Raw genomic sequence first — 56,619 nt, forward strand, 5'->3', positions numbered from 1 at the left:
CGTATAATAATGTACGGTTTTCGAAGAGGAACACCAATGACCACGCCGAAGCAGGCCGCGCGACGCGAACGGATAGAGGAGGCCGCCTATGCGGTGCTCCGGGAAGCCGGCTACAAGAGCGCCTCCCTGCTTGCTATCGCCAAGCGGGCATCGGCCTCGAACGAAACCCTCTACAACTGGTACGGCAACAAGCAGACCCTGTTTCGATCCTTGATCGAAGCCAATGCGGGAGAGGCAAGGAAGCTGCTGGAGGACGCCCTTCACCAGGCGCGCGATCCGCTCGAAACCCTGAACTTGCTCGGGCCAGTCCTGCTGACCCTCGTGACGGGCGACAAGGCGGTGGCGCTCAATCGCGCCGCGGCCGGCGACGTCAACGATACAGGCACGCTTGGCCAATCGATCGCGCAATTCGGCCGCAATACCATAATGCCGCTTGTTGGCGACCTGCTTCGAACCGCAAGTCGGGCCGGCCCGATCGCCTGTGACGATCCTGCCGAAGCCGCCGACATCTACATCAGTCTTTTGATCGGCGATCTCCAGGTTCGCCGGATCGTTGGGGTGCTCGAGGAACTGCCTCGGGCGGAAATCGAGCAAAGATCGAACCGGGCGTTCACCCTGTTCTTGCGCCTCTATGCGGCCAGCCCTTGCCCGGGCGGCAAAACAGCCGGCCCGTTTCCAGGGCGCTCTTCTCACCGAGGAACATCGCGACCATGAGCAAAATTCCCGATCTCGCAGCGATCGAGGCAATGGACACCGCGGATCCGCTGCGTGCCATGCGTGACCGCTTCACCTTGCCCCAGGGGGTGATCTATCTCGACGGCAATTCGCTGGGCGCCGCTTCGCCAGCCGTGTTCGGCGAGCTGCAGAAGGCCGCCACGCAGGAGTGGGCGCAGGATCTCATCCGCGCCTGGAACACCGCCGGCTGGTTCGACATGCCGGTCGAACTCGGCGACCAACTCGGGCGCCTGATCGGGGCCGCCGCCGGCCAGACGGTGGTCTGCGATACCACCTCGATCAACATCTACAAGGTGCTGCATGCGGCACTCGGGATGCGGCCGGACAGGTCAGTCATCATCGCCGAGGGGGACAGCTTTCCGACCGATCTCTATATGGCCGAAGGCGTTGCCTCGACGCGGCCGGGCACGGTGCTGCGGCTCGAGGGTGTCGATGCGCCGACCATAGAAGAACTGATCGACGAGCGGGTCGCGGTCATCCTGGTCAACCACGTCAACTACAAATCCGGGCAGTTACGCGACATGGCCGCGCTGACGCGGACGGCACATGATGCCGGCGCGCTGATTGTCTGGGATCTCTGCCATACCGCCGGCGCCTTGCCCGTCGAGCTCGACCGTTCGAATGCCGATTTCGCCGTTGGCTGCACCTACAAATATCTCAATGGCGGCCCGGGTGCCCCGGCCTTCATCTACGCGGCCGAGCGCCACCATGGCGATGTCCGCCAGCCGCTCAGCGGCTGGTGGGGCCATGCGCGGCCATTCGCCTTCGAACAGGGTTTTGCTGCCGGCACAGGCATCCGCCGGTTTCTCTGCGGCACGCAGCCTGTGCTGTCGATGCGCGCGCTCAAAGGGGCGCTCGATGTCTGGAACGACGTCGACATGGCAGAGGTGCGCAGGAAGAGCATGGCGTTGACCGATCTGTTCATCCAACTGGTCGAGGCAAAATGCGGCGCCTACGGCCTCGAACTCGAAAGCCCGCGCGATGGCAATGAGCGCGGCAGCCAGGTTTCGTTCCTCCACCCGCATGGCTATCAGGTGATGCGGGCCTTGATCGAGCGCGGCGTGATCGGCGATTTCCGCGCGCCATCCACGATTCGCTTCGGCTTTACGCCGCTTTATGTCGGCTATGTCGATGTCTGGCAGGCTGTCGAGGTGCTGGAAGACATTTTGCGCACGGACGCGTGGCAGGAGGCGCGTTTCGCCGTCAAGGCGGCGGTGACTTAAGAGCCTGTCGCTCAGAAAAGCGCAGTGGGTTCGGGATAACGATATGCAGTCGGCAAAGCTACGTCAGAGCCGGGTGCGGACCTTCCACAGCTCCGGGAACAACTCCACCTCCAGCATCTTCTTCAGGTAGGACGCGCCCGATGTGCCGCCGGTGCCGCGCTTCATACCGATGATGCGCTCGACCGTGGTGACGTGGTTGAAGCGCCAACGGCGGAAATAATCCTCGAAATCGACCAGCTTCTCGGCGAGTTCGTAGAACATCCAGTAGCGCTGCGGGTCGCGGTAGATGATCTGCCAGGCGACAAGGACCTCTTCGTTCTCGGTCCGCGTTTCGCGCCAGTCCGTACGCCTTGCGTCGGCACCGATGTCGAAGCCGTTACGGGCGAGCAGCAGCAGCGCCTCGTCGTAGAGCGACGGTTGCGCCAGGATCGCCTCCAGTTTCTCGCTGAGGTCCGGCCGGTGCTTGTGCGGTCCGAGCATTGCGAGATTGCGGTTGCCGGCCATGAACTCGATGGCACGGTACTGCCACGACTGGAAGCCCGAGGACTGGCCAAGCGCGTCGCGGAACTCGGTGTATTCGCTGGGCGTCATCGTGCGCAGCACGTCCCAGGCATTGTTGAGCTGCTCGAAGATGCGGGCGACGCGCGAAAGCATCTTGAAGCTCGGTTCGAGACGGTCGGCGCGGATGGAGCGGATTGCGGCGCCGATTTCGTGCAGCGCGAGCTTCATCCAGAGTTCCGATGTCTGGTGCTGGATGATGAACAGCATCTCGTCATGGGCTGACGAAAGCGGCTCCTGCGCCTCGAGCACCTTTTCCAGATGCAGATAGTCGCTGTAGGACATGCGCTCCTTGAACGACATTTCCGCGCCCTCGGCGGACGGGTCGTAGGGCTTGCTCAATTGATCTTCTCCGCGCGCAGCCGGAAGCGCTGGATCTTGCCGGTCTGCGTCTTGGGCAAAGCGGCGATGAATTTTACCGAGCGCGGATATTTGTAGGGCGCGATCGTGGCCTTGACGTGATCCTGCAGACGCTTGACGGTCATTGCGTCTGGCGCCACGCCTTGCACGAGCACCACATGAGCCTCGACGATCTGGCCGCGCTCGGCATCCTCGGCGCCCACCACCGCGCATTCGGCGACATCGGCATGCGCCAGCAGCGCCGCTTCGACCTCTGGGCCGGCGATGTTGTAGCCGGCACTGACGATCATGTCGTCGGAGCGCGCTGCGAAGTGGAAAAAACCGTCCTCGTCCTGCCAGAACGTGTCGCCGGTGAGGTTCCACCCGTCGCGGACATAGTCGCTCTGCCTGGCATCGGCCATGTAGCGGCAGCCGGTCGGTCCCTGCACCGCGAGCCTGCCCGCGGTGCCGCGCGGCACTTCGCGCATTTCGTCGTCGACGACGCGCGCCTGATAGCCGCCAACGGCCTTGCCGGTGGAGGCAGGCTTCATGTCATCGAAGCGGTTGGAGATGAAAATATGCAGCATTTCCGTGGCGCCGATGCCGTCAAGGATCGGCTTTCCGGTTTTCTCAGTCCATTCCTCGAACACCGGCGCCGGCAAGGTTTCGCCGGCCGAAACGGCGACGCGCAGCGACGATAAATCGGCCCCTTCGTCCATGGCCTTGAGCATTGCGCGATAGGCGGTGGGCGCGGTGAAGGAGATCGTCGCTTTGTAGGTTTCGATGATGTGGACCATGTTGGGCGGCGTTGCCTGTTCCAGCAGCGTCGCCGCGGCGCCGAAACGCAGCGGGAAGATGGCGAGCCCGCCAAGGCCAAAGGTGAAGGCCAGGGGCGGCGAGCCGACGAAGATGTCGTCAGGCGTCACCTGCAGGATCTCGCGGGCGTAGGCGTCGGCGATGATCAGGAGGTCGCGGTGAAAATGCATCGTCGCCTTCGGCACGCCTGTCGTGCCTGAGGTGAAGCCGAGCAGGGCGACGTCGTCACGCCCGGTCTGCACCGCGGTAAACGTCACGGGCTTGTCGAGGGCGGCGCGATCGAGTTCGGCGTCGTGGTTGGCGGTGCCGTCGAAGCCGATGACCTGCTTGAGGAACGCGCTGTCCTTGGCGCAGGCGGTCATCTCGTCCATCAGCCTGGTGTCGCACAGCGCTGTGGTGATTTCGGCCTTGTCGACGATCTTGGCGAGTTCGCCGGCGCGCAGCATCGGCATCGTGTTGACCACGACGGCGCCGACCTTGGTGGCGGCCAGCCAGCAGGCCACCATTGCGGGGTTGTTGGCCGAGCGGATCAGCACCCGGTTGCCTGGCTTGACGCCGTAATTCTCGACCAGCGCATGCGCCAGCCTGTTCGTCCAGTCGGATAATTCCTTGTAGGTGCGGCGGCGGCCGTTGCCGATCAGCGCGGTGTGGTCGCCCAACCCTTTCTCGACCAGCCTGTCGGTCAGTTCGACGCCGGCATTGAGCCGTTCGGGATAGTCGAAGCCGTCGAGCAGGAAGTCCGGCCATTGATCCGGCGGCGGCAGGTTATCGCGCGTGAACGTGTCGATATGCGCTGATGGCCCAAGCATTTTCGGCTGCCCCTGTCTGCCTCACGCCCATCGCTGAACAAGGCACAGGATCGCACCAGTCGAAATTTGTTTCAAGCCTAAAATGTTTTGCCCCCGGAGCATTGACGTTGCCGCTGTCGATCGCCATTGCTATCGGCTGAAACGATGCCGTCCGGGGGAGGGTGCCGATGCTCGAACATCGCATTGCCGATTGGGACAATGCCTACGCCAACGGCGCCAACATCGCCGGCAGCGATCGCTGGCCAGCTGCATGGGTCGAACCGGCGCAGGCATTTCGCGATGCGCTTGCGGCAAAGGGCAGGGCTCAGCTCGACATCGCCTATGGCGACAGGCCGCGCAACCGGCTCGATCTCTTCCTTCCCGCCGGGGCACCCAAGGGGCTCGTCGTGTTCATCCATGGCGGCTACTGGCTGGAGTCCGACAAGGATAGCTGGTCGCATCTCGCCAAGGGCTCGGTTGACAGCGGCTTTGCCGTGGCGATGCCGTCCTATACGCTCTGCCCCGCCATACGCATCGCCGGCATCTCCCACGAGATCGGCGCGGCGATCGGCAAGGCGGCGGCGATGGTCGGGGGACCGCTTATGCTGACCGGGCATTCGGCCGGCGGCCATCTCGCCAGCCGCATGGCGACGACATCAACGCCCCTGGCGGCCGGCGTGGCAAGGCGCGTACGCCACGTCGTTTCGATTTCGGGCCTGCATGACCTGCGTCCGCTTATGCGCACCGGCATGAACGCGGCGCTGAAAATCGATGAAGCCGAGGCGCTGACGGAAAGCCCGGCGCTGCTGCGGCCCATGGATGGCGCTCGCGTCACGTGCTGGGCCGGAGGCGGCGAGCGGTCCGAGTTCTTGCGCCAGAACGCCTTGCTGGCCAATATCTGGACAGGGCTTGGTGCCGTCACGAGCGCGGTGGTCGAGCCGGACCGACATCATTACGACATTGTCGAAGGCCTGGCTGATCCGGTCCATCCGCTGACACGAACTTTGCTTGCGGAGTAGAAAAACGGCGAAACTTCACCTCAGCATTATAACGCTGCAGGCATTTCCTACAGCCGCGGCGGACGCAGACGGTTCGCGCACGATCAGTCCGTTGGCGTCGGCCAGTATCCTCAGCATCGAGGAATCCTGGATGCTGAAAGGGGTTGCCACCAGCATGCCGGCCTCTTGCCTGACCACCGCCCGCACATAGTCCTGGCGCAGATCATTGGCCTGCATGGCGGCGCCCAGCCTTGCCTGACGAATATCTTGCCGGAAATCGCGGCCGCCGAGGCGTGCCAGGAGCGGTTTCAGGAACAGTTGCGAGCAGACGAGGCTCGCCGCCGGATTGCCGGGCAGGCCGATGCACCTGATGTCGCCGAGGCGGCCGAACATCAGCGGCTTGCCGGGACGCATGGCGATCTTCCAGAAACCGAGCGTCATGCCTTCGCCGGTCAGCACGTCATGGATCAGATCGTGGTCGCCGACCGAGGCGCCGCCAAGCGTGACGACGACATCAGCGCCGGCCGCGACCGCTTTCCTGACCAGCGCCGCGATGGCTTCCTCGCGATCAGCGGCAATGCCGAGATCAAGCGCATGCGCGCCGACCGATTGCGCGGCGGCGGCGACGCCATAGGCGTTTGACGAAATGATCTGGTCGGGGCCGAGTTCGCTGCCGGGCGGCAGCAGCTCGTCGCCGGTGGCGATGATGGCAACCAGCGGCCGCTTTACGACGCCCACCCGGGGATGGTTGGCCGAGGCGACAAGCGACAGTGCTGCCGGATCGAGCACGCGGCCTTTTTCCAGCAGGATGTCGCCCTCGGAGAAATCGAGCCCGAAGCGGCGGATGTTGCGCCCCTCGGCCGTCGGTTCGACCACCTCGATGCTGCCGCCGCCGAGGTCACGAACGTTTTCCTGGATGACGATGGTGTCTGCGCCTTGCGGCAGCGGAGCACCGGTGAAGATGCGCACGGCCTGCGCCTTGCCGACGGCGCCGTCAAAGCCGCGCCCGGCCGCCGCCACGCCCATCACCGAAAGCCGGGACGGCACGGACGCGACATCGACAGCGCGGACCGCGTATCCGTCCATGGCAGAGGCGTTGAAGGGCGGTTGGGTGCGCAACGCCACCACCGGTTCCGCGAGAACGCGATCCACGGCCTCGAGGAGCGAAACGCTTTCGCTCGCAAGCGGCGCAGCACCCTCCAGCAGGCGTTCGAGCGCTGCTGCGACCGGAAGCAGCGCCATCAGGCGACCGCCCCATCTTCGCCAGCGGCTTTGTAGTCGCCCGACTTGCCGCCGGTCTTTTCGACCAACCGGATGCCGGTGATGACCATGGCGCGGTCGACCGCCTTGGCCATGTCGTAAATGGTCAGGCAGGCAACCGAAGCCGCGGTGAGCGCTTCCATCTCGACGCCGGTCTTGCCGGTGACGCGCGCCAGCGCGGTGATCTTCAGTCCGGGCAGCGCAGGATCGGGCTCAATGTCGACGGAGACCTTGGTCAAGAGCAGGGGATGGCAGAGCGGGATCAGCTCATGCGTCTTCTTCGCTGCCATGATACCGGCTATGCGCGCGGTGCCCAGCACATCACCTTTCTTGGCATTGCCGGCCAGGATCATCTTCAGCGTCTCGGGCCGCATCGAGACGAAACCCTCGGCGACAGCGGTGCGCGTCGTTTCGTCCTTGCCGCCGACATCGACCATGTTGGCCTGGCCCTGCGGGCCGAGATGGGTGAGGGCGGCCGTCATCGTCAGACGGCCTCGGCCGCTGCCTTGCCGGTGAGCAGCGCGCGCGTTGCCGCGGTCACATCCTGCTGGCGCATCAAACTTTCGCCGACCAGGAAGGTGCCGATGTCGCTCTTCTGCAATCTGAGGCAGTCGTCATGAGAGAAGATGCCGCTTTCGCTGACCAGCAAGTAACCGCCCGGAATCATCGCCCGCAGTCGTTCCGAGGTTTCGAGACGGGTCTCGAATGTCCGCAGATTACGGTTGTTGATGCCGATTAATTGCGACGACAGCTTCAGTGCGCGCTCCGTCTCGGCCTCGTCGTGGACCTCGATCAGCGCATCCATGCCGAGTTCGAATGCCGTCGCTTCAAGCTCGCTCGCCAAATCATCATCTATGCTGGCCATGATGATCAGGATGGCGTCCGCCCCCCAGGCGCGAGCTTCATGGACCTGATAAGGATCGAACAGAAAATCCTTGCGCAGCGCGGGCAGGGTGACGGCGGCTCTTGCCTTGGTGAGAAATTCCGGCGCGCCCTGGAAAGACGGTGCGTCGGTCAGCACCGAAAGACAGGCGGCGCCGCCCTTTGCATAGGCCCGCGCGAGCGCTGGCGGATCGAAGTCGGCGCGGATCAAGCCCTTGGACGGGCTTGCCTTCTTGATCTCGGCAATCAGAGCGAAGCCGCCGGATCTGCGCTTCGCCTCAAGCGCCGTGAGAAAGCCGCGCGGCGCGTCAGTGTCTTTCGCCCGCGCCTTGATCTCGGCCAGCGGCACGCGCGCCTTGGCCGTCGCGATCTCGTCGCGCTTGTAGGCCTCGATCTTGCGCAGGATGTCCGACATCTGTCTAACCGTTCGAAATCTCGACCAGCCGGTCGAGCACCTGCAGCGCCCGGCCGCTGTCGATGGCTTGCACTGCCGTCGCCATGCCGTCGGCGAGCGTCGTCGCCTTGCCCGCCACCACCAAGCCGCCGCCGGCGTTCATCAGCACGGTGTCGCGAAAAGCGCCCACGGCGCCACCCAGCATAGCGCGCAACGCCTCGGCGTTGTAGGCAGCGTCGCCGCCGCGCAGTTCTTCCTTGGTGTGACGGGTCAGGCCAACCGCTTCGGGCGTCAAGGTGAAGGTGCGGATCTCGCCGCCGATCAGTTCGGCGACATGCGTTTCACCCGTGGTGGTGATCTCGTCGTAGCCGTCACCATGAACGACCCAGGCATGCTCGGTGCCCAGCGCCTTCAGCGTCTGGGCCACCGGTATGATCCATTCCGGCATGAATACGCCGACCATCTGCCGGCGCACGTCGGCCGGGTTGGATAGCGGACCGAGCAAGTTGAAGATGGTCCTGGTGCCGAGCTCCACGCGGGTCGGGCCGACATGCTTCATCGCCGGGTGATGTGCCGGCGCGAACATGAAGCCGACACCAGCCTCGTGGATGCAGCGGCCGATGGCCTGCGGCGTGAGGTCGATCTTGACGCCGAGCGCGGTCAGGACGTCGGCCGCACCGGTCAGCGAAGACAACCCGCGATTGCCATGCTTGGCGACCGGAACCCCGCTGGCGGCGATGACGAAAGCGGATGCCGTCGAGATGTTGACGGAGTGCGAATTGTCGCCGCCGGTGCCAACGATGTCGATGGCGCCGACAGGTGCGTCGACGCGAAGCATCTTGGCGCGCATGGTGGCGACGGCGCCCGAAATCTCGTCCACCGTCTCGCCGCGCACACGCAACGCCATCAGAAAGCCGCCGATCTGGCCGGGCGTAGCATCGCCCGACATGATGATGTCGAAGGCCTCGCGCGCCTCGTCGAAGGACAGGGCGGTGCCGGTCGCGACCTTGGCGATATGGGTTTTCAGCGCGCTCATCTTGTCGAGGCTTGGGCAACGGCAGCCTGGTCGACGCGGACGCCGTACTGCGTCTGCAACTGCGCCACCAACTGGTCGAGCAGATCGTCCGACATGCCGGAGGTGAAGGACTTGCGCGCGTCCTCGGGCACCGAACTGGCATCGGCCCCGGCGGGTTCGAACACCTCGGCGACCTTGAACAGGATTTGCGCGTCGCTGGTGGGAGAGGGGATCAAGCCGGTGCCGCCTTCGCCGACGCCGAACATCACCGCTGCACCTTCCTTGCCGAAATCGGCGTCGTCGGCTTCGCGCTTCAGGCCACGCTTGGTCTGCTTTTCCAGCTTGAGCTCGCCGGCAATGACGTCGAGCGTTGCGCCGGCCTTGAGCCGCTTTTCCAGCTCCTGCGCCTTGGCGGTCAGCCGCTTGGCCGTCTCGGCCGCGGTCCAGTCGGCAACGACCTTCTGGCGAACTTCGTCCAGCGTGCGGTCGCGGGCCGGCGTGATCGAAGCCACTTCATAGAAAATGAAGCCGTTATCGGCCGTGGTCAGCGCCTCGTTTTCAGTATTCGGTTCGGCATCGAAGGCAGCCTTGATCAGGGCCGGCGATTCCGGCAGATCCTTGACGATGGAGCCATCGGGCCGCAGGCCACTGCGATCGATCGCGTCGACAGTGACGACCTTCAGCTTCAGCTTGGCGGCGGCGTCGGCCAGCGAACTGCCGGCGGCGCGACTGTCCTCGTAATTATCATGCACGTCCAGAAGGATGCGGTTTGCCTCGCCCAGCGCCAGGTCCTTGCGGATCTGGTCCGACACTTCGGCCAGCGGCTTCACGACTTCGGGCTTGATCTCGGTGACGCGCAGCAGCACGGGACCAAAGGCACCCTGCACGACAGGGCTGACCTCATTGACGTTGAGCGCAAAAGCAGCGTCGGCGACCGCCTTGTCGGCGATCTTGTCCTTGGCGAGCGTTCCGAGCAGCGTGTCGGCCGGGGTCTTGCCTTCCGCAGTGACGAGCTTGTCGAAGGTTGCGCCGGACTTCAACGAATCGAGCGCGGCCTTGGCCTCGTCCGGCGTCTTGAACACAAGCTGCTCTATGGTGCGCATCTCGGGAGTGGTGTAGCGCGCCTTGTTCTTGTTGTAGTCGTCGCTGACCTGGGCGTCGGTCACCGAGCTCGTATCCATGATGTCCTGCGGCTCGAGCCTGACATAGGAAAACTTGCGGTATTCGGGCGCGGCATAGGTCTTCTTGTTGGCCTCGAAATAGGCCTGCAGCGCGCTGTCGCTCGGCGCCTCGATGGGTTCGACCAGCGCCTTCGGCAAGGTCAGATAGTCGACCGTACGATCCTCGCCACGGTACAGGGCCACCGCCTTGAAGAAGGTGTCAGGCGCCTTGAGGCCGTCCGAAACCGCCTCGACGATCTGCTGGCGCACCGCGACCTGGGCACGATTCTTCAAATAATCCTCCGGGCGCATGCCAACCTCACGCAGCCTGTATTCGAAGGCTCTCCGGTCGAACTGTCCGCCGGGGCCCTTGAACGCCGGATCCTCGCGGGTGAGTTCCGCCAGCCGGTCCTTGGACAGGCCAAGGCCGAGCTTGCGAGCCTGTTCGTCGAGGACCGCGCCCGAAACAAGCTGCGCCAACACCTGGTTGTCGACGCCGAGCGCCTTTGCCTGTTCGTGGGTGAGGCGCTGACCGAACTGCTGCGACATGACGGCGAGCTGGCGGTCATAGGCGAGGCGGTATTCGTTGATCGACACCTTGGTGCCGCCGGCCGTGATGACGGAGTCGTGGCCGGCAAGGCCACCCATCAGCCGTCCCGATACGCCCCAGACCGCAAAACTGACCACCAGCAGCGAAAGCAGTAACTTCGCGACCCAGGTGCCCGCCGCGCTTCTCAATATACCAAGCATCGTTACTTCCGATTTATGCGCATTTTCGGATGCGCCGAGTCTGAAACAAGCGCAATAGCGCCCTTCCGGTCCACTGTCGATTGCTTTGTGGCTTGATTTTGGTAGTGAGAACGCCAGCCGAATGTCACCCGGAGAAGTAAACGATGACGCCAGGAATTCGCCCGCTCGTCGCAGGCAACTGGAAAATGAACGGTACCAGCGCCTCGCTCAACGAACTCAGGATGATCGGCAACGGTTTCATGAGCGGGCTCGACGCAGACACCGAGGCGCTGGTCTGCGTTCCCGCGACCTTGCTCGCCCATGCCGCCGAGATTCTGTCGCGTACGCCGGTTCATGCCGGCGGTGAGGATTGCCACGCCAAGGAGAGCGGCGCCTACACCGGGTGCATTTCCGCGGAGATGCTGAAGGATGCGGGCGCGACCCACGTCATCGTCGGCCATTCCGAATGCCGCGAACAGCGCGGCGAGGATGATGCCACAGTTCAGGCAAAGGCCTCCGCAGCTTGGCGCGCCGGGCTTGTGGCCATTGTCTGCATCGGCGAGACGCGGCAGGAGCGCGAAGCGGGCGCGACGCTGGACGTGCTGTCACGCCAAGTTGCCGGTTCGGTGCCGGCAAGCGCTACCGCGTCCAACACGATCGTTGCCTATGAGCCGGTGTGGGCGATCGGCACCGGCCTGACCCCGACCGTCGCCGATGTAGCCGAAGCGCATGCGCATATTCGCGAAAAACTGTCGGAGAAGCTCGGCGCCGCCGCGGGCAAGATGCGCATTCTCTATGGCGGTTCGGTCAAGCCGTCCAATGCAGTGGAACTGCTTGGGGTCAGGAATGTCGACGGCGCGCTGGTTGGCGGGGCCAGCCTGAAAGCGGCCGACTTCCTGGGCATCGCGGAAGCCTATCGCAGCATCTCCTGATGACTTCGCGCGGCGCCGAAGCGGGCGCGGCGCACGGGAAATCGTTGTAAAGGACGCCTTGCTTCCCATATTCCGGCCACGGGCTTGGAAATGCCGTGAAAGCATTGTATTGAGCCGCCTCCAATTCCCCGGTCGTGTCCGCGGCCGGGCAGGGCATTGCCAGGATAAACTATGCAAACCGTACTGATCGTCATCCATCTCATGGTCGTTCTGGCCCTTGTCGGCGTTGTGCTGCTGCAGCGCTCCGAAGGCGGCGGCCTTGGCATTGGTGGCGGATCCGGCTTCATGACGGCGCGCGGCGCCGCCAATGCGCTGACCCGGGCGACGGCGATTCTGGCGGCCGCTTTCTTCGTGACGTCGCTGACCTTGTCGATCATTGCCCGCTACGGCGAGAAGCCGATCGACATTCTCGACCGCGTTCCCGCAACATCGGACGGCGCCGGCAAGGGCGTACTCAACCAATTGCCTGGCACGACCACCCCGACGCCGCCTTCCGGCAACGCGGCGCCGACGCCGCCTTCCGGCAACGGAGCCGCGACAACGCCTCCGGCCACGCCGCCCGCCGCCGGCTCGACGTCGCCGGCGACCAACGGCGCCAGCACCGCGCCCGCGGCGCCGCAGGTTCCGAACCAATAATCCGGGTTCGTTCAAGGGCTATCTGACAGGGAGCGCCGGCGTGCGAACGCCGGCATTCTGCGTCGTTACAACCGAACTGCGCTCGGTTCCGGTCCTCGCCGCCGGGCTCTCGGCCCGCTCTGATCTCTTACACTCAGCCGATCTGTTGTCGTTTGACCACAGTCGCGGCAAATGCGGCGGCATCACGAAGATTCGACGGGAAGTGCAGCGGCCTCGCGCTTGAGGCGCCCGCGCTTATTCGACTATAGATTGCGCGCGGCATTTTCGGTGTCCTTGGGGGATGCCGGGCGACGCCGTGGGCAACAAATATTGAACGATCGGATCTTCGCCATGCAGCTTCGCAGCTTCATCTTCCTGGGACTTTGCGCCGCACTCGGCATGAGCTCCCCGGCTTTCGCCGGCGTGCCAGCCAATTTGGCCGCCAATCAGTCGGTCGGCAAGACCGATGCCATCAACGTCGCAGCCAAGAGCGATGCGGCGCAGTTGAGGCTTCTCAAGAAGAAGAAAAATCCGACACCGGACGATCTCGCCCAGATCAAAAAGATCGAGGCCAAGATCGTTGCCGACAAGGAAGCCGCCAAGGCCAAGGCGCTGGAAGCCAGGAAGATGGCGATGCGCGAGGCGGCGAAAGCGAAGGCCGAGGCGGAACGGCAGGCGTTCCTGGCCAAGAAAGGCAAGACTGCCCCGGCGACCGAAGTGGCCGCGGCCAAGCCGGCCAAGAAGATCACGAAGATCATCGAGCCGTTGACGCCGATCGAGCCGATTCCTTCGGCCGAACCGGAATCGGCCGAGGTGATGAACGTTGCGCTGACCGGCAACAATGGCGAATTGCGCAGCGAGCTGCCTGGCCAGAAACAGCGCACCGGCGGCGGCCTGTTCGCCGGACTGTTTGGCGGCCAGATGGCATCGTCCTCGATCAACTATCTGCCTGAGACCCGTGCGCTGGATTCGGCGCTCGCCAGGAAAAACGCCAAGAAGCCGTTCAAGGTGAAGCCGGAGTTCGTGCCACAGGACGTGGAATTCACCGGTTACGAGGCCGGCACGATCGTCATCGATACCAGTGCCCGCCGGCTCTATCTGGTGGAATCATCGTCCACCGCCCGCCGCTACGCCATCGCGGTCGGCCGCGAAGGATTGCAGTTCAAGGGCACCGTGGCGGTCGGCGACAAGCAGGAGTGGCCACGCTGGATCCCGACGCTGGACATGCAGAAGCGCGAGCCCAAGCATTATGCCCAGTACAAGGACGGCATGCCCGGCGGCGGCCAGAATCCGCTCGGCGCCCGCGCCATCTACCTCTATGACGGCAAGAAGGACACGCATCTGCGCATCCACGGCACCATCGCGCCGCAGTCGATCGGAACCAGCGCTTCCAATGGCTGTTTCCGCATGATGAACGAGCACGTCATGGACCTCTACAGCCGCGTCAAGGTCGGCACCAAGGTCGTCATCATCTGACGTTTGCAGCAGCTTGCCAAAAGGGCCGGTTCAGCCGGCCCTTTTGTTTTGCCTCGCTCTCGGTTGCGTTCCAGTGGAACGGGCCAGCCCGTTCGACATGGGCCTATCCGAAAACCGGATCCCATTTTCGGATCACGGTTCGAGCGCCTTCTTGGGAAAAAGCCTTAGCGGCGGTTTTTTCTCTGGCGGAATCAATCCGGCCGCGTTAAGCGATGACTCCCATGGCGCGATATGTATTCATCACAGGCGGCGTGGTTTCCTCACTTGGAAAAGGCATTGCCGCAGCGGCCCTAGGGGCTCTCTTGCAGGCGCGGGGCTATCGCGCACGCATCAAAAAACTCGATCCCTACCTCAATGTCGATCCGGGCACGATGTCGCCGTATCAGCATGGCGAGGTGTTCGTCACCGATGACGGCGCCGAGACCGATCTCGATCTTGGCCATTACGAGCGGTTCACTGGCCGTTCCGCCAACCAGCAGGACAACATCACCACCGGCCGCATCTACAAGAACATCATCGAGCGCGAGCGGCGCGGCGACTACCTCGGCGCCACCGTGCAGGTCATCCCGCACGTCACCGACGAGATCAAGAATTTCGTCCTCGACGGCAATGACGACTATGATTTCGTGCTGTGCGAAATCGGCGGCACCGTGGGCGACATCGAGGCGATGCCTTTCCTGGAGGCGATCCGCCAGCTCGGCAACGACCTGCCGCGCAACAACGCCGTCTATGTGCATCTGACGCTGATGCCCTATATCCCGACCGCGGGCGAATTGAAGACCAAGCCGACCCAGCATTCGGTCAAGGAGCTGCGCGGTATCGGCATCGCGCCCGACATCCTGCTCGTCCGCGCCGACCGGGCCATTCCCAAGGAAGAGCGTAGAAAACTGTCGCTGTTCTGCAATGTCAGGGAGAGCGCGGTCATCCAGGCGCTCGACGTGCCGCACATCTACGACGTGCCGATGGCTTACCACAAGGAAGGGCTCGATTCGGAAGTGCTGGCCGCGTTCGGTATCGACCCTGCGCCGAAGCCGCGCATGGAGCCGTGGCAGGCCGTGTCCAACCGCATCCACAATCCGGAAGGCGAGGTGACCATCGCCATCGTCGGCAAATATACCGGCCTCAAGGACGCCTACAAATCGCTGATCGAGGCGCTGTCGCATGGCGGTCTGGCCAACCACGTCAAGGTCAAGCTCGACTGGATCGAATCGGAAATCTTCGAGAAGGAGGATCCGGCGCCCTGGCTGGAAAAGGTGCATGGCATCCTGGTGCCCGGCGGTTTCGGCGAGCGCGGCTCGGAAGGCAAGATCCTGGCTGCGAAATTCGCGCGTGAGCGCAAGGTGCCGTATTTCGGCATCTGCTTCGGCATGCAGATGGCCTGTATCGAGGCGGCGCGGTCGCTGGCCGGGGTCGATGAGGCCTCCTCGACCGAATTCGGCCCGACCAAGGAGCCGGTCGTCGGCCTGATGACGGAGTGGCTGAAGGGCAACATGCTGGAGAAGCGCCGGGCAACCGGCGATCTCGGCGGCACGATGCGGCTCGGCGCCTATCAGGCCGAGCTCGCCAAGGGTTCCAAGATCGCCGACATCTATGGCGACACGCAGATTTCCGAGCGTCACCGCCACCGCTACGAGGTCAATATCGACTATAAGCAGCGGCTGGAGGATTGCGGCCTGGTGTTTGCCGGCATGTCGCCCGACGGCGTGCTGCCCGAAACGATCGAATACCCCGACCATCCCTGGTTCATCGGCGTGCAATACCACCCCGAGCTGAAGAGCCGGCCGCTCGACCCGCATCCGCTGTTCGCCAGCTTCATCGAGGCGGCGGTCGAACAATCGCGCCTGGTATAGGCGCGCCAGGCGGGGTTCGGCATCCGATGCAGACCTACGTCGCCCTTCTCTACAGCATCGTCCTGGGAGAAGGGCGCCGGGTCGTGATGTCCGACCTGAAGGCGATGGCGGAAGGCCTCGGGCTGAAGAATGTCCGTACGCTCGTGGCGACGGGCAATCTTGTCTTCGAGGCGCCGGCGACGGACGTCGCTGGTCTCGAGCAGCGTCTGGAGGCCGCCTTCAAAAAAGCTTTCGGCCGACATGTCGATATCATCGTGCGCGCTGCCGAAGATTGGCTGAGGCTCGCGGCCGGCAATCCGTTTCCGGCTGAATCCGCCGAGACCGGTGACCAGGTGGCGGTCCGGATAATGCGCAAGCCCGTGCCCGATGATGCGGCGGCGGCGCTCGAGACCTATGCCGCCGCCGATGAGAAGGTGATGTCACGCGGCGGCGACATCTGGGTCGTCTTTTCGCGGGAACGACCGAGTTCACGGCTGCTCGCGGCCGCCAATCACAAACGCCTGGGCGTCGGCACGTCGCGCAACTGGAACACGGTGCGCCGGTTGGCCGAGATGGTAGGAGTAGGCAGTAGGCAGTAGGCAGTAGGGGGAAGCCGTCTGCTTTCCCTACCTTTCCTGCCTACTGCCCCATTTCAGGCCTTCGCCGTCTTGGCGCCGGCACCCACGGCGGCGGTGCGCAGCACGTAGTAGATGATGCCGGCAATCCCGACGCCGAAGAACCAGCCATAGACGCCCCACCAGGATGGCAGCCAGTTGGTGAAGTTCGGCAGGATCGAGGAGAAGACGGCGCCAATGCCGGCAGCGATGAAGGCATTGACATGCCAGCCGCCCTGGAAGCGGAACTCGCCGTCCTCGCGATAAAGCGCTTCGACGTCGACCTCGCCCTTCCGGATCAGGTAGTAGTCGACCATCATGACGCCGAAGATCGGCCCCATCGTCGCACCGATGATGTTGACGAAGGACGCAGCGCTGCCTTCCCAAGGCGCGAAGGGATAGAGCACGAGCGCGATCAGTGCCGCGATGTAGCCGCCCTTCTTGAAGTCGATCTGGCGCGGGAAGACGTTAGAGAAGTCGAAGGCCGGCGAGACGAAGTTGGCCACGACATTGATGCCGAGCGTCGCCACCGCGAAGGTCAAGGCGGCGAGCGCGGCCAGGAACCAGCTGCCGAATTTCGCCGATATCTGGTCGGGGTGCAGCAGCACCTCGTGATAGACGTCGTAAGCGGCAATGGTGGTGACGCCAGCGACCAGCGAGAACAGGATGAGATTGATCGGCAGGCCCCAGATATTGCCCTTGCGCAGCGATGCCTTGTCCGGTGCATAGCGGGCGAAATCGCAGAAGTTGAGATAGAGGGCCGAAAAATAGGTCACCCAGATCGCGGCGACGGCGAACAGCGACGTCCACGATCCCGGCGTACCTGGCACGCCCGCATCCTTGGTCTTTTCGAGCAGCACCTCCATCGGAATGTCACTGGTGAAGGCGAAGGTCCCGGCTTTGACACAGAGATAGACGGCCAGGATCAGCATCATCACCCACACGGCTGGCCCGGCCCAATCCTGGAAGCGGCGCACCGTCTCCATGCCGTTCTGGATAATCAGCAGCTGCAGCGCCCAGATGACCACGAAGCAGATCACTTCCAGCCCGGAGTGGCCGAGGAAATGGGTGTTGGCGTTGAAATCGGCGAACCATTGCGAGCGGATCAGCAGCGCGACAATGGCGCCGGAAGCGGCCGCCGTCTGTGCGCCGTACCAGAAGCAGGCGACGATGGCGCGCACCAGCGCCGGTATGTTGGCGCCCCATATGCCGAACGAGGCGCGGGCGAGCACTGGGTAAGGCACGCCGGTCTTCACGCCGGCATAGCCCACCATGTTCATCAGCGCGTAGATGACGAGCGAGCCGATGCCGATGGCGATGATGAAGTTGACGAAACCGCCGCAGAACAGGAAAAGGCTGGCGGCGAGATAGTAACCCCAGAGGCTGTGCACGTCCGACGTCCAGACGTTGAAGATCGAGAATGGTCCCCAGTTTCGTATCTTGGCCGGTGCGAGATCTTCGTTATATAGATCCGGCGATGCGCCTTGTATCGTCATTGCAATTGTCCCCTTCTTGCAGCACGCGCCCTCACGCGTTGACCGTCAAGGTTACGCCTGACGCGAGGGAAGGGGCAATCGGCTGATTTGCCGGCTTTGGCCTTAAAGATATTCAATGGGGATCGCCATTGTCGCGCGGCATGATGCTTGCCCTCTGATCGGCGAGTCGGGTTCGTGGCGCTTTCAAGCGCTGGCGCGACGACATCGGAGCCGCGGCGGGCAAACCTACCTTTTTTTGCCAAGCGTACGTTTTTTATGGAACCAAGTGGATGATGGCGCGTTTGATGGGGTTCGGTCGAACACGTCGCGACCGAGCGGGAGGATGTGATGGACTATTTGCATTTTTTTTCGCCCGTGCGGATCTCACGCGGGCAGGGACACCCTATCGAGGAAATCGACAGTGTTGCCGAGGCCATGGTTTTTTTGCGTAAATGGCCGACCGGGCGACGTGGCCCTGTCTATCAATGCGCGCTGAACTGCTGCGCGGCCGCCCTGTCGGGGCAGATGTCGGCTGAAGAAGCCAGGAAGGCGTTCACGGGCTTCGCCCGGATCACGCGGCTTCTGGATGACGAGATGGCCTTGTCGGTGGGCAGCGAGCCAGCGGGGCGCGTGTACGCGCTGCGGCGGTAGCGTTCTGGACCGACTGTAGTCGAAAACGGCGCCGGCCCCCGGCGCCGATTTGACTGTTTGTCCGTTTGCCATTGTGTCTGCGAACGCCTGATGCGGCGCGGCCCAGGATGGCCACCATCCGCTTATGGTCGGCAACTTCGGAAAGCAGCCAATCCTGGAAAGGCGGTCCCCCGTCTTGTTCGCCGCAGTTGAAAGACTATCGACCAGGTCGCAAAACGGCGTGCCGCTCTCCTGCGGTGTAGCAAGGGGTGCAAGCTTCCGATTTCTTGGAGCGATTTCGCCCAGCACTCGAAAAAACGAGAAGACAGCACTTCAGGCCATAGGATTTGGCAGGCGCAGAAGGACCGCCTTCAGACTTGCTGCTCGAGCGAGGGGCTTGCCTACTTCGCATATGTCGCCGATATGAGGATTGGTGGCCATACTGCCCGCATCAACCAACCAATTGACGCAAAAAATGTCGAGATACCAAGAGCATAAGGTGGCAATCGCCCCGATGATGGACTGGACGGATAGGTAAATAAAATCAATTCGTTATCCGAGTTCGTGTGCAAAAACTGCACACGAAAGTTCTCCTTCTCTTCCATTTTCGTTCCTGCGATCGGGTGACCAACGGTCTCTTGGGAAGCTCTTTTCTGCTCAGCATCTGCCGGCGTCGCGAACACCTGCGCCAGCGCCACCTTGTGTGCGAAAGTGGTATCGGGCCCCGGGACGTGAGATTGCTAGGACCGGCGCCTCCAGCGACGCAGCAAGCTTGTGTAGTTCTAGTTCTCAAACTGTCTGTGCGTCAGATATCCCAGGGCTCGCAGGCCCGACCCGTCTTGCGTGCTTGAGTATTTCGGCATGTCGATCGATCGTGCCAAAGACTGTATTGCCGGCTCGTGGTGCGGCCACAAGGCGACTCGAGTGCGCCAACAACTCGCAAAATGTTCGGGGTTCGAGTCGATGGAGCGCTATCGCCTTCCCCGCCCGTCGGGCTGTCAGTTCCGGCTTCGCTGCTACGCTTGAGCGATTTGGGCCGCCCAACTACGGGGTCAGAAACTCGAATCCCTTTGAACTCCCCGAGATCGATGAAGCTGCGAATTACGAACTCGCAATGGCTGGGTCGCATTTGCGCTGGGTCAAAGCTCGTCGCGTCCATTGAATACAAGATGTGGCGAACGATGGCCTTTCGGCCTTTGCAGCAATGGAGGCGATTCTGATGAAACTGATGGCATCTCTGTCCCTGGCGACCTACCCAGACGCGAACTCCACGAAAATCGCGGCGAACGCGGTCGCTGTCGTCAAGAAAATCGACGCGGCGCTGTACGCCGTAGCCATCGACGTCGACATTCCCGACGTTTCGAACGCGCTTTCAAATTATTTGCTGGACCTTCCCTACAAGATACAAGAGGCCGAGGCGACCAGTCGCAAAAGTGGCAAAGATCTGCTCGAGGCAGTCACCCAAGAGGCCGCGCGCGCCGGTGTGACCCTCACCACGCAGGAATTGACAGCATCACCGGCCTTGATGGGAGATGTTGCCGCGAAGCATTCCCGCTATTTCGATGTCTGCCTGGTCGGCTGGGCGCCGGGCAACCAGGCGACGCGAATGTTAGCCGAGGCGATACTGTTCGACTCGGGTCGACCGACCCTGCTTCTTCCAGACTCCACAGACGTTGGGGCCTTTGGACGCGTCGTTATCGCGTGGGACGGCAGCCGGGTAGCCGCACGAGCTGTTGCCGACGCGCGGGCGTTTCTTGAACGTGCCTCGACGATCACCGTTTTGACCGTGACCGATGAAAAGCCGCTTCCGGGGCAGGGGATCGGCGAACGCCTTGCGCTGGGCTTGAGAACGCGCGGTCTTGCGGCCGAGGCTGTCTCCATCCAGGCAGGGGACAGTTCAATCGGAACAGCCCTTCAGGAGCATGCGCTGAAGATCGGCGGCAATCTGCTTGTCATGGGCGGATACGGCCACTCCCGCGTCAGGGACTTCGTGCTTGGCGGCGCCACCGAAGGCATTCTCGCGGATCTGCGCCTGCCTGTCCTGCTGTCGCATTAGGTCGTGGCGAGATGAGAGGCGACAAGGATCCTATCCTGCGTTTCCACGGCGCAGCCCATGGCGTCACCGGCTCATGCTATGAGATCGAGACGCTGCATTCGCGCATCCTCATCGACTGTGGCTTGTTCCAGGGGTCGAAGTCCGAGCGGGAATTGAACTACGGTGCGTTCCCGTTTCCACCGGATGCGATTGACGCTGTCATCCTGACGCACGCGCATATCGATCACAGCGGCCTTTTGCCGAAACTGGTCAGGCAGGGCTTTTCTGGCCCCATCCATACGACGCGCGCTACCATCGATCTTTGCTCGGTCATGCTGCCGGATTCGGCGCATATCCAGGAAATGGAGGTCGAGCACCTGAACCGCCGCAACGCGCGGCGCGGTCGCCCGCTCGTCGAGCCGATCTACAGTCAGCTGGATGCCGCCGCGTGCATGACCTTGTTCCGAGCTTTGGAATATGGCGAATGGACCACGGTCGCCGAAGGCCTTCGCGCCCGCTTCTGGAACGCTGGCCACCTGCTAGGTTCGGCATCGGTGGAGCTCGAGATCGACCGACACGATGCGCCCTTGCGGATCATATTTTCGGGCGACATCGGCCCAGGCCACAAGCTGCTTCAAACCGACCCCGAGGGGCCGGCAGGCGTCGACTATCTGATCTGCGAATCGACCTATGGCGACCGCGACCGGCCGGACGTTTCGCCCGAACAGCGGCGATCCCAGCTTGGCGACATCGTGCGTGGAGCCGCCGAGGCCGGCGGCCCGCTCATCATTCCGTCCTTCGCTGTCGAAAGGACGCAAGAACTGCTGGTCGACCTGTATTTGCTCATGCAAGCGGGGGAAGTGCCGACAGCTCCGGTCTTCGTTGACTCGCCGCTGGCGACACGCGCCAGTGCGATTTTTGAGCGCCATGCCAATGAGATCGAACAGGGTGACGTGTTGCGCCAGGCCCTGAACTCGAAGGAGCTGCGCTTCACCGAGACGGTGGAACAGAGCAAGGCGATCAACCGCCTGAGCGGCTTCTTCGTGGCGATCGCCGCCAGCGGCATGTGCGACGCGGGGCGTATCCGCCATCATCTCAAAGCCAATCTCTGGCGCAGGAATGCCACGGTGATGATGGCCGGATACCAGGCCCAAGGGTCGCTTGGCAGGATCCTCCTCGACGGCGCGCAGCGCGTGCGCATCCAGGGTGAGGAAGTCGAGGTCAAGGCGCGTATCAGCCTGTTCGACCTCTATTCCGGCCATGCCGACGCCAGCGAGCTGGTCGCCTGGCTCAAGGCCCGAACCCCGGTGAGGCAGCAGGTGTTCCTGACGCATGGAGAGGAGGCTGGACTCGGCAGTCTGCGTGGAAGGCTTGCAGGACTGATACCCGACGACAAGATCATCATTCCCAGGCTGGACGATGCTTTCCAGTTGACCCCCGGTCGCAGTTTGCCGGTCGAGGTCAACGAGCCCCGCCGTCTGAGGTCGGAAAAGATTGCCCGCCTCGACTGGCACAATGACCTTTCAAAACTTCTCCTGGACGTAAAACGAGGCGGTCAGCGCCGCAGCCGACGAGCGGAGTCGAGCAGCGGTGATCAGGCGCATGCGCAGGGCGCTCGACACCGGCGACAGTAGCATCTGAGCACGTGACGGAGCCTGAAGGCGCACCCAAACAGTGCGCTGGAGATGGAAGAAAGCCAAAATGTCTCGAGCCACCTCATCGACCATTGCCTTGACCGGCCTCAGCGAAGCTGAGGCACAGGCTAGGCTTGTCACCGACGGGTTCAACGAGTTGCCCAGATCCAGCCGTCGGACGCCCTTGCGAATCGCTATCGAGGTCGTGCGAGAGCCGATGCTTGCCCTGCTGTTGGGTGGAGGCTGCGTCTATCTGCTTCTTGGCGATCTTCAGGAGGCGTTGATCCTGATTGCATTTGCCACCTTGTCGGTGGGGATTACCATCGTTCAGGAGGCGCGGACCGAGCGTGTTCTCGAGGCGTTGCGCGACCTGACAAGTCCGCGCGCCCTGGTAATACGCGATGGCGAACGCAGGCGGATTGCGGGTCGCGAGGTGGTGCGCGGCGATACGGTCGTGCTGGGCGAGGGGGATCGGATTCCGGCCGATATCTTGCTCATCCAGAGTCGAGATATCCAGACCGACGAGTCCTTGCTGACAGGAGAGTCCGTGCCGGTGCGAAAGATTGCTGCCGGGCAAGGCGATCTGCCAGCCGAATGCAGGCCCGGGGGTGATGACCTGCCTTTCGCATTTTCTGGATCACTCGTCGTTCGCGGTTCAGGCATCGGCGAAGTTCTGGCAACCGGGCCGCTCAGCCAAATCGGTGCGATCGGGCAATCGCTTAGCACCATGGAGACCGAAGCACCCCGCCTGCAGCGACAGACAAAACGCCTTGTCGCCATCTTCGCACTGGTCGGCGGCGCGGTCAGTGTTCTCGCGGTCGTGCTTTATGGCCTGCTGCGTGGCGGATGGCTCGATGCGGCGCTGGCCGGTATTGCGCTCGGCATGTCGATGCTGCCCGAGGAATTTCCCATGGTGCTGACAATCTTCATGGCCATGGGCGCATGGCGCATCTCGCAGGCGCGCGTGCTCACGCGTCGTGCAGCAGCGATCGAGACGCTTGGCTCGGCAACGGTCCTTTGCACCGACAAGACCGGAACGCTGACCGAGAACCGCATGACAATTGCAGAACTGAGAACGCCCGATGGCAAACTGTTTCGCCTGAACAACTCAAACACAGAGATGCCTGCGGCATTTGGGGAGTTGGTCGAGATCGGCGTGCTTGCCAGTGCCGAGATTCCCTTTGATCCGATGGAAAGGGCATTTCACAAACTCGCACAGGAGCGATTCCCCAAGCGCGCAGCCAGCACTGATCGCAAGCTGGCCCGCGCCTATGGGTTGCGCCCTGAACTGTTGGCAATGTCGAATGCCTGGCAATCGTCAGATGGAGGCGCCGACTGCCTGATCGCCGCCAAGGGTTCGCCGGAGGCCATCGCGGCACTCTGCCATCTCCCTGCGGATCGTGTCGATTCGGTCAAGGATGTTGTGGACGCCATGGCGATGGAAGGACTGCGCGTCCTGGGCGTTGCGGTTTCCAGCCATGCTGGCGATCAACTGCCGGACAAACAGACTGGTTTCGATTTCGAATTCATCGGCCTCGTCGGACTTGCCGATCCCCTGCGTTCAGGGGTTCCGGACGCGGTGAGCAATTGCCGCTCCGCCGGAATTAGAGTGATCATGATTACCGGGGACTATCCCGCGACCGCGAAAGCAATCGCCAGCCAGGCCGGGCTCGATTTCAACGATGTCGTCACCGGCGAAGAGCTCAAGACACTGGATGACGCTGCCCTGTCGGCGCGGGTGAGGACCGCAGCGGTGTTCGCGCGGATCATGCCCGAGCAGAAATTGGCAATCGTCAGAGCCTTGAAGGCCAATGGTGAGATTGTCGCCATGACTGGAGACGGCGTCAACGATGCTCCGTCGCTGAAAGCCGCAAACATTGGCATTGCCATGGGCGGTCGCGGCACGGATGTCGCGCGGGAGGCGTCGTCCATCGTCCTCCTCGACGACGACTTCGGGTCGATAGTCAAAGCCATCCGGCTGGGTCGCCGCATCTACGACAACTTGCGCAAGGCAATGGGCTTCATTCTTGCCGTGCACGTGCCGATCGCTGGGCTGGCCCTGCTTCCATTGCTGTTTGGGCTTCCTATCCTGTTCGGGCCAATCCACATTGCCTTTCTGGAGATGGTGATCGATCCGGTCTGCTCATTGGTCTTTGAAGCAGAAACAGAGGAAGACGACACGATGAGGCGTCCGCCGCGGAATCCGGAAGCTGCGCTCTTTTCGCGCTCGCTGATCGCGTGGAGCGTTGTGCAGGGCCTGCTGGCATTCGCGCTTGTCGCTGGCATCTTCCTCTTCGCCTTGCACTGGGGAATGCCGGAAAACGAGATTCGAGCCCTGACGTTCTTCTCGCTGGTGCTGACGATCGTTGGGCTGATTTTCGTCAACCGTACGTTCAGCGAGTTGCTGCTGATTGCGTTGTTCCGGCCAAATCGATCGCTTGCTTTTGTCGTCGTAGTGGTTGCGGCAGCGCTGGGCGGGACGCTTCTGTGGCCGCTCGCGAGTGATCTCTTCCAGTTCGGACCGCTGCATCTGGACGACCTCGCCGTGACGCTTGCGGCCGGATTGGCAGTGCTGGTCTGCCTTGAGTTCCTGAAACATTTCTGGCGGGAGCGGCTGAAAACCTGATCATTGATGCAAGCCTGACCGTGGTTCCGACCAGCGCGAACGCCCAGCTTGCGGAGTGCGCGCAGCGACGGTCGGGCCGAGCAGTGATGAACCGAAAGGCGAACGATGCGTTGGTGCCATGTCTGAGGCGCAATCCGCGGGCTTTCGCAAAATGAGCAACGGAGCCAAATCAGATGACCGAACATTCGGCAACATCAGTCAACACCAAACGGTTGTCCGAACAGGAGTTGCACGACATTGACGCCTATTGGCGAGCTGCGAACTATCTCACGATCGGCCAGATCTACCTGCTCGACAATCCGCTGCTGCGTGAACCGTTGCGGTTGGAGCACGTCAAGCCGCGTCTCCTCGGCCACTGGGGAACGTCGCCCGGCCTGAGCTTCATCTATGCGCACCTCAATCGCGCGATCCGGCTCAGGGACGCAGATGTGATCTATGTCTGCGGCCCCGGCCATGGCGGCCCGGCAATGGTGGCGAATACCTATCTGGAAGGCACCTACAGCGAGCTCAATCCCGACATTGCGATGGACGAGCAGGGGATGCGCAAGCTGTTCCGGCAGTTTTCGTTTCCCGGCGGTATCCCGAGCCATGCAGCACCAGATGTGCCCGGCTCGATCCATGAGGGTGGCGAGTTAGGCTATTCGCTGTCGCACGCATATGGCGCAGCCTTTGACAATCCGGATCTTGTGGTTGCCTGCGTCGTCGGCGACGGCGAGGCTGAAACGGGGCCGCTGGCAGCCGCGTGGCATTCCAACAAATTCCTCAACCCCGCGCGCGACGGGGCGGTGCTGCCGATCCTGCATCTGAACGGCTACAAGATCGCCAATCCAACTATTCTGGGCCGCATTCCCGAAGACGAATTGCGCGCGCTGTTTGCCGGCTACGGCTATGAGCCGCTGTTCGTGGAAGGCCACGAACCTGCCCTGATGCATGAGCGCATGGCGAGCGTGCTCGACGATGCGCTAGACCGCATCCGCGCGATCCAGCAAGCCTCGCGCGCTGGCTCGGCGTCGCCGACGTCGCGACCAATATGGCCGATGATCGTGCTGCGCAGCCCCAAGGGCTGGACGGGACCGAAAGAGGTCGACGGTCTGAAGACAGAGGGCTTCTGGCGCTCGCACCAGGTTCCCTTGTCAGGCCTTGCGGAAAACCCCGCCCATCTCAAGCTGCTCGAGGAGTGGCTGAAAAGCTACCGGCCCGAGGAACTGTTCGACGCCGCCGGCGCTCCTGTCGCCGCGATCCGTGCCACGGCACCCCAGGCGACACGGCGCATGAGCGCCAACCCTCATGCCAATGGCGGCCTGCTGCGCAGGTCTCTCGAACTGCCCGGGTTGCATGACCACGCCATTGCGGTAGAGCGCCCCGGCGGCGTCAAAGCCGAGTCGACGCGGGTCATGGGCAGTTTCCTGCGTGATGTCATGCAGTTAAACGAGGCCTCGAAAAACTTCCGGATCGTCGGCCCGGACGAGACTGCTTCGAACCGCCTTCAGGACGTGTTTGAAGTGACCGAGCGTGGCTGGATGGAGAAGATGCTGCCCGAAGACGTTCATCTGGGGCGCGATGGCCGGGTTCTCGAAATCCTCTCCGAGCACACCTGCCAGGGCTGGCTGGAAGGCTACCTGCTAACCGGGCGCCATGGTCTGTTTTCCTGCTACGAGGCGTTCATCCACATCGTCGATTCCATGCTCAATCAGCACGCGAAATGGCTCGATGCCTGCCGCGACATCCCCTGGCGGCGGCCGATCGCATCGCTGAATTATCTGTTGTCTAGCCATGTCTGGCATCAGGAACACAACGGCTTCAGCCATCAGGACCCTGGCTTCATCGACGTCGCCCTCAACAAGAAGGCCGACATCGTGCGGGTCTACCTGCCACCGGACGCCAACACCTTGCTGTGCGTGACCGACCATGTGCTGCAGACATGGAACCGCATCAACGTCATCGTCGCCGGCAAACCGCCGTCATGGCAGTGGCTGTCGATGGACAGGGCAATTGTTCACTGCCGGGCAGGGATCGGCATCTGGGACTGGGCGTCAACCGACGATGGGGCTGAGCCCGACGTCGTGATGGCTTGCGCTGGCGACGTCCCGACCCTCGAAACGCTGGCCGCAGTGCAGATCCTCAGGCAACAGGTTGCCGATCTCAGGATCAGGGTGGTCAATATCGTCGACCTGATGACTCTCCAGCCAAAGGAATATCATCCGCACGGTCTTTCGGATCGTGAGTTCGATGCGCTGTTCACCACCGACAAGCCGGTCATCTTCGCATATCACGGCTATCCCTGGACAATCCATCGCCTGACCTATCGTCGCACCAACCATGACAACATCCATGTGCGCGGCTACAACGAGGAGGGCACGACCACGACACCTTTCGATATGACGGTGCTGAACGGTCTCGACCGGTTTCATATCGTCCAAAGCGTCGTAGATTGGGTTCCGCGACTGAAGAGCATGCAGGTCGGCATCAAGCAGGCGATGGACAGCAAGCTGCTTGAACATCGAGCGTATATTCGCGCCCATGGGCAGGATATGCCGGAGATCCTTGAGTGGAAGTGGGAACAGGATGCCGATGCGGGGCCGAAGCGTCCGGATTGAACGGATGCCCGTTCGCAGGCGCATAGCTGCGGCAACATATCGGACGGCTTCATGACCGATGCGATCCTTGTCCTGAACGGTGGTTCTTCGAGCTTGAAGTTCGCCGTCTTCGAGCGACGAGGCGAGCTCCTGGTGCTGCTGCGCGGCAATGTCTCCTCTCTCGGTCAACAACCGCGGCTGCGGGCCGAGGCCGCGGCCGGCAGGTCCAAGATCGACAAGAGCCTGGGCGAAGCACCGATCGCTATGGGCAAGGCGTTCGCGGCGGTTGCATCCGTGCTCGCCGAAAACGATCTCCTGCGCCGCATCGACAGGGTAGGGCACAGGATCGTTCACGGTGGGCGTGACTTCACCGAAGCGACGCTGCTCGACGAACGCACGCTCAAAGCGCTGCGCCTGCTAGAGTCGCTGGCGCCCATCCATCAGCGGATCAATCTCGAGATTGTCGCACTGGCTGCTGAACTCTTGCCGCAGGCCCTCCAGATCGGGTGCTTTGACACAGCGTTTCATTCGACCAGGCCGGAGCTCGCCAAAATCTACGGGCTGCCGCGCGCGATGACTGACGCGGGCATCGTTTCCTACGGCTTTCATGGGTTGTCCTACAGTTATGTTGCTTCGAAACTGCGTGACCGATACGGCGCGCGCGCCGGCGGTCGGGCGATCGTCGCCCATCTCGGCAGCGGCGCCAGCCTGTGCGCCATGGATGCCGGACGAAGCATCGCCACGACGATGGGGTTTTCGACCCTGGACGGTCTGGTGATGAGCACGCGTTGCGGCGCACTTGACCCGGGGGTCATCCTTCACTTGCTGCAGGAACGGCGACTATCCGGGGACGAACTGGTCACGCTTCTTTACGAGCAATCCGGCCTGCTCGGTGTGTCTGGAATATCTGGGGATATGCGGACCCTGATCGGCTCAGACGACCCTGCCGCCGCCGAGGCTGTCGATCTCTTCGTTTATCGGATCGGACGCGAGATAGGATCGCTGGCCGCTGCCATGGGGGGACTGGACACGCTTGTGTTCACTGCCGGCATTGGCGAAAACGCGGCGTTGATCCGGGAAAGGATCAGCGCCGCCGCGGCCTGGCTCGGAGTCGGTCTCGACGAAGAGCGAAACCGGGAAGGCGACGAGGTGGTCAGCGCCACGAATTCCCGCGTCGATGTCCTTGTCATTCCAGCGGATGAAGAAAGAGCTGTGGCCAGCGAGATACTCGACTTTCGACCTGCGCGCGCGAAACGGCCCGGGAGGGAGCGCGGTAGCTAAGCGGCTGATCGCGCCCCCAGCTCTCGCCGAACCAGGACCAGCGTCGCATCGTCGGGATCGGTCGTGACGCTGAAACCCATGTCGCGCTCGACCTCGATCGCAGCACGGTTTTCACGGCTCTCGATCGACTCGATGGCCTTGAGGCCGAGGCCCTCGGCGTATTTCGCAATATCGGCGAGCAGCTCCCAGCCAACGCCCAGATGCTTGCGATCCTGGCGAATGCAGATCGCGACCTCGCCGTTTCGATCGGCTCGATCGCTTGCCAGTGTCGCAACCGCGATCAGCATACCGTCGATTGAGAATGCTAGAAAATTATGGATATGGGCGTCGTCTGAGCGTGTCATCGCGACCAGCCGTTCATGCGAGACTTCCTTCACAGCGCCGAGAAAGCGGAAGCGCAGGTCGTCCGCGGTCACATGAGTGAAGAACTCGGCCAGCGTTGGCTCATCCTCAGGGCGCGCGCGGCGCACTTCGAAGCGAAAGCCGGTATGGGTTGTAAGTGTGTTGTCCATCGTCATCTGGTCCTTGAACTGGGGCAGATTCTTCGGCGTCATTGTCGTCTCTTGCGCAGGCAGGCGCCTCTATTCGCTCATGCAGTGGAGCGCGTCATGCTTAACGATTTCGATGCTGCGCAGGTTGAGGAGGCGAATGACGCCCTTGTCCTTCAGCCGGGTGAAGACCCGCGAGACGGTCTCGATGGTCAGGCCGAGATAGTCGCCGATGTCCATGCGCGACATTGGCAGCTCGACCTGCCGCAAGCCGCCCTGCCGCTCGGCCATATCCACCAGGAAAGCGGCGACGCGTTCGATGGCGTTCTGGCGGCCGAGGACCAGGAGGTGCTCCTGCGCCCTCGTCAGACCCTTGAGCGCCAAGGGCAGTAGCTGATGGGACATGTCCGCTCCAGCGCTAAAGCGGAACGAGCGTACCCCGGTGGCATTGATCGCCTCGGCGAAGAAATGATGCTTCGTGTCGGCTTCGAAGCCGAAAGTCTCTCCGGCGAGGTGGAAGGCGCTGATCTGTCGGCGGCCGTCCGCGAGCAGGCGGTAGATGCGCACGGCGCCGAATTCGACCTGGTAGAAAGCGCCGGCTTTCTCGCCTTGAGCATAGATCTCCGAACCGGCGGGAAAGAAGCTGACCGGCTGTTGCGTTTCCGAGCCGAAGGCCGCTGGCAGGCTTGACTGAGCAGGTTGCGACGGCAATGAAATTCTGGAAGCGGTGTAGGCGTGCATGGCTGTTTTCCCGGTTGTTCCGTGACACAGCAATCGCGCGAATCCGCAGGTCGCGAAATTCGGTTTTATCCCTACGGGAAACTACCTAGTCGCGAGGATTGTTGATCCACATCAAGTGGTCACACGGTCCGGCGTGGCCCTAGGAGAGCGTGCCATCGCGGTGGAATGGCTGAACATGACTGGTGGGCGCCGAATTTGCCAGGGCGTCTGCCGTCGTGCGTTTGTACACACGGCGTATGACAAAGGCGAAGTATCCGATCTGCAGAATGAGCAGGTTGACAATCGTCCAGCCTGCCGCGCTCCAGACTGAACCTGTTGCCGCGTAGGCCCACAGACCCACGATACCCGACGTCAAAAACATTCCGACCAGGAATTGCGGAAGATACATCGCTGCCCACCCAGCCATTTCGATGCAAGATTTCGAAACGACTCCCTATTGCTATCGCCCAAAGCGTAAGCGACCGGCGCGCCTGGCCACCGTTGCGGCCAGATCGATGCCAACGTCGATCTTGTCCGTTCGCTTTGCCATCCCTGGACTTCCGACCGCTTTCGCCTCGACTCTGCGTCGTATCGCTTCCTGCCCAGTGGCTCAGTTCGAGAGCAGCCGGTTAATCGCCCCTTGCTTCAGCAAGGAGCGGGTCATACCGCCAAACGCCCATTCGCGGATACGGCTGTGGCCGTAGCCGCCCGCGACCACAAGGTCGGCACCCATCGCCCGGGCGACTTCGGACACGGCTTCGCAAGCGTCCGCTTGGCCGACGTCCAGAACCTCCGATCTTGCCTTGACGCCATGTCTCATCAGGAAGCGGAGCACATCCCCGACACTTTCGCGTGCGCTTCTCTGGTTTTGCTCCTCGATCGTCGCCACAAGGACATGTTGTGCACCGGTCAAAAAGGGCATTGCATCGGTGACCGCGCGCCGCGCCTCGCGGGTATCCTTCCAAGCCACCAGAACATTTTCGGAGTTAAGCGGTGCAGCCTTGTCAGCCGCAAGCAACACGGGCCGTCCGGCCGACAGCACCAACGTTCCGACATCGACCATCCGGTGGCGGTCGCTGGGAACGCCCCGTTCGGGAGCCCCGGTCACGATGAGGTCGGCGGCGCGCGCATGCATTGCGAGCAGACGTGTTGGATCACCGATCTCCTCGCGCCAGAAGGCATCGTGTCCGACGACGACACTTAGGAATTCTTCCTTCAGAATCTTCAGGCGATCCTCGATATCCGTGCGGCGTTGCCGCATGATTTCGGCTGCCGCCGCGCCGCCATCGTCGCCTGGAACAAACACGTATGAATCGGCCGCCGCAAAACCGATCAGGGTAGCTTCGAAGCGTCGCGCCAACTCAAGCGCATAGGTCGTTCGCGGAGCTGCCGGGGAATCGACGTCGAGTTGAACCATGATGGTGTTAAAGGTCATTGCCGTGCCTCCGATGAGATTTATCGCAGGATCGCCGGAGCTGCGACCTTGCGCCTTGATACGCATCAAAGCCTGCATATCTTGCCAATCCATCAGGCCACATCGTCATGGACCGCGGCACCGCCGGGATGGTCCGAAGCGAAGCCTGATACCCACACCACCCACGGCACTATGCGGCCACACGGCTTTGAAACGCATCAATCCACGCTCCAGCTGGCTTCGAACCAGGTGCCGCGCTCGCCCGTCACAATCTCGACGGCGTCATCGAGCTTGCCGATTGCAGCGGGCTTGCCTGTCGCTTCAATGAATTCGATTGCAGCGCTGACCTTCGGTCCCATGGAGCCGGCCGGAAAATTCTTCCCGGATAACTCCTTGGGGGTCACGCGCCGAAGCGCCCGAGCGGCTGCTGTTCCGTAGTCGACATAGACGGCGTCGACATCGGTCAACAGGAGCAGTATGTCAGCCTTCAACTGGCGGGCAAGAAGCGAGCTTGCCAGGTCCTTGTCGATGACTGCTTCGACGCCGCAAAGCGTGCCGTCGTCCTGGGCAATCACCGGAATACCGCCGCCGCCGGTGCAGATGACGATCACGCCGCGCTCGACCAGGAACGAGATTACAGACGCTTCCAGGATTTCCAGCGGCATGGGTGAGGGCACGACACGGCGCCATTGGTCGCCATCGGGCGCTATCTGCCAGCCGCGCTCGCTGGCAAGCCTATGTGCGGTTGCCTCGTCGTAGACCGGGCCGATAGGCTTCGTCGGGTGAGCGAAAGCCGGATCGTGCGGGTCGACCTTCACCTGTGTCAGCAGGGTAGCAAAAAGCTTCTTTTTGAGGAGGTTGCCGAGTTCCTGTTCAATGACGTAGCCGATCATCCCTGCGCTTTCGGCGCCAAGCACGTCGAGTGGAAATGTGCGGCCATCCGAAGTCGCCGCTGCCTGCAGGGCCAGAAGTCCTACCTGCGGACCGTTGCCGTGAGTGACTACAATCGAGTGCCCTGCGTCGACCAGATTCGCCAATACAGCCGCGGCGCGCACGATGTTGGCGCGCTGGTTACCGGCTGTCATCGGTTCTCCACGGCGCAGCAATGCGTTTCCGCCGAGCGCAACAACGATGAGCATCTCAGTTGCCGATTGTTGCCACAAGCAGGGCCTTGATCGTGTGCATCCGATTTTCGGCCTGGTCGAAGACGATGGACGCAGCCGACTCGAAAACCTCGTCAGTGACCTCCATGCAGTCGATACCGTATTCCTTCGCAACGAAGGCGCCGATCTCGGTCTCTGTGTCGTGGAACGCCGGCAGGCAATGCATGAATTTGACGTGAGGGTTGCCGGCGGCAGCCATCACTTCGCTGGTCACGCGGTAGCGCGTCAAAAGACGAATACGCTCGGCCCAGCCCGATTTGTCTTCGCCCATCGACATCCACACATCGGTGTAGACAAAGTCGGCGTCCTGGACGCAGCTCGTGACGTCCTCGTCGAGCCGGAAGCGGCCGCCGCTGCGTTCCGCCAGGTCCCTGACATGAGCGCAGAACTCCTCGTCCGGCCAGAGTTCCTTTGGCGAGGCGATGCGCATGTCGATGCCGACCTTGGCTGCTCCCAGGGCGAGGGACAGCGCGACATTGTCCCGGCCCTCACCGACGAAGGTGACGGTCATGTCCGAAAGATGCTTGTGGGTGAATTCCCGCATGGTCATGAAATCGGCGAGGATCTGCGTCGGATGCGCCTCGTCGGTAAGGCCGTTGTAGACCGGCACGCCGGCATATGTGGCCAGCAATTCAGCCTGGTGCTGGCCAAAGCCGCGATACTCGATCGCGTCATACATGCGGCCGAGCACGCGAGCGGTGTCCTTCATGGATTCCTTGTGGCCGATATGGCTGCCGGTAGGGCCGAAATAGGTGACGTGCGCGCCCTGGTCATAGGCCGCAACTTCGAATCCCGTGCGAGTGCGCGTCGAATCCTTTTCGAAGATCAGAGCGACGTTCTTTCTGACAAGACGCGGGATCTCGTGACCGGCGAGCTTTGCGGCCTTGAGGTCGGCGGCCAGCTTGAGAAGAAAGCGGATCTCGTCTGCGGTGAGATCGTCCAGGGTCAGGACGGAACGGCCATGAAGGTTGATCGACATCGGGATTTCCTTTCGGGTCAAATCGGGTCGCGGGCAATCGGGCAGGTCATGCAATGCCCGCCGCCGCGGCCGCGGCTGAGTTCGGCGCCTTCGACCGTGATCACTTCAATCCCGGCGCGGCGCAGCAGCGTGTTGGTATAGACATTACGGTCGTAGCCGATGACCACGCCGGGCTCGACCGCAACGACATTGTTGCCGTCATCCCATTGCTCGCGCTCGGCCTCGTAGCGGTCGCCGCCAGTGGCGATGATCCGCAGTGATTTCAGTCCAAGGCCTTCGGCAACCACAGCCGTGAACGGCTTTGTCTCATCGGTGACCTCGACCGACGCCTCGCCATCGCCCGGCCGCAGCGAGAACGTGCGCAGCCGGTCGACCACCGGCGGATAGAGGGTGACCAGGTCGCGGTCGCAGAAGGTGAAGACGGTGTCGAGATGCATGAAACTGCGGTCCCGCGGCATCAAGGCGGCAATCACGCGGGTCGCCTCACCAGCCGCGAACAGGTTGCGGGCGAGGTCGCCCACGGCCTGGGGCGTGGTGCGCTCTCCCATGCCGACGAGAACTGTTCCACCACCGATCGGCATCACATCGCCGCCCTCCAGGCTCGTGCCCGTTCCTGCATCCGGCGAAACAAAGGGAATGCCGCTGTCGCGAAAGTGGGGATGGAAACGGTAGACGGCTTCGACATTGGCTGCTTCCGGGCGTCTGGCGGGCCAGTACATGGAATTGACGGACACCGAGCCGTAGATCCAGCAGGAACTGTCACGGGTGAACAGCTGGTTCGGCAGCGGCGGCAACACGAAATCCTGGGGGGCAAGCGTCCTTCCCGTCAGGCCTTTGGGTTCGAAAGGAAGCTCGGCGCGGGCAATGCCCCCGACAAGGTAAGACGACAATTGCTCTGACGGCATCTCGTTGAGCCATCCGCGCAGCTCGTCGACCATGTCGAGCCCCACGACGCCGGGATGAACCCGGCGGTCGAGAAGCCAGTCGCGAGCCTTGGCCAGGCTCATTGTCTCAGCCAGGAGCTCCCCGAAGGAATGGACCAGGACACCGCGTTCACGCAATGCATCGACAAAGACATCGTGTTCCTGGCGAGCCCGCTTGACCCACAGCACGTCGTCGAAAAGCAGCGCCTTGCAGTTTTCCGGTGTCAGCCTGCGCAGGCTGAGATCCGGACGATGGACCATGACCTCGCGCAGACGGCCGACTTCGGAGTGGACACCCAGCTTCGTCATCGTGCCAATCCCTTCACAGCGGGCTGACGGCGCCGGTCCACATCTCGTAAACGGCGAGGATGGCGACGGCGACAAGGGCTGCGGCGAGCACTGCTTCGACAGGATGGAACACGCGCTGGTTAGTTTCGCGGCGAGCCCAGACGTAGAAGATGATGCCGGGCGCATAGAGGATAGCGCACATGAACAGGTAGGCAGGTCCGGCCGCATAGACGAGCCACAGCCCGTAGACCGTTGCCAGCAACCCCGCAAAAAGCGGTCCGGCGCGCTGCTCGCCACTCGCGTAGCTCTCGCCGGTCAGCGCGAGCTTGGCCGCGTAAGCTCCAGAAAAGATGTAAGGAACCAGAATCGCGGCCGACGCGATGTAGAACAGCGCCTGGTAGGTGCTCTGTGCGAAAAGCGTGATCACCAGGAAGGCCTGGACGAGCAGGTTGGTGATCAGAAGCGAGATCGACGGTACACCGCGCTCGCTTTCGAGGCCGAAGAATTTCGGCATCGTCCCGTCCTTGGCGGCGACATGCGGAATTTCGGCGGCGAGCAGCGTCCAGCTCAGGAAGGCGCCGATCACGGACACGACCAGCGCGATGTTGATCAGGATGGCACCCCAGGGACCCACCACCGCCTCAAGCACACCAGCCATGGACGGGTTCTTCAGCGCGGCAAGCTCAGGCTGGCTAAGAATGCCGAGCGACAGCAGCGACACCAGGGCGTAGAGCGCGAGGCAGGTGAAGAAGCCAAGAACTGTCGCCGTGGCGATGTCCTTGCGGCGCTCGGCACGGCCGGAAAAGACGCTGGCGCCTTCGATGCCGATGAACACCCACAGGGTCACCAGCATGGTGCTTTTCACCTGCGCGGTGATAGAGCCGAGACTGGCGTTGCCCAAACCGTTGAAGTCAAGCGACCAGACCTGCAATTTGAAGGCGACGGCAACAACCCCGACGAACAGGACGATCGGAGCAATCTTTGCAACCGTGACGATGAGGTTCACAACGGCGGCCTGCCGGATGCCGGCAAGAACCAGGATGTGGATCAGCCACAGCAGGACTGATGCGCCGAGCACCGCCTGCCAGGTGTTTCCATCGCCAAAAGCCGGAAAGAAATAAGACAGGGCGCTGAACACGATCACCGCGTAGGAAACGTTGCCGACCCAGGCGCTGATCCAGTAGCCCCAGGCGCTGTTGAAGCCGATGAAGGGGCCGAAGCCGGCCTTGGCGTAGGCATAGGGCCCGGCGTCGAGCTCGGGCTTGCGGGTCGCAAGCGATTGGTAGACGAAAACCAGCGCCAGCATGCCGACCGCGGTGATGGCCCAGCCAATCAGGATTGCGAGGGGACCGGCACCTGCCGCCATGTTCTGCGGCAGGCTGAACACGCCGGAGCCGACCATGGAACCGATCACCAATGCGGTCAGGGAACCCAGTCGAAGTTTCGTTGGCGCCGCTGTCGCGACTTTCGGGACAGGGATGTTGAAATCAGCCGTAGTCATGATGCTCTCCCCAATTTGAAGGCTCTGATGGGAGGCAGTGAACAGGAAGAAAGGGCCGGCAGCTTTGATGCGGGTCAATAACCGTTTTCTGTACGGGGGCACTCGGGCGCTGTTTCTGGCTTTGGATTGCTGGACCAAAGTCGCTCGGACCTGCGCTCCACTTGCACCTCTCGAGATCCGTCGAGGGCGCGAATCGGATTTGGTGCATTGACAGGTCGTCGTCAGGCGATGTCCGCCGGCTTGGCTTTGCGTTTTCGCCCCGTGATCATGGCCCGTACCAGGTTTTCGCGATGGCGAAAGCTTGCCAGCGCAACGCCGCCTATATGGAAAAGGACCAGCACAAGTAAGCCGTGCGCGCTTAGGCTGTGTGCCGTTTCGACCCACGACACGCCGAAATAGGCGTCCGTCGTCATCAGCCAGCCCGTCAACGCAGTTGAAGCCATCGCGGCGATCAACACGACCACCATCGCGCCGCCAGCCGGATTGTGGCCGATATAGCGGGCTTCGCGACCGCTCAGTATTGCCCAGAGATAGCGCAGCACCGTCGCCGGATCGCGCACGAATTGAGAGAACCGGGCATAGGGCGTACCTAGGACGCCCCACAAGAGCCGCATAGCGACCAGTGCTGCGGCGACGTAGCCGGCCCAATGGTGAATGTCCTCTGAGGAATGGGAGGTGAGCCAGGCTGTGACGAAGCTGAGCACCAGCGCCCAGTGGAAACTCCTTACGACCCGGTCCCAGACGCGCACCATCTCTTGAGATGGTTGCGCGTCCGTGGCAATCGAAACGTTCGGATCAATTTTCGCCGGCTTCGGCATTGTCGAGCTTTTCAAGGGTCTCGGCATTGTAAGCCAGGTTCACCTTCTTGCCGGCCTTGTCGACCGCATAGACTTCATAGCAGCCCTTCTCGACCTTGATCTGGCGGACGGTGAGGCCTTCGCCGGTCAACTGCGCCTCCAGCGTTGCCTTGGGCTTGAACTGCGATTTCGGGGCGGTGCTGCAGCTGCCGCCGGCGGCGAGGGCCGGTCCTGCAACCATGCCGGCGAGAGCGGCGAGAACGAGTGTGCGATACATGATGGCTCCATTCGGGAGGTTGGGCGCGAATGTTGCGCCTGCGGTTGGGACGTCGATCGTTCGTGTCAGACGGCGATTCCACCGTCATTGGTGCGACATAGCCAATTCAACCTGACAACTGGCTGACAGCTGCATGGTGGGGTTCGCGCCGGACAGTTTGATTTGGCGCAAGGACGGCGGGTGACCCCGCGAGCAGGATGACGGTCGGGACGTAGAGCGCTTCTGCTGCCGTCCTGAAGGAGATCGCCATGAAAACCATATCGAGGGGAGCATTCGGGCTTGCCGCCGCGATGCTTATGGCCGGCGGAGCCGGCGCCGTCCAGGCTGCTTCGCCTGTCCAGATCTCGCTGTGGGACAAGGGCGCGAGTATGGAGATGCCGATGGGGCTCGCCTATGCGGCGCCCGGACTCGATCTCGCTAAGGCGACCATGGGCATCAAGGCTTTGCCCGGTGCTGTGAAGGCCGGGGAGGTCACATTCAATGTGAAAAATGACTCCAAGGACACCGTCCACGAAATGATCGTGATGTACCTTGCCGAACCCGGCAAGCCGCTTCCTTACCTTGAGGCCGAGAACCGGGTCGACGAAGACAAGGCCGGCGACAAGGGCGAGGTGTCGGAGCTCGATCCCGGCAAATCAGGCACCCTGACCGTCGAGCTAAGAGCTGGAAAATATCTGCTTATCTGCAACGTGCCAGGTCACTATGGGGCGGGCATGTGGGCTGAATTCACCGTCGATCCATAGGCCCTGAACCAGGCTGCCCTACCTAAGACTGTCGCAGTCTCACAAGGTTGCCGGAATCGCCAGTCTTGTCGCTTTGGCCGCCGCACAACAGCAAGGTTACCCCCTGGAGGCAAGGTCAACACATGATACGTGACCGTCTTAAGCCTCGCGATCATCGAGGATGCGAACCGGGCTTGGTGCGCTGGCAGATCGTCAGGCGATGTCCATCGGCTCGGCTTTGCGTTTTCGCCCCCATGATCATGACTCGGACCAGGCCTTCGCGATGGCGAGGGCTTGCCAGCGCGAGGCCACCCGGCAAACAGCGCAAGGTAACGACGATGCAACGGAGCGACCGGTGAGGCCGCTTTGGCCATGTTTGGTGAAGGTGATGCCTCATCCTTGGTCCCTGCCTCCGCTGTCAGCGCGTTGTCAGCTTGGCTGTTTTAGCCGGGTGCCGCGACCATGAATGATTCCCCAAACGCGCTTGTGGGGTCGCCGCAAGCGATCAGGAGCCTTTCGAACATGCAGCCTTTCAAGACCGGACTGGTCCTCGTTCTCCTAGCCGTGTCGGCACCCGCCTTTGCCAACGCGATCGTAAACGTCAAGCTATGGGACAAGGACGGCGTCGCGAACCCCGACGCAAAGATGGGAATGGGCATGCCGGCAAACATGAGCATGGCAACGATGAGGATCAAGCTGGATCAAACCGTCGTGCCCGCGGGCAAGGTGACCTTCGAGGTTCAAAACAGCTCCAAGGACGCGGTCCACGAAATGATTGTGGTGCCGGTGACCGATGTCAAAAAGACCACGCTGCCCTATGTAGCAAATGAAAATCGCGTCAACGAGGATGCGGCAGGCCATCTCGGCGAGGTCTCTGAACTCGATCCAGGCAAAACCGGATCGCTGACGCTCGACCTCAAGCCCGGAAACTATGCCGTCTTTTGCAACATTCCCGGCCATTTCATGAACGGAATGTGGGCAACAATCCTGGTCAAATAGGCCGTGGTTTGATGAGGCACCCGCCGCGCCAAAGGGGCGGCGGTTTTTTTTGGTTTCGTATTCGTCGTTGTCCCGATCAGCGTTTCCTGCATGGATCCAAAACCAACTCGCGCGATCCGCCAGGAGCTAGCCATCAAGGCCGCTCGACCCTTGCCACTTGGTAGGTGTGCATGGCGCCGTTGCGCTCGATCGACACGTACTCACCGGTCACGAACCGTTCGTCGCCGAGATGGAAGCCGATTTCGTCGTCGCGATCGCCTTCGGCGTAGTCGAAATACCACTGTCCGCCGGGCTTGCGCTTCAGCCGGCCGATCAGATCCTCCTCGCCTGTGCGAAACCGGCGAACACGGCAAGAGGCCCTGTGCGACTTCCATTCGTCGGCATCGATCCGGCCTTCGCCGGTCAATGGAGCGAGCACGTCATAACCTTCTTCGCGGTCGCCTTCCGGGTGGCCCTTTTCACGCGCGAGCAGCAGCCGGACATTGCGGAATTTCGGGGTGAGGTCCTTCAAACTGGTCATGGCGAACTCCTTTCACGGAGTTTCATAGAGCAGTGGCGGGACCTAGCCCTTGATCCGCATCAAAGAAGGCTCGAGAACAACACTTCTATCCAGGACCGAGCAACAGCAGGGCGCTGATACCCATGGTTGCGGCGATCAGGGTTATGACGGCCAGTGGCAACCAGAACCTGACCGGACCGGCAAATACTGCGAGCGACAGGCGGCCGATCGCGTTTGCTGCCAGCGCCGCGAGCACGGCCTGGCCCACGGTCTCGACGGACACGGAATGCTTGACCAGGCGCAGCGCGCCAAGCACCGAGACATCGACATCGAATGCGCCGGCCAGCGCCGAACTCGCCTGCAGACCGCGCCCACCGAATTGAGTAGCCAGACCGGCACTTGCGGTCGCGACGATGGCAAAGAACAGGGCGAAGAGCAGCAACGGACCCAGTTCGAATGGATTGCGCGCGCTAGCGCTGCCTTCGCCGTTCCCGCTGTCGCGAGTCATCAGCAATGTTCCGCAGACGGCGAAGGCGAGCGCCGCGGCAATCGCCGGAATGGCGACCGACGCGAGCACGCTTGGCTCGACGATCAGAACCACGGTGCAGACGCGGAGCACCGAAACCATTGCAGCCAGCGATGCCGCCCCGGCGAGCGGCAGCGGATTGCTTGCCGAGGTGGCATTGCGGGCAAGCGCCAAGGTCACGGCGGTGGAAGAGACGATCGCACCGGTGAGCGAACTCACCAGCAGACCACGCGTATTGCCCAGAATGCGAACAGCGACATAGCCGGCGAACGAAATCGAGGCCATCAGCACCGTCAGGAACCAGACCTCCCAGGGATTGAAACCGCCCCACGGGTCCATTGTCCGGTTTGGCAGCAGGGGCAAGACGATCGCCGTCATCACCGCCAGGATCAGCGCCGACCGGAGTTCAACCCACGTCAGTCGCTTCAAAAGACCGTGCAGGACCTCGCGGCTGGCCAGGATTGCCGCCAGTGCCGCCCCACCGGCCGCAGCAGCCCGATAATCGCCGGCGACGGAAAGCGCGCCAAGGGCAAAAACGCCCAGCCCCGCGATCACGCCCGTGACACTGAAATCCTCGTCATGGACTGCCTCGCGCGCCTTGTACCAGGCGAAGATTGCCGCAAAGGCGACGAAACCGCCGACCAGCACGGATACCGCGCTGAGTGCGTTGGCCAGGGCGGCGAGCACGCCGCCGAGCAGGCCGGATATGCCGAATGTCCGGATGCCGGCCGTGCGACTGCGTTCGGGCGCATCCCGCTCCTGCCAGCCACGCTCCAAGCCGACGAGAAGACCTATCGCAAGTGCCAGTCCAAGCCGGGCGATGAGGGGATCCATTGGCGCGGCGATTTCAGGCGGCGACCGTCGGCAGGTGGTCGCGAACCCACCTGACGATCTGGCCTGCCGTCATTGCGCCGGATGTGCGCGCGACTTCGTGCCGGCCATGGAACAGGATCATGGTCGGGATGCTGCGAATGCCGAGCCTGGCCGCAACAGCCTGCTCCTTGTCGGAGTTGAGTTTGATCAGGCGAACATGCGGCTCAAGTTCATTTGCTGCGGCTTCGTAAGCCGGCGCCATCATCTTGCAGGGGCCGCACCAAGGTGCCCAGATGTCGACAACAACGGGCAGGCTGCTGCGCGCGATCTGATTGTCGAAGATCGCGGCATCGACATCTTCGGGATGCCCCGAAAACAGCCGGTTCCCGCACTTTCCGCATTTCGCTTCCATGGCATTGCGGCCCGGTGGCAGGCGGTTGACCCCACCACATTTGCTGCAAACCACCAGATTCTGCTGTGCCATGGTCATCTACCGATTTTGCTCTCAACCACTATGCGCGCCACAGATGGCCATCGCCAAGGGTGCGCAGCGCGTTCAGGATGACCGCTACGTCAATCCCTTCCTGGAGCAGCGCTCCGGCAACCGGGGTGATCTGCCCCATGGCCGCCGCGATCATTGCCAGCCCCGACAGCGCCAGCCCGGCGATGATGCTTTGCAAGGCGATCGATCGCGTTCGCCGTGCAATCCGAACGGCATCGGCGACCGGCTGCAGCCTGTCGGTCAGCACGATGACATCAGCTGCCTCGGAGGAGGCGGTGGCACCACGTGCGCCCATGGCGATACCCACGGTGGCGGCCGCCAGGGCAGGGGCATCGTTGATGCCGTCGCCAACCATCATGGTCGGCGCCGAAGCTTTCTCGGCTTCGACCATCGCGACCTTTTCGGTAGGGGTCGCATCGGCGACAATGGCGTCGAGGTCGAGCCGGGCGGAGATGCGCTTGGCTGCCACGCCGTCGTCGCCTGTAAGCATAATCATGCGCGCAATGCCGGCGGAGCGCAGCTTGCCGAGTGCATCATGCGCATCGACACGCAGCGCGTCGCCGAACGTGAAGACCCCGGCAAGCCGGCCGCCGAGTGCCACAAAGACCCTGAGCACCGGCTCGTCCCGATATCTTTCCTCGCCGCTTTTCGCCCAGCCGGGCAGCGGCTTGTTGGCGAGCACGAGAGCCCGCGATCCCGCGGCGATCGACATTTTGCCGAACCGGCCCTTCAGGCCCGCACCGCGATGCTCGCGGACATCACGCGCATGCGAAAGCGTCAACTGCTTGCTACGCGCCGCCCGGATAATTGAGTCGGCGAGCACATGGTGCGAGGCCTGTTCCAAAGACGCGAGTAGCCGCAACAGATTGTCGGGGTCGCGACCGGTCGCCACTTCGATTTCGATGAGCTCAGCTCCGCCGATGGTCAAGGTTCCCGTTTTGTCGAAGATTGCGGTCCGGACCTGCGCAAGCGCCTCCAGAGCCGCGCTGCCTTTCATCAGGATGCCGGCACGGGCCGCGCGCGACACGCCGCCGATAAAGGCAACGGGTGCCGCGAGGATGAGCGGGCAAGGTGTCGCGACAACCAGCACGGCGAGCGCCCGGATCGGATCGCCGGAGATGTACCAGGCGGCACCGGAAACCAGCAAAGTGGCTGGCAGCAGGAACAGGGCGAAGCGGTCGGCCATGCGGATGAACGGGGATTTCGCCGTCTGCGCTGCAGCAACCATGCGAACGATCGCGGCATAGGTGCTCTGCTCTGCCAGGGCAGAAGCCTGCATGCTGAAGGTCTCCCCCGCATTGATGGTGCCGCTGCGCAGCATATCGCCGGCTGTCCGCCGTTCCGGCAGCGGTTCTCCGCTCACTGCGGACTCGTCGAGCGAGGCCGAAGCATCGAGCAGGATGCCGTCGACGGGAAGCAGTTCGCCGGCCCGGACCAAAAGCTCGTCGCCCACGGCAACGTCTTCGACGGAGATGGTCTCTGTCCCCAGCTTTGACGTTCGATGGGCGACACGCGGTGACCGGTCGGTCAATGCCTTGAGGTTGCGTTCCGCGCGGCCGCGGGCGAAATCCTCAAGCACCGTGCCGCCGGCATACATGATCGCCACCACTATTGCGGCCAGGGGTTGACCGAGCAGCAGAGCGGCGGACATCGACACCAAGGCAATCGCGTCGACACCGAAGCGGCCTATCCAGAAATCACGCAGAATGGAGATGGCGAGAGCCGCCACCACGGGCAAGGTCGCCACCGTCCAGATCATGTCGGCTTCAAAGGGGCCAAGCCCGGTTCGCCAGGCTCCTAAACCATAGGCGAGGCCCAGGATGGCGATGACCAGCAATGCGCGTCGTAGAGCAGACTCGTTCATCCGATGTCCCTCAACCCCTGATGGCCCCCTTGGCGCTAGAGTTCGCGGACCGTCTCCTCGAGCAGGCACCGCACATCGTTCGCGACCTGCGCAAGCTCTCGATTGCCGATAGCGCCCATCGAAGCGACCGGATCCACCGCTGCGACCTCCACCTTTCCCGGTCCGACCTCGGTGACGATGACATTGCAGGGCAGCATGGTTCCGATCTTGTCTTCGGACTGAAGCGCCCGCCATGCGAAATGCGGGTTGCACGCGCCCAGGATCACATAGGGCCTGAAATCGGCGCCAAGCTTGGCCTTCATGGTCTGCTGGACATCAATCGAGGTCAGAACGCCAAAGCCCTTGCTTGCGAGCTTGGCGGTCACGTGGTCGATTGCCGCTGTGAACGGCATGGCGACGATCTTGCTGAAATAGTAACTCATCCAACTCTCCAATCGTTGATCGCTACAGCTCGTCGCCACTTTGCGGGCGACCCCGCGCAAGAGCTAATCGCGATAACCGGAGAACGCTTTGATCCAACGCAACGAACGGGCAAGATCGACTGGCGATGATCGCCATGAACAGGAGACATTAGGGGTGACGATCCGAAATCTCGATCATGCGTTCGCTCCGAAGTCGGTTGCCGTGTTCGGGGCATCGGTGCGCGACGGGTCGGTCGGCCGTGTCGTCTTCGACAACATCGTCAATGGCGGCTTCGAAGGCGAGATCTGGCCGGTCAACCCGAAACATTCGCAGGTGGCTGGTCGACGCTGCTACGCGAAGGCGGCCGACCTGCCAGGCATTCCCGACCTCGGTGTCATCGTGACGCCGCCGGAGACGGTTCCCGGCATCGTGCGCGAGCTCGGCGACAAGGGCACGCGAGCGGCAGTCGTGATCACCGCCGGACTTACGCGCGAGAACGGCCTGCGTCAGGCCATGCTCGACGCCGCCAAGCCCAATCTTTTCCGCATCATCGGGCCGAACACGGTCGGGCTGATGATCCCGCCACTGAAGCTCAATGCCGGATTTGCACATATGGCCGCCGAGCCTGGCAACATCGCGCTGCTGTCGCAATCCGGCGCCATTGCCACGTCGCTGATCGACTGGGCGGCCGACAACAATGTCGGCTTCTCGCAAATCGTCTCCCTGGGTGACATGGCGGATGTCGACGTGGGAGATTGCATCGATATGCTGGCGGGCGACATGCACACGCGCGCCATCGTGATGTATCTCGAAACTATTCCCAATCCCCGCAAGTTCATCTCGGCCGCCCGTGCGGCGGCACGGGTCAAACCGGTGATCGCGATAAAATCCGGTCGGCACGAGCAATCGGCCAAGGCGGCAGCGACCCACACCGGCGCGCTGTCGGGGGCGGACCGTGTCGTCGATGCGGCATTGCTGCGCGCAGGCATCCTGCGCGTCAAAGGCCTGACCGAGCTGTTTGATGCCGCAGAGACGATCGCCCGCTTCGCTCCGCTCAAACGGGCCCGTGTCGGCATCGTCACCAATGGCGGCGGGGCAGGGGTATTGGCCATTGATCAGCTAATCGATGGGCAAGGGGAACTGGCCGCGCTGTCGCCCGCCACCATCGAACGCCTGAACGCCGTATTGCCGCCGACATGGTCGCACGCCAATCCGGTCGACATCATCGGTGACGCCCCGCCTGAGCGCTACAAGGTGGCCGTCGAAGCCGTGGCGGCAGACCCCGGAACGGACGTCGTCCTGGTGATGAATTGTCCAACGGGGCTGGGTTCGCCGCTTGCCGCGGCAAGCGCGGTTACGGAACTCGCAAGGGAAGGGATGATCGCCGGCAAACCGGTCCTGACCTGCTGGCTCGGGGAGCATACGGCGCGCCCCGGGCGGCAAATCCTTCAGGATGCCGGCATTGCCAGTTTCGAAACGCCGGCTGACGCGGCAATGGCCGTCGCCTACCTCAGCGATTGGTCGCGTGCCCAGCGGGCATTGATGCGCACACCGTCGAGCCGCAGCGAGGACGTCACGAGCGATCGGGAAGCCGTGCTCGCCATTTTCAGGGAGGTCGCGAGGGAGGGGCGGCGAATGCTGACCGAGCCCGAAGCCAAGGCAGCAATTTCCGCCTACGGCATCCCGGTGCCCGAGACGGTGGTCACCAGGTCGCCTGCCGAAGTGGAAGTGGCGGCCGGTCGGCTCCTCAAGACGTCCGAACGGATCGTCGTCAAGCTGCTGTCCAAGGCGATCTCGCACAAATCGGACATTGGCGGGGTGGTGCTCAACATCGCCGATGCCGCTGCTGCTGGAGCTGCAGCACGCGCAATCGAGGCGCGCGTGCGCAAGCACGCACCGCAAGCCGATGTTGAAGGCTGTGCCGTTCAGCCGATGGTGACGCGAAAACAGGCGCAGGAACTCATCCTCGGCATGAGCCGGGATCCGATCTTCGGACCGGCCATCCTGTTTGGAGCCGGTGGCGTCGCGGTCGAAGTTATGGACGATACAGCGATCGCCCTGCCACCGCTCGACGACGTTCTTGCAGGGGACCTGATCGCCCAGACGCGGATCGGCCGCCTGCTTGCCGGGTTTCGCGATCGCAAGCCGGCCGATCGGCAGTCGATCGTTGCTGCACTCAACGGCCTGTCGCAGATGATCGTCGACTTCCCGTGCCTGGTTGCGATGGACATCAATCCGCTGCTGGCCGACGCCGAGGGTGTGATTGCGCTCGACGCCCGCATCGAGATCGAGCCGGAACGGGTGGAAGAGGTCGGGCCGAACCCCGCACTTGCCATCAGGCCTTATCCATCGGGTTGGGAGAAGGCGTTTGCGGGAGGCGGCAAGCACTATCGTATCAGGCCGATCAAGCCGGCCGACATCGCGCTCTATCCCGAATTCCTTGCCAAAATTTCGCGCGATGATCTGCGCCTGCGTTTTCTGTCGCCGCGCAAAAGCTTCTGCGACCAGATGCTGAAGAGGCTCACCCAGCTCGACTATGACCGCAACATGGCCTTCGTAGCCCTGGAGACAAGCACTGGCGCATTGGCGGGCATCAGCCGACTTTCCTGCGATCCCGATCACCTTAGCGCCGAGTACGCCTTGCTGGTGCGTTCGGATCTGCAGGGGCACGGCCTGGGCTGGGAATTGCTCAGGCAGATTGTTGATTATGCAAAGGCCGATGGGATCGGCCGGATAGAAGGCATCGTGCTCAGCGAGAACACGAGGATGCTGGCCATGTGCCGCGAATTCGGCTTCTCGATCGCCCATCTTCCGGACGAGCCCGGCCTTGTCGAGGCTAGGCTCCAACTGCACTAAGGGCGATCATCTGCCGTACCTTTCATGAGGCCGTGCGCAGGGTGTCGGACGCATCGCTGTCGGAAAACCTTCTCAGCTCTGTGACTAAGTCGGCAAGCTTCCGATCGGCATTGATCCTGCGCCAGCTCGTTTGGGCGGCGTTTCGCTGCAATTGCCGCGAAAGGATATCTATGGTGGCGTCGGAAGGGCCGCCCTTGCGATCACTGACCCGTTGCCATAGAACAAGCGGGTCCGCTTCCAACCAGAACCCGGCGAAAGCCACACCCCTGACGCTTGCCGCCTTCTCGATACGGTCGCGATCGGCAGGCCTGTCAAATACGGCATCAGCGACAACCGAACCGCCCTCCGCAAGGATCAGGCCGGCCCGCCATGCCATGTCGCGATAGACACGGTCCGATACCTCCGGCCGATAAGCCTTGTCCGGCAGCCGCGTTTCGGCCGGCACCCCATGCATGGCCTTGCGGATGCGGTCGCTTTCCACAATGCGGGCGCCGGGCGGCGCACCGACATGGGCGGCGAGCGCCTCCGCAACGGTCGTCTTTCCGGAACCGCTGAGACCGCCGATGGCGACCAGCCGCGGCGATGTTTCCTGGAGCAAAGTCCGGGCAAGGGCGAAATAGGATCTGGCCTCGGCAATCAATTTCTCGGAATTGGCACTGCCTTCCTCGACCTGCGTTGCGATGACATGGGCGCGCACGGCAGCCCGCACGGCCATGAAAAAGGGCAGTAGGATGAAACCGTCTTCATCGTCGGCCTCGTCGAGATAGCGGTTCATCACGAGATTGGCGAGCTGGGGGAAGCCGCGATGCCAAAGGTCCATCAACAGGAAGGTAAGGTCGTACAGAACATCGATGCTGGCGATCTGGTCGTTGAATTCGATGCAATCGAAGAGGCGGGGCTCGCCGTCGAAAAGGCAGATGTTGCGCAGATGCAGATCGCCATGGCACCTGCGGACCTTGCCCGCGGCTTCCCGGCGGTCGAGCAATTCCGAATACCGGTGGAGGGTTGTGCGGAGGGCCTTGGCAAAGCTCGTGACCTCTGCTTTTGCGAAAACATGGCTGGTGGCAAAGCCGGCTTCATTGATGTCGAGCACACCGGCCAGATTGGATGAGCCGCTGCCATTGTGGATTGTCGGCGCGGAACGGTGGTAGCCCACGATCATGCGTGCGACCCTGGTCGTCAGCGCCGGCGTCAATTCTCCGGCGGTTGCCATCCGATCTAGGAGCTTCGACTGGTCGAAGCGGACCATCTCGATTGCCGCATCGACCATTTGGCCGGTGCCATCGAAAGCCAACTTGCCGTCGGCTTCCCGCGTGATGCGCCGCACCCCCAGATAAAGGCCGGGCGCGGTCTTCGAGTTGAGTTCCACCTCTTTCTCGCAGGCGGCCAGCCTGAGGGCCGGCGTCGAGAAATCGACATAGGGCAGCTTGACCGCCCGCTTCATCTTGTAGGCGCGTTGGCCAACCAGAAAGAGACGCGATATGTGGGTCTCAATATCCTCGACAGGCCCGGTCGCGCCATAGGAGGAAGGATCAAGCAGGAAAGCGGCTGTGGCTTGCTGGTCTTCAACGATCATGGCCGGCCTCCCTAATTTGTCCTGCGAAATTCGTTTCCGCGATCTGCGCTCATTGGTGCAATGTCTGGACATAACCTGCCAATTCATGGATGCGTTCCCTGGTGACGATTTCGCCGGCGTTCGGGCCGTATCTTTTCACGTCGGCAGGCAGGAACTGGCTGCCCCATACTGGCATGTCGCGCTCGCCATGCGCCGGCACCATGGCTCGGCCGTCGATCACGGCATAGACGCGCCAGTAAGGGAATTCGCCGCCATTGCGACTGGAGATGCGCGTCAGGTCGCTCGGACGCTTCAACAGTTCGTCGCCCAACGGTCCATCGCCCTTGCCGTCCGGGCCATGGCAGACGGCGCACGAGTTCATGTATTCGGACTTGCCGTCGCCGAGGTCCTGCGCACTGGCCGTATGGAAGGTCATGCCAGCGAGAGCCGCCGCGACCAGGAATCTCATCTGCGTTTTCCCTGATTATTTGGCTGAAGCCTACAGCCTTGGCAGGCCAGCACGTTGATGCGGATCAAATAGCCGCCACAGCCAAGACGTTTGATCCAGCGCAATGAACGCACCGGCTCCTGTCGGCTATGCCTCAGCAACGATTGAACCTTCACGCGAAATGAGGAGTTGCCGCCGTGTCCTTCAAGACATTGCTTACGGTTACCGGACCGAACCAGGGGGATGGCGATCTCAAGCTCGCCGCCTCTCTGTGCGAACAGATCGATGCCCACCTTTCGGTGCTCGTCCTTGAGCTTGCCGCACCGCCGTCGGGTGGTGAGTATGCTGCTATCGTCTCACCAGCCTGGCTCGAGGAGCGTCAGGCCGAGCTGAAAAGGCTCGAGAAACGAATATCGGCAGTCGGCGCCTTTCTTTCACAGACCCCGGTATCGGCTGATCTGAGCGACGACTATCCCGACACGGGATGGGCTGACGATGTCATCGGCAGGCGTGCCCGCTACGCCGATCTGACCATTCTGGGACCGGATCTGCTGGCAAGCCATGCGCTGAAGGATAAAGTGATCGAGGGCACGCTGTTCTCATCGGGAAAGCCCATTCTGCTTGTTCCCGAAGGCTCGCGCCCGACGCTGAAGCCGAAACGCATCCTGGTCGCGTGGGACGCGCGCCTTGAGTCCTCGCGCGCCGTCCGCGAGTCGCTCGATATGCTGAAGGGCGCGGTAGAGGTGCACCTCGTTATGGTCGACCCGATCGAGGACGAGTTCCATCACGGCGCGGAACCCGGAGCCGATGCCGCCGCCTATCTTGCCCGGCACGGCGTGAAAGTTACGGTCGAGCGCCTGCCGAGCGCGAACCATTCGGTCGCCGACGTACTGCGCCAACATGCCGGCGATGTTGCGGCCGAATTGATGGTCATGGGCGCCTATGGTCACTCCCGGCTGCGCGAGCGGATTTTTGGTGGGGTCACCAAGTCAATGCTTGAGGGTCAATCGCTGCCGGTCTTGATGGCGCGATAGCAATTCAACAGAAAATGGGGCCGGTGCAGATTGCGCCGGCCCTCTTCAATTCTCGCAAGACCTAACGGGGCGACTACTCGCTCGCTTCTCGTCCGGACACCTGTTCGACGAGAATCCGGAAGAAAACGTGCGGAGCACTGTCGGTTGTGGGAGGCATGACGGGCTTGAGCGCGCCAGGTTCCCACCAGTCGGTATGTTTGCTCAACAGCGACCATGCATGATCGCGTTCGAGCTTGTGGCCAATTCGATCCGGCAACTCTTCGTACCGGCCGTCGGCAACGACGCTTCTCCATCCTCGCCCCTGGCCATGCTCGTCAACCTGGACGGACACCAGCGGATTGGCCCGCATCCATTCGATCTTCTTTCCCGGCATGGAAAACGCGTAAAGATGAGCATCCGAATGGGCGTAGTAGAAGGGCACGACGTAGGGCTGCCCGTCCTTTGCGCATGCCAGGCGGCCAACCCGATTGGCAGTCAGTATTTTCGTGCATTCCAAAGCAGAAAGGGTTCGGACCAGCATGGCGTGATCTCCTATTTCTCTCGGTTGTTCCGTGGCATTGTTTTCGTGGCGACTTTCGAACCGGCTGCGTGTTGCCCACTTAGGTGTTGCCTGTCCGTTTGCGACCGGCCAGCCTCGCCCATGGCAGCGACGACATCACTGTCCGAGAGCTGAGGAAACCGCATGTAATGGTAGCTCAGGGCACGAAACTGTCCTGGTTGACTTAGGCAAACCACACGATCTGCTTCGCATGCCAGTTCAGCGACCGTCTCTTGCGGCGAAACAGGAACTGCCACGATGATTTCCCTTGGCGAACGGCGCTTTATGGCGCGGATCGCGATTTTCATGGTCGTACCGGTCGCGGCCCCGTCATCCACGATGATCGCGGTCTTTCCCGCGATCGAGATCGGTTTGGTCTTCCCTCGATAGGCAGCACGCCGGCGTTCGAGTTCTGGACGCTCATTTGCAATCAAGACGCGTAGCTCGCCTTCATCGAGCGCATAGGCCTCGACGATCTCCCGGTTCAACACGACCTCCCCGGGGTCGCCGTCGACGATTGCTGCAACAGCCAGCTCAGGATTGCCTGGGGCGCCGACCTTGCGGACGATCAGCAGGTCAAGAGGAGCGTTGAGAGCTCTGGCCACCTCCACTGCGACAGGCACGCCGCCACGCGGCAATGCCAGTACGATTGGCTGCTGCAGTTGAAGCCTGTTCAGTTCCAGGCCAAGCTTCACCCCAGCGTCTTCCCGGTCGCGGAACATCGGTCAATCCACCGGCCACAGTTTTCGCAGCGACTTCTTCATCGAGTTTCTGATCTGTACGATCTCACCATGCGAAATGTGACGGTCGAGAAGCTTGAACACGGCACCGATCGCGACATCGAAATCGATCTCCTCATCGTAGCCGAAACTGTTTCTGACGCTGATAATGAAGTCGCGCTTCGTGCGCTCATGCGCAGGCACCGATGGATTCCAGCCCTCGAAATAGATGCCGCGGACCAAAACAGGCAGTTGCGCCGAGAGATCGGCCATTTCCGCTGGCGACAGCCAATCCCGCACCGTGTGCAGAACGGACCGCAGAAGGCGGCACGCGCTCGGCTCGCTCCAGCAGAGGTCCTTGGCGAGTTCCTTGACCCACTGTTGCGCCTGCTGGCCAGCGTGCGTGAAGTCAGCGAAAGACGTGTGGGAAATATGGCCCATGGCGATGCTCCTGGAAGATTTGAACTTCATTCTCAGGCATCGAAAAGCTTTAAGCATTGAGCAGGATCAAATTGCTCTGGGCAAAGGAGACGAAGACCGTTTGGGCAGGCGGCGGGTTTCAGCCGCCGGATTTCTGAACCAGTAGCGGAACAATCCGATCGCTCTTCGCGACAGCGGGCCGGCCAGCGGAGCCGTAGGGAATGCCGAGCGCGTCCCATGTCTCGACCAGCGCGTCCTGCAGCTCGGCGATCAGCTGATCCGAATGGAACGGCGTCGGCGTGATGCGCAGCCGCTCGGTGCCGCGCGGCACGGTCGGATAGTTGATCGGCTGTATGTGGATGCCGTGCACGCCGAGCAGGCGGTCGCTGGCCATCTTGCAGGCCTCCGGGTCGCCGACCAGCAGCGGCACGATATGGGTCGGCGAGTCCATCACCGGCAGGCCGGCGGCCGACAGGATCTGCTTGGTTCTCCCGGCCTGCTGCTGCTGGGCGTCACGCTCAGCCTGCGAGCGCTTCAAATGGCGGATCGAGGTGGTGGCCGCCGCGGCGATCGCCGGCGGCAATGCCGTGGTGAAGATGAAGCCCGGCGCGTAGGAGCGCACTGCGTCGATCACGGCACTGGTGCCGGTGATGTAGCCGCCCAGCGTGCCGAATGCCTTGGCCAGCGTGCCTTCGATGATGTCGATGCGGTCGGCCAGGCCTTCGCGCTCGGTGATGCCGCCGCCGCGCGGCCCGTACATGCCCACGGCATGGACCTCGTCGATATAGGTCATCGCGTTGTAGCGCTCGGCGAGCTCTACGATCTCTCTGATCGGCGCGATGTCGCCATCCATCGAATAGACGCTTTCGAAGACGATCAGCTTGGCGCGTTCGCGGCCCGCCGCCTGCAGCAGGCTTTCGAGATGCGCGACGTCGTTGTGGCGAAAGATCTTCTTTTCGGCGCCGGAACGCCGCACGCCTTCGATCATCGAGGCGTGGTTCAATTCGTCCGAGATGATCAGGCAGTAGGGCAAAAGCTTCGCGATGGTCGAGATCGAGGCTTCGTTGGAGACGAAGCCGGAGGTGAAGACCAGTGCCGCCTCCTTGTCATGCAGGTCGGCAAGCTCCACTTCAAGCTCGACCAGCGGGTTGCTGGTGCCGGAAATGTTGCGGGTGCCGCCGGCGCCCGAACCCATTTTGCCTGCGGTATTCTGAAACGCGGCGATGACGTCGGGATGCTGGCCCATGCCAAGATAGTCGTTGGAGCACCAGACGGTGATTTCCTCGGCACGGCCATTGGAACGCCAGATGGCGCGCGGGAACTTGCCCGCGATGCGCTCCAGGTCGGCGAAGACGCGGTAGCGACGCTCGGCATGGAGCTGGTCGATCGCTTCCTCGAAGAACCGCTGATAGTTCATGTCGACGTTCCTTTGCCTGTTAAGCAATCGCTGGTGCGGCCGCACCCCCGCTGCGTGGAATTGACCAACGGCGCAATTGCGGTTCGGCGGCCCTTACCAAGTCTTGTTGCCAGCATGACATATCGCTCTGCACCCGCCCGCGTTTGCTCGCGGTTTTTTGCCCCGCACGTCATCGGCTACGCTCAACTTGGCAAGGGTGGACGTAGCCCTTTGCGGGAAAGGCCGACCTTGATTCATGTCAATATCGTGGTGCCTGAGATGTCTTTTTGCTCAGTTCGATATGAACCGATGCAACGATCCGCTGCCCAGCACAGAACGCGCTACGCCGCCAAAGGTCATTTCCCTAACGCGGCTGTGCCCATACCCTCCCAGAACAATCAGATCAGCCGCAATTTCGTGCCCAATCCGCAGGAGCAGGTCCGCCGGCTCGGAGCCGCGCGCATCCAAAACTTCCGATCGCGCCTTCACGCCGTGGCGTGCCAGGAAGCGCTCGACGTCCGCAACATCGTCCCGAGGCGCGGTGTTTCCCCGGTCCACGGAGACGACCACAACATTCCTGGCCTCGATCAGAAGGGGCATTGCGTCGACGACAGCGCGGCGCGCTTCCCGCGTGTCGTTCCATGCTATCAGGATGCTTTCAGCCCTGATCGGTGCAATGTTTTCCGAGGCCACGAGTATCGGGCGGCCGGCTGCAAGAATGAGACTTGCCGAATCCAGCATGCGATGATGGTCGACGATCAGGTCAACCGTTGGCGAGCCAGTTAGGATCAGGTCGGCGGCACGCGCATTGAGTGCGAGCTGGCGAGTGGGATTTCCTATTTCTCCTCGCCACGAGGCACGGTTGCTGCCGTTGACTGTGCTCAGGAATTCCTCTCTCAAGCAGTTGAGGCGGCCCTCAATCTCCTCCACCTGACACCACAACGCCTTGGTCGCCGCCTGGTCATCGGTGCCGGTTGGCAGGACAAAATGCGGCTCGGCCGCACAGAAGCCGATCAGATCGGCATCATGTCGTTGCGCAAGATCCCAGGCCATGGAGATGCGTGGCGCGGCGATGGTGTCCACGTCCAGTTGAACCATGATCGTTTTGAAAGCCATCGCTGCAGCCTCTTTTGCGTTGAAGCGAGCTAGCCACGAAGAGCGGGCAACGACCTTGATGCGTGTCAAACGCGGGAACGATATCGGTGGCGCCCGATAGCACCTGTTGATCCGGATCAACGACCTGGCGACGAATAGCGTTAGCGTCGTATGGCGAACACTTTTGTTTGCACCCTCACAATGGAGTACCGATCATGCAGATTCATCCCCAACCGTCGCAATTCGGCATGCAACTATTGCCGATGGTGGAGAATGGCCAGAAGGTCGTCCTCGCTGCGACGTCTCTTCAGGCGCATGCTTTCAAGGCAATGATGCGCTATCACATCGAAACGCTGGGGTTTCTGAAACATCGCTACGAGCAGGATGTTAAGCTGGCCGGTGACCTGCTCGACGGCGCTGAGTTCAACGACGCCTTCGACATCTTCTCCACTTTCCTGCAGAATGCGACATTGGAATACACAACCGAAGCCGGCAAGGTCGCGGGCCTGACCTCCAAGCTCGCGTCGGAAACGGCTAAGCGCGTGCGCAAGGAGGCCAAAACCGCAATCGAGGACGCAGCGGCGAAGACAGTCGCGTAGATCGAAAGGCGGAGGCCTGCAACCATGAGCAGCTATATGGGCAACGGGCGTCGCCGGCGGCGGTTTCGATGGGTTTGCGCACCTGCGGCGTTGCTGCTTGGATTCGTGCCTGCACAGGCCAACAGCTTGACGGAACGCGGCCAGGCATTGGTTGAGTTCAATTGCGCCCGCTGCCACGCCATTGGAAAAACCGATCAAAGCACCCATCCCGACGCGCCGGCGTTTCGCACCTTATCGAAGCGCTATCCGATCACGGATCTCGAGGAAGCCCTCGCCGAGGGCATTTCGACCGGCCATCCGGACATGCCCGAATGGGTTGCAAGCCCTGACCAGATCGAGGCGATAATCGCCTACATCAGCGGCTTGCAGCAGCCGTGATCGGGCCATGGGCGCAACGGTCGACCGAACCAGACGGTTCGCTGCGCGATGGGAGTTAATGCAAGCCGCACTGTAGAATGCAATCGACCCTCGCAGCCGATCGCGGGCCATCAGAGCAACTCCAGACTGAGCTAGGGCAACATCCGGTCAGCGGCACGGAAGAACGACCGCGCGTGTGCCACAATCTGGGCCTCCGTAGGATGATCCGCCGTTTCAACACCGACGATGCGATCCTTCAAGTGCGCATGGTGGTCACGGATGTGCTTGGCCAGTTCATCTTTTGCCAATCCTGGTCCCACGATCAGCCATTCCTTGGCTGGCTGCAGGGCGTTGACCACATCGTGGTAGAAGGCGTCGTCTTCGGGCGCTCGCTTGCCGTCGATGCTGCCTGCCTTGTTGTGGGTCTGATGATGCGCCAGCGTGGTGACAAGCCTCACGCTTTCGGCTGTCTCACGGTTGAAGAAAAACACCTTGGCTTCGCGATGGTCGAGCCAAGCGACGGCATGTTGGGTCTGCATGTCTATAGGTCCTTGAGTGATTGTTGATGAGCGCAATCGTCGCGGTGAGGCGTCGAATGGTTCACGCAGATTGGAACTCCAGCGTTGCCAGGATCGAGCCGGGTTCGATGACGGCATTTGCTGTGGCGACAATCGTCGCGCGGCCACTTGCGGGCGCGACAATCTCGTGAAGCGCGTCTTCGACGCGAATTTCGGCTATTCGCTCGCCGGCCTTGATCGTGTCGCCGCTGGCAATGAACCAACGCTCCAGGATGCCCTCGGGCAACATGCTGGACGCCCATAGCGCTTCGTCGACCTTGATGTAGTGCATGGCAATCTCCTTCTGCTTCGAATGATAGGCGCTTCGCCAAACTGGGCCTTGATCACGATCAAACAGCTGCGAGGATGCCAGCATGCAGACAGCGGCCGGCTGTTTTGCAACTCGCACAATGGCCGGGCTGGCATGGCCGGTCGCCAAGCGGCGCGCGCTTACCCCCTACACAACCAAATGATTGGACCTCGTCCGCTCGCAACGACCGACGCGCATACTTGCCCACAATCGCATCGCGCAATTTCAGAAATGATCCAGGTCAAAGCGCGCCGCGCTGTTTCCGTCAAAGCTAAGACAATGTGGAACTCTATCCTAAGCGCACCGTATGGTCGCGACCTCGAACTCGCCGTCGTCGACGAGGAGGGGACGCATGCGCTCGTATTTCCGTGCGTAAGGAGTCGAGAAGGCTGGAAGAACGCCACCACCGGTGCCCGTGTTGACATCCGGCCGACCCACTGGCGCGATTGGAAGCCGGAGCAGGCCCAAGCCAGAACTGGCAACCCTCTCGAAGGGTCTCCCTAGGGTCTGGATTCCACGATCAACGCCATGCGCACAAGATGTGACAGGCTGCCCGCGCCCATTTTGCTCATGACATTGGCCCGGTGGATTTCGACCGTACGCGGGCTGATTCCCAGATCGTAGGCGATGGTCTTGTTCGGCAGACCCGACACAAGCCCGTCCAGCACCTGCCGCTCGCGTTCCGACAAGGTCGCCAGACGCGTGCGGATGTCCGAAGACTGGGGATGCGCCGCGTTTGCCTGGTTCCGGTTGGCCAGCGCGGAGCGGATCGCGCCAATCAGCATCTCGTCGTCGAACGGCTTTTCGATGAAATCGGAAGCGCCTTCCTTCATTGCCTGCACGGCGAGCGCCACGTCGGCATGGCCAGTCATCACGATGACCGGAATTGTATGTCCGCCTGCTCTGAGCTGTCGCAGAAACTCTATGCCATCTATGCCCGGCATGCGGACGTCGGTGACGATGCAGCCGTCGGGACTGCTCGTCGCCGTCGACAGAAATGCTGTGGCCGATTCGTGCAGGCGTACAGCGAAGTCTGCTGTGGCCAGAAGAAAACCGAGCGACTTGCGAACGTCGACGTCGTCGTCGACCACGTGCACCAGATCACTGTCGGCCATTTGTGACCTCTTCTTTCTCTACGATGCGCAAGGTGAACCGGAACGCGGTTCCACCGGCCGGCACCGCCTCGGCCCATATGTGACCGCTATGCGATTCAACGATGGTGCGGCAAATGGAAAGGC

The 56,619-nt window shown here is 62.2% G+C and carries 54 protein-coding genes and 1 pseudogene (1 of these 55 cut by a window edge); 21 read left to right on the forward strand and 34 right to left on the reverse strand.

The features are described from left to right. Positions 1–36: 36 nt before the first annotated feature. Complete coding sequence (locus tag FJ428_RS15320; RefSeq protein WP_181167302.1) at positions 37–714, forward strand: TetR/AcrR family transcriptional regulator C-terminal domain-containing protein; 678 nt, start codon at positions 37–39, stop codon at positions 712–714. Next, on the forward strand, positions 711–1,958 hold the full coding sequence (kynU, locus tag FJ428_RS15325; RefSeq protein WP_140564529.1) for a kynureninase: 1,248 nt from the start codon (positions 711–713) through the stop codon (positions 1,956–1,958). The genes FJ428_RS15320 and kynU overlap by 4 nt, the downstream gene beginning before the upstream one ends. A gap of 63 nt (positions 1,959–2,021) precedes the next feature. Here kynU and kynA read toward each other — a convergent pair whose 3' ends face one another. Together kynA and FJ428_RS15335 are read right to left on the reverse strand one after the other, a co-directional pair. Beyond that, positions 2,022–2,858, reverse strand: coding sequence for a tryptophan 2,3-dioxygenase (gene kynA / locus FJ428_RS15330; RefSeq protein ID WP_140498668.1), 837 nt, complete (start codon positions 2,856–2,858; stop codon positions 2,022–2,024). Then, complete coding sequence (locus FJ428_RS15335) at positions 2,855–4,480, reverse strand: AMP-binding protein (protein ID WP_140879650.1); 1,626 nt, start codon at positions 4,478–4,480, stop codon at positions 2,855–2,857. Before FJ428_RS15335 ends, kynA begins: the two co-directional genes overlap by 4 nt. Before the next feature lie 167 nt (positions 4,481–4,647). On the opposite strand from FJ428_RS15335, the gene FJ428_RS15340 reads away from it, so the two are divergent. Next, positions 4,648–5,478, forward strand: coding sequence for an alpha/beta hydrolase (locus tag FJ428_RS15340; RefSeq protein WP_140632812.1), 831 nt, complete (start codon positions 4,648–4,650; stop codon positions 5,476–5,478). Positions 5,479–5,493: 15 nt separating this feature from the next. Here FJ428_RS15340 and glp read toward each other — a convergent pair whose 3' ends face one another. The 5 genes from glp to FJ428_RS15365 are packed head-to-tail and all read right to left on the reverse strand — an operon-like array spanning position 5,494 to position 10,918. Then, positions 5,494–6,699: a gephyrin-like molybdotransferase Glp gene (gene glp / locus FJ428_RS15345; protein ID WP_140879651.1), complete on the reverse strand. Its 1,206-nt coding sequence runs from the start codon at positions 6,697–6,699 to the stop codon at positions 5,494–5,496. Next, entirely contained in the window at positions 6,699–7,199 is a 501-nt protein-coding gene (moaC, locus tag FJ428_RS15350; protein ID WP_140879652.1) for a cyclic pyranopterin monophosphate synthase MoaC, read from the reverse strand. Before moaC ends, glp begins: the two co-directional genes overlap by 1 nt. Positions 7,200–7,201: 2 nt before the next feature. Next, on the reverse strand, positions 7,202–8,014 hold the full coding sequence (gene trpC / locus FJ428_RS15355; protein WP_140879653.1) for an indole-3-glycerol phosphate synthase TrpC: 813 nt from the start codon (positions 8,012–8,014) through the stop codon (positions 7,202–7,204). 4 nt (positions 8,015–8,018) lie between these two features. Next, positions 8,019–9,029: an anthranilate phosphoribosyltransferase gene (gene trpD, locus FJ428_RS15360; RefSeq protein WP_140515367.1), complete on the reverse strand. Its 1,011-nt coding sequence runs from the start codon at positions 9,027–9,029 to the stop codon at positions 8,019–8,021. Further along, positions 9,026–10,918, reverse strand: coding sequence for a SurA N-terminal domain-containing protein (locus FJ428_RS15365; protein WP_140498654.1), 1,893 nt, complete (start codon positions 10,916–10,918; stop codon positions 9,026–9,028). Before FJ428_RS15365 ends, trpD begins: the two co-directional genes overlap by 4 nt. 143 nt (positions 10,919–11,061) lie before the next feature. On the opposite strand from FJ428_RS15365, the gene tpiA reads away from it, so the two are divergent. The 5 genes from tpiA (at position 11,062) to FJ428_RS15390 (ending at position 16,348) form a co-directional block, all read left to right on the forward strand. Beyond that, complete coding sequence (tpiA, locus tag FJ428_RS15370; RefSeq protein ID WP_140498652.1) at positions 11,062–11,829, forward strand: triose-phosphate isomerase; 768 nt, start codon at positions 11,062–11,064, stop codon at positions 11,827–11,829. A gap of 171 nt (positions 11,830–12,000) precedes the next feature. Next, positions 12,001–12,465: a preprotein translocase subunit SecG gene (gene secG, locus FJ428_RS15375; protein ID WP_140515370.1), complete on the forward strand. Its 465-nt coding sequence runs from the start codon at positions 12,001–12,003 to the stop codon at positions 12,463–12,465. 330 nt (positions 12,466–12,795) lie between these two features. Then, complete coding sequence (locus FJ428_RS15380) at positions 12,796–13,920, forward strand: L,D-transpeptidase (protein ID WP_140498649.1); 1,125 nt, start codon at positions 12,796–12,798, stop codon at positions 13,918–13,920. Positions 13,921–14,132: 212 nt separating this feature from the next. Continuing rightward, a complete protein-coding gene (locus FJ428_RS15385) occupies positions 14,133–15,770 on the forward strand; it encodes a CTP synthase (RefSeq protein WP_140632799.1) in 1,638 nt (545 codons plus the stop codon). Positions 15,771–15,796: 26 nt separating this feature from the next. Continuing rightward, the gene (locus FJ428_RS15390; protein WP_140625119.1) at positions 15,797–16,348 is read left to right on the forward strand and encodes a DUF1697 domain-containing protein; all 552 of its coding nucleotides are present in this window, start codon (positions 15,797–15,799) and stop codon (positions 16,346–16,348) included. A gap of 53 nt (positions 16,349–16,401) precedes the next feature. On the opposite strand, the gene FJ428_RS15395 is transcribed toward FJ428_RS15390, so the two are convergent. After that, a complete protein-coding gene (locus FJ428_RS15395) occupies positions 16,402–17,859 on the reverse strand; it encodes an NCS1 family nucleobase:cation symporter-1 (RefSeq protein WP_140498646.1) in 1,458 nt (485 codons plus the stop codon). Positions 17,860–18,186: 327 nt separating this feature from the next. Here FJ428_RS15395 and FJ428_RS15400 point away from each other — a divergent pair, with 327 nt between their 5' ends. The 6 genes and pseudogenes from FJ428_RS15400 to FJ428_RS15425 all read left to right on the forward strand — a co-directional run bounded on the left by FJ428_RS15400 (position 18,187) and on the right by FJ428_RS15425 (position 28,620). Further along, entirely contained in the window at positions 18,187–18,489 is a 303-nt protein-coding gene (locus tag FJ428_RS15400; protein WP_140686406.1) for a DUF982 domain-containing protein, read from the forward strand. 1,198 nt (positions 18,490–19,687) lie between these two features. Further along, complete coding sequence (locus tag FJ428_RS15405; RefSeq protein WP_140560968.1) at positions 19,688–20,524, forward strand: universal stress protein; 837 nt, start codon at positions 19,688–19,690, stop codon at positions 20,522–20,524. An 11-nt stretch (positions 20,525–20,535) separates the two neighbouring features. Beyond that, a pseudogene (locus FJ428_RS15410) lies at positions 20,536–22,144 on the forward strand (MBL fold metallo-hydrolase). 60 nt (positions 22,145–22,204) lie between these two features. Beyond that, positions 22,205–24,763 (forward strand): cation-translocating P-type ATPase, encoded by a 2,559-nt coding sequence (locus FJ428_RS15415; RefSeq protein WP_140879654.1) that lies wholly within the window; start codon positions 22,205–22,207, stop codon positions 24,761–24,763. A gap of 173 nt (positions 24,764–24,936) precedes the next feature. Next, complete coding sequence (locus FJ428_RS15420; RefSeq protein WP_140879655.1) at positions 24,937–27,360, forward strand: phosphoketolase family protein; 2,424 nt, start codon at positions 24,937–24,939, stop codon at positions 27,358–27,360. A gap of 51 nt (positions 27,361–27,411) precedes the next feature. After that, positions 27,412–28,620: an acetate/propionate family kinase gene (locus tag FJ428_RS15425; RefSeq protein ID WP_140879656.1), complete on the forward strand. Its 1,209-nt coding sequence runs from the start codon at positions 27,412–27,414 to the stop codon at positions 28,618–28,620. Here the strand turns inward: FJ428_RS15425 and FJ428_RS15430 are convergent. The 10 genes from FJ428_RS15430 to FJ428_RS15475 all read right to left on the reverse strand — a co-directional run bounded on the left by FJ428_RS15430 (position 28,617) and on the right by FJ428_RS15475 (position 37,170). Then, a complete protein-coding gene (locus FJ428_RS15430; protein ID WP_140879819.1) occupies positions 28,617–29,132 on the reverse strand; it encodes a GNAT family N-acetyltransferase in 516 nt (171 codons plus the stop codon). The genes FJ428_RS15425 and FJ428_RS15430 overlap by 4 nt on opposite strands. Positions 29,133–29,201: 69 nt before the next feature. Next, on the reverse strand, positions 29,202–29,849 hold the full coding sequence (locus FJ428_RS15435) for a helix-turn-helix domain-containing protein (RefSeq protein WP_140561888.1): 648 nt from the start codon (positions 29,847–29,849) through the stop codon (positions 29,202–29,204). 139 nt (positions 29,850–29,988) lie between these two features. Further along, the gene (locus FJ428_RS15440) at positions 29,989–30,237 is read right to left on the reverse strand and encodes a hypothetical protein (RefSeq protein ID WP_140879657.1); all 249 of its coding nucleotides are present in this window, start codon (positions 30,235–30,237) and stop codon (positions 29,989–29,991) included. A gap of 201 nt (positions 30,238–30,438) precedes the next feature. After that, positions 30,439–31,356, reverse strand: a complete 918-nt coding sequence (locus FJ428_RS15445; RefSeq protein WP_224518955.1) for a universal stress protein — start codon at positions 31,354–31,356, stop codon at positions 30,439–30,441. A 104-nt stretch (positions 31,357–31,460) separates the two neighbouring features. Further along, complete coding sequence (arcC, locus tag FJ428_RS15450) at positions 31,461–32,381, reverse strand: carbamate kinase (protein ID WP_140879658.1); 921 nt, start codon at positions 32,379–32,381, stop codon at positions 31,461–31,463. 1 nt (position 32,382) lies between these two features. Beyond that, on the reverse strand, positions 32,383–33,384 hold the full coding sequence (gene argF, locus FJ428_RS15455) for an ornithine carbamoyltransferase (RefSeq protein WP_140879659.1): 1,002 nt from the start codon (positions 33,382–33,384) through the stop codon (positions 32,383–32,385). Between the two features lie 17 nt (positions 33,385–33,401). After that, on the reverse strand, positions 33,402–34,616 hold the full coding sequence (locus tag FJ428_RS15460) for an arginine deiminase (RefSeq protein WP_140879660.1): 1,215 nt from the start codon (positions 34,614–34,616) through the stop codon (positions 33,402–33,404). A gap of 13 nt (positions 34,617–34,629) precedes the next feature. Next, positions 34,630–36,096 (reverse strand): arginine-ornithine antiporter, encoded by a 1,467-nt coding sequence (gene arcD / locus FJ428_RS15465; RefSeq protein ID WP_140561896.1) that lies wholly within the window; start codon positions 36,094–36,096, stop codon positions 34,630–34,632. Positions 36,097–36,317: 221 nt separating this feature from the next. After that, the gene (locus FJ428_RS15470; protein ID WP_140879821.1) at positions 36,318–36,848 is read right to left on the reverse strand and encodes a cytochrome b/b6 domain-containing protein; all 531 of its coding nucleotides are present in this window, start codon (positions 36,846–36,848) and stop codon (positions 36,318–36,320) included. Positions 36,849–36,891: 43 nt separating this feature from the next. Beyond that, positions 36,892–37,170, reverse strand: coding sequence for a PepSY domain-containing protein (locus tag FJ428_RS15475; RefSeq protein ID WP_140561897.1), 279 nt, complete (start codon positions 37,168–37,170; stop codon positions 36,892–36,894). A 248-nt stretch (positions 37,171–37,418) separates the two neighbouring features. Between FJ428_RS15475 and FJ428_RS15480 the strand changes: the two genes are divergently transcribed. Together FJ428_RS15480 and FJ428_RS15485 are read left to right on the forward strand one after the other, a co-directional pair. After that, positions 37,419–37,913 (forward strand): sulfocyanin-like copper-binding protein, encoded by a 495-nt coding sequence (locus tag FJ428_RS15480; RefSeq protein WP_224518956.1) that lies wholly within the window; start codon positions 37,419–37,421, stop codon positions 37,911–37,913. 543 nt (positions 37,914–38,456) lie between these two features. Further along, positions 38,457–38,891 carry a plastocyanin/azurin family copper-binding protein gene (locus FJ428_RS15485; protein WP_246675775.1) on the forward strand — a complete coding sequence of 145 codons (435 nt, stop codon included), beginning with the start codon at positions 38,457–38,459 and terminating at the stop codon, positions 38,889–38,891. A 133-nt stretch (positions 38,892–39,024) separates the two neighbouring features. On the opposite strand, the gene FJ428_RS15490 is transcribed toward FJ428_RS15485, so the two are convergent. The 5 genes from FJ428_RS15490 to FJ428_RS15510 form a co-directional block, all read right to left on the reverse strand. Next, complete coding sequence (locus tag FJ428_RS15490) at positions 39,025–39,411, reverse strand: hypothetical protein (protein ID WP_140879661.1); 387 nt, start codon at positions 39,409–39,411, stop codon at positions 39,025–39,027. A gap of 85 nt (positions 39,412–39,496) precedes the next feature. Beyond that, entirely contained in the window at positions 39,497–40,750 is a 1,254-nt protein-coding gene (locus tag FJ428_RS15495) for an MgtC/SapB family protein (RefSeq protein ID WP_140879662.1), read from the reverse strand. A 13-nt stretch (positions 40,751–40,763) separates the two neighbouring features. Next, entirely contained in the window at positions 40,764–41,213 is a 450-nt protein-coding gene (gene trxC, locus FJ428_RS15500; protein WP_140879663.1) for a thioredoxin TrxC, read from the reverse strand. A 28-nt stretch (positions 41,214–41,241) separates the two neighbouring features. After that, on the reverse strand, positions 41,242–43,095 hold the full coding sequence (locus tag FJ428_RS15505) for a heavy metal translocating P-type ATPase (protein WP_140879664.1): 1,854 nt from the start codon (positions 43,093–43,095) through the stop codon (positions 41,242–41,244). Between the two features lie 35 nt (positions 43,096–43,130). Then, complete coding sequence (locus tag FJ428_RS15510) at positions 43,131–43,517, reverse strand: DUF302 domain-containing protein (RefSeq protein WP_128369055.1); 387 nt, start codon at positions 43,515–43,517, stop codon at positions 43,131–43,133. Positions 43,518–43,671: 154 nt separating this feature from the next. Between FJ428_RS15510 and FJ428_RS15515 the strand changes: the two genes are divergently transcribed. Continuing rightward, positions 43,672–46,353 (forward strand): bifunctional acetate--CoA ligase family protein/GNAT family N-acetyltransferase, encoded by a 2,682-nt coding sequence (locus FJ428_RS15515; RefSeq protein ID WP_140879665.1) that lies wholly within the window; start codon positions 43,672–43,674, stop codon positions 46,351–46,353. Positions 46,354–46,375: 22 nt separating this feature from the next. On the opposite strand, the gene FJ428_RS15520 is transcribed toward FJ428_RS15515, so the two are convergent. Both FJ428_RS15520 and FJ428_RS15525 read right to left on the reverse strand, forming a co-directional pair. Next, positions 46,376–47,929, reverse strand: coding sequence for a bifunctional aminoglycoside phosphotransferase/ATP-binding protein (locus tag FJ428_RS15520; protein ID WP_140879666.1), 1,554 nt, complete (start codon positions 47,927–47,929; stop codon positions 46,376–46,378). A 49-nt stretch (positions 47,930–47,978) separates the two neighbouring features. After that, complete coding sequence (locus tag FJ428_RS15525; RefSeq protein WP_140879667.1) at positions 47,979–48,377, reverse strand: cytochrome c; 399 nt, start codon at positions 48,375–48,377, stop codon at positions 47,979–47,981. Between the two features lie 176 nt (positions 48,378–48,553). Between FJ428_RS15525 and FJ428_RS15530 the strand changes: the two genes are divergently transcribed. Beyond that, the gene (locus FJ428_RS15530; protein WP_140879668.1) at positions 48,554–49,390 is read left to right on the forward strand and encodes a universal stress protein; all 837 of its coding nucleotides are present in this window, start codon (positions 48,554–48,556) and stop codon (positions 49,388–49,390) included. A gap of 73 nt (positions 49,391–49,463) precedes the next feature. Here FJ428_RS15530 and FJ428_RS15535 read toward each other — a convergent pair whose 3' ends face one another. Genes FJ428_RS15535 through FJ428_RS15545 form a run of 3 tightly spaced genes read right to left on the reverse strand, consistent with a single transcriptional unit; the run spans position 49,464 to position 51,088 of the window. Further along, positions 49,464–49,910, reverse strand: coding sequence for a pyridoxamine 5'-phosphate oxidase family protein (locus FJ428_RS15535; protein ID WP_140879669.1), 447 nt, complete (start codon positions 49,908–49,910; stop codon positions 49,464–49,466). Positions 49,911–49,921: 11 nt separating this feature from the next. Continuing rightward, a complete protein-coding gene (locus tag FJ428_RS15540; protein WP_140561912.1) occupies positions 49,922–50,650 on the reverse strand; it encodes a phosphoribosyltransferase in 729 nt (242 codons plus the stop codon). Between the two features lie 3 nt (positions 50,651–50,653). Beyond that, entirely contained in the window at positions 50,654–51,088 is a 435-nt protein-coding gene (locus FJ428_RS15545) for a DUF2267 domain-containing protein (RefSeq protein WP_140879670.1), read from the reverse strand. Here FJ428_RS15545 and FJ428_RS30280 point away from each other — a divergent pair. Next, the gene (locus tag FJ428_RS30280; protein ID WP_181167305.1) at positions 51,087–51,233 is read left to right on the forward strand and encodes a hypothetical protein; all 147 of its coding nucleotides are present in this window, start codon (positions 51,087–51,089) and stop codon (positions 51,231–51,233) included. The two genes, FJ428_RS15545 and FJ428_RS30280, sit on opposite strands and share 2 nt — an antisense overlap. Here the strand turns inward: FJ428_RS30280 and hemA are convergent. Beyond that, the gene (hemA, locus tag FJ428_RS15550; protein WP_140879671.1) at positions 51,207–52,484 is read right to left on the reverse strand and encodes a 5-aminolevulinate synthase; all 1,278 of its coding nucleotides are present in this window, start codon (positions 52,482–52,484) and stop codon (positions 51,207–51,209) included. The two genes, FJ428_RS30280 and hemA, sit on opposite strands and share 27 nt — an antisense overlap. A 270-nt stretch (positions 52,485–52,754) precedes the next feature. Continuing rightward, positions 52,755–53,579, reverse strand: a complete 825-nt coding sequence (locus FJ428_RS15555; RefSeq protein WP_140879672.1) for a universal stress protein — start codon at positions 53,577–53,579, stop codon at positions 52,755–52,757. A gap of 194 nt (positions 53,580–53,773) precedes the next feature. Between FJ428_RS15555 and FJ428_RS15560 the strand changes: the two genes are divergently transcribed. Further along, positions 53,774–54,157, forward strand: a complete 384-nt coding sequence (locus FJ428_RS15560; RefSeq protein ID WP_140879673.1) for a phasin family protein — start codon at positions 53,774–53,776, stop codon at positions 54,155–54,157. A 24-nt stretch (positions 54,158–54,181) separates the two neighbouring features. Then, complete coding sequence (locus tag FJ428_RS15565; RefSeq protein WP_140879674.1) at positions 54,182–54,535, forward strand: cytochrome c; 354 nt, start codon at positions 54,182–54,184, stop codon at positions 54,533–54,535. A 131-nt stretch (positions 54,536–54,666) separates the two neighbouring features. Here the strand turns inward: FJ428_RS15565 and FJ428_RS15570 are convergent, their stop codons facing one another. The 4 genes from FJ428_RS15570 to FJ428_RS15590 form a co-directional block, all read right to left on the reverse strand. Beyond that, positions 54,667–55,053 (reverse strand): translational machinery protein, encoded by a 387-nt coding sequence (locus FJ428_RS15570; RefSeq protein WP_140879675.1) that lies wholly within the window; start codon positions 55,051–55,053, stop codon positions 54,667–54,669. A gap of 61 nt (positions 55,054–55,114) precedes the next feature. Next, positions 55,115–55,363: a lipoyl domain-containing protein gene (locus FJ428_RS15575; RefSeq protein WP_140879823.1), complete on the reverse strand. Its 249-nt coding sequence runs from the start codon at positions 55,361–55,363 to the stop codon at positions 55,115–55,117. Positions 55,364–55,881: 518 nt separating this feature from the next. Beyond that, on the reverse strand, positions 55,882–56,496 hold the full coding sequence (gene fixJ, locus FJ428_RS15585; protein WP_140879676.1) for a response regulator FixJ: 615 nt from the start codon (positions 56,494–56,496) through the stop codon (positions 55,882–55,884). After that, a protein-coding gene (locus FJ428_RS15590; RefSeq protein ID WP_140879677.1) for a PAS domain-containing sensor histidine kinase crosses the window boundary here: on the reverse strand, positions 56,483–56,619 show its 3' portion. The gene runs 1,420 nt beyond the window's last position; 137 of the gene's 1,557 nt are visible here — the last part of the coding sequence; the start codon falls outside the window, past its right edge; the stop codon is at positions 56,483–56,485. The genes fixJ and FJ428_RS15590 overlap by 14 nt, the downstream gene beginning before the upstream one ends.

Origin of the sequence: Mesorhizobium sp. B2-8-1 (assembly GCF_006440955.1) — a bacterium.
Classification (GTDB): Bacteria; Pseudomonadota; Alphaproteobacteria; order Rhizobiales; family Rhizobiaceae; genus Mesorhizobium.

Excerpts from the sequence above, each read along its gene's own strand:
- FJ428_RS15320 (WP_181167302.1), top strand. The coding sequence starts at position 37 with ATGACCACGCCGAAGCAGGCCGCGCGACGCGAACGGATAGAGGAGGCC.
- kynU (WP_140564529.1), top strand. The coding sequence starts at position 711 with ATGAGCAAAATTCCCGATCTCGCAGCGATCGAGGCAATGGACACCGCG.
- FJ428_RS15335 (WP_140879650.1), bottom strand. The coding sequence starts at position 4,480 with ATGCTTGGGCCATCAGCGCATATCGACACGTTCACGCGCGATAACCTG.
- FJ428_RS15340 (WP_140632812.1), top strand. The coding sequence starts at position 4,648 with ATGCTCGAACATCGCATTGCCGATTGGGACAATGCCTACGCCAACGGC.
- glp (WP_140879651.1), bottom strand. The coding sequence starts at position 6,699 with ATGGCGCTGCTTCCGGTCGCAGCAGCGCTCGAACGCCTGCTGGAGGGT.
- moaC (WP_140879652.1), bottom strand. The coding sequence starts at position 7,199 with ATGACGGCCGCCCTCACCCATCTCGGCCCGCAGGGCCAGGCCAACATG.
- trpC (WP_140879653.1), bottom strand. The coding sequence starts at position 8,014 with ATGTCGGACATCCTGCGCAAGATCGAGGCCTACAAGCGCGACGAGATC.
- trpD (WP_140515367.1), bottom strand. The coding sequence starts at position 9,029 with ATGAGCGCGCTGAAAACCCATATCGCCAAGGTCGCGACCGGCACCGCC.
- FJ428_RS15365 (WP_140498654.1), bottom strand. The coding sequence starts at position 10,918 with ATGCTTGGTATATTGAGAAGCGCGGCGGGCACCTGGGTCGCGAAGTTA.
- tpiA (WP_140498652.1), top strand. The coding sequence starts at position 11,062 with ATGACGCCAGGAATTCGCCCGCTCGTCGCAGGCAACTGGAAAATGAAC.
- secG (WP_140515370.1), top strand. The coding sequence starts at position 12,001 with ATGCAAACCGTACTGATCGTCATCCATCTCATGGTCGTTCTGGCCCTT.
- FJ428_RS15380 (WP_140498649.1), top strand. The coding sequence starts at position 12,796 with ATGCAGCTTCGCAGCTTCATCTTCCTGGGACTTTGCGCCGCACTCGGC.
- FJ428_RS15385 (WP_140632799.1), top strand. The coding sequence starts at position 14,133 with ATGACTCCCATGGCGCGATATGTATTCATCACAGGCGGCGTGGTTTCC.
- FJ428_RS15390 (WP_140625119.1), top strand. The coding sequence starts at position 15,797 with ATGCAGACCTACGTCGCCCTTCTCTACAGCATCGTCCTGGGAGAAGGG.
- FJ428_RS15395 (WP_140498646.1), bottom strand. The coding sequence starts at position 17,859 with ATGACGATACAAGGCGCATCGCCGGATCTATATAACGAAGATCTCGCA.
- FJ428_RS15400 (WP_140686406.1), top strand. The coding sequence starts at position 18,187 with ATGGACTATTTGCATTTTTTTTCGCCCGTGCGGATCTCACGCGGGCAG.
- FJ428_RS15405 (WP_140560968.1), top strand. The coding sequence starts at position 19,688 with ATGAAACTGATGGCATCTCTGTCCCTGGCGACCTACCCAGACGCGAAC.
- FJ428_RS15415 (WP_140879654.1), top strand. The coding sequence starts at position 22,205 with ATGTCTCGAGCCACCTCATCGACCATTGCCTTGACCGGCCTCAGCGAA.
- FJ428_RS15420 (WP_140879655.1), top strand. The coding sequence starts at position 24,937 with ATGACCGAACATTCGGCAACATCAGTCAACACCAAACGGTTGTCCGAA.
- FJ428_RS15425 (WP_140879656.1), top strand. The coding sequence starts at position 27,412 with ATGACCGATGCGATCCTTGTCCTGAACGGTGGTTCTTCGAGCTTGAAG.
- FJ428_RS15430 (WP_140879819.1), bottom strand. The coding sequence starts at position 29,132 with ATGGACAACACACTTACAACCCATACCGGCTTTCGCTTCGAAGTGCGC.
- FJ428_RS15435 (WP_140561888.1), bottom strand. The coding sequence starts at position 29,849 with ATGCACGCCTACACCGCTTCCAGAATTTCATTGCCGTCGCAACCTGCT.
- FJ428_RS15440 (WP_140879657.1), bottom strand. The coding sequence starts at position 30,237 with ATGTATCTTCCGCAATTCCTGGTCGGAATGTTTTTGACGTCGGGTATC.
- FJ428_RS15445 (WP_224518955.1), bottom strand. The coding sequence starts at position 31,356 with ATGGATTGGCAAGATATGCAGGCTTTGATGCGTATCAAGGCGCAAGGT.
- arcC (WP_140879658.1), bottom strand. The coding sequence starts at position 32,381 with ATGCTCATCGTTGTTGCGCTCGGCGGAAACGCATTGCTGCGCCGTGGA.
- argF (WP_140879659.1), bottom strand. The coding sequence starts at position 33,384 with ATGTCGATCAACCTTCATGGCCGTTCCGTCCTGACCCTGGACGATCTC.
- FJ428_RS15460 (WP_140879660.1), bottom strand. The coding sequence starts at position 34,616 with ATGACGAAGCTGGGTGTCCACTCCGAAGTCGGCCGTCTGCGCGAGGTC.
- arcD (WP_140561896.1), bottom strand. The coding sequence starts at position 36,096 with ATGACTACGGCTGATTTCAACATCCCTGTCCCGAAAGTCGCGACAGCG.
- FJ428_RS15470 (WP_140879821.1), bottom strand. The coding sequence starts at position 36,848 with ATGGTGCGCGTCTGGGACCGGGTCGTAAGGAGTTTCCACTGGGCGCTG.
- FJ428_RS15475 (WP_140561897.1), bottom strand. The coding sequence starts at position 37,170 with ATGTATCGCACACTCGTTCTCGCCGCTCTCGCCGGCATGGTTGCAGGA.
- FJ428_RS15480 (WP_224518956.1), top strand. The coding sequence starts at position 37,419 with ATGAAAACCATATCGAGGGGAGCATTCGGGCTTGCCGCCGCGATGCTT.
- FJ428_RS15490 (WP_140879661.1), bottom strand. The coding sequence starts at position 39,411 with ATGACCAGTTTGAAGGACCTCACCCCGAAATTCCGCAATGTCCGGCTG.
- FJ428_RS15495 (WP_140879662.1), bottom strand. The coding sequence starts at position 40,750 with ATGGATCCCCTCATCGCCCGGCTTGGACTGGCACTTGCGATAGGTCTT.
- trxC (WP_140879663.1), bottom strand. The coding sequence starts at position 41,213 with ATGGCACAGCAGAATCTGGTGGTTTGCAGCAAATGTGGTGGGGTCAAC.
- FJ428_RS15505 (WP_140879664.1), bottom strand. The coding sequence starts at position 43,095 with ATGAACGAGTCTGCTCTACGACGCGCATTGCTGGTCATCGCCATCCTG.
- FJ428_RS15510 (WP_128369055.1), bottom strand. The coding sequence starts at position 43,517 with ATGAGTTACTATTTCAGCAAGATCGTCGCCATGCCGTTCACAGCGGCA.
- FJ428_RS15520 (WP_140879666.1), bottom strand. The coding sequence starts at position 47,929 with ATGATCGTTGAAGACCAGCAAGCCACAGCCGCTTTCCTGCTTGATCCT.
- FJ428_RS15525 (WP_140879667.1), bottom strand. The coding sequence starts at position 48,377 with ATGAGATTCCTGGTCGCGGCGGCTCTCGCTGGCATGACCTTCCATACG.
- FJ428_RS15535 (WP_140879669.1), bottom strand. The coding sequence starts at position 49,910 with ATGCTGGTCCGAACCCTTTCTGCTTTGGAATGCACGAAAATACTGACT.
- FJ428_RS15540 (WP_140561912.1), bottom strand. The coding sequence starts at position 50,650 with ATGTTCCGCGACCGGGAAGACGCTGGGGTGAAGCTTGGCCTGGAACTG.
- FJ428_RS30280 (WP_181167305.1), top strand. The coding sequence starts at position 51,087 with ATGGCGATGCTCCTGGAAGATTTGAACTTCATTCTCAGGCATCGAAAA.
- FJ428_RS15545 (WP_140879670.1), bottom strand. The coding sequence starts at position 51,088 with ATGGGCCATATTTCCCACACGTCTTTCGCTGACTTCACGCACGCTGGC.
- hemA (WP_140879671.1), bottom strand. The coding sequence starts at position 52,484 with ATGAACTATCAGCGGTTCTTCGAGGAAGCGATCGACCAGCTCCATGCC.
- FJ428_RS15555 (WP_140879672.1), bottom strand. The coding sequence starts at position 53,579 with ATGGCTTTCAAAACGATCATGGTTCAACTGGACGTGGACACCATCGCC.
- FJ428_RS15560 (WP_140879673.1), top strand. The coding sequence starts at position 53,774 with ATGCAGATTCATCCCCAACCGTCGCAATTCGGCATGCAACTATTGCCG.
- FJ428_RS15565 (WP_140879674.1), top strand. The coding sequence starts at position 54,182 with ATGAGCAGCTATATGGGCAACGGGCGTCGCCGGCGGCGGTTTCGATGG.
- FJ428_RS15570 (WP_140879675.1), bottom strand. The coding sequence starts at position 55,053 with ATGCAGACCCAACATGCCGTCGCTTGGCTCGACCATCGCGAAGCCAAG.
- FJ428_RS15575 (WP_140879823.1), bottom strand. The coding sequence starts at position 55,363 with ATGCACTACATCAAGGTCGACGAAGCGCTATGGGCGTCCAGCATGTTG.
- fixJ (WP_140879676.1), bottom strand. The coding sequence starts at position 56,496 with ATGGCCGACAGTGATCTGGTGCACGTGGTCGACGACGACGTCGACGTT.